56 protein-coding genes (1 of these 56 only partly in view) are annotated in these 56,067 nt (G+C 66.1%); 11 read left to right on the forward strand and 45 right to left on the reverse strand.

From position 1 onward, the window contains the following. Positions 1-241 precede the first annotated feature (241 nt). The 3 genes from P2G67_RS14240 to htpG all read right to left on the reverse strand — a co-directional run bounded on the left by P2G67_RS14240 (position 242) and on the right by htpG (position 4,613). A complete protein-coding gene (locus P2G67_RS14240) occupies positions 242-1,909 on the reverse strand; it encodes a Na/Pi cotransporter family protein (protein ID WP_275823918.1) in 1,668 nt (555 codons plus the stop codon). Between the two features lie 158 nt (positions 1,910-2,067). Then, entirely contained in the window at positions 2,068-2,619 is a 552-nt protein-coding gene (ppa, locus tag P2G67_RS14245) for an inorganic diphosphatase (RefSeq protein WP_275823919.1), read from the reverse strand. Positions 2,620-2,729: 110 nt separating this feature from the next. After that, entirely contained in the window at positions 2,730-4,613 is a 1,884-nt protein-coding gene (gene htpG, locus P2G67_RS14250; protein WP_275823920.1) for a molecular chaperone HtpG, read from the reverse strand. 159 nt (positions 4,614-4,772) lie between these two features. Between htpG and P2G67_RS14255 the strand changes: the two genes are divergently transcribed. Further along, positions 4,773-7,343 carry a helicase-related protein gene (locus tag P2G67_RS14255; protein WP_275823921.1) on the forward strand — a complete coding sequence of 857 codons (2,571 nt, stop codon included), beginning with the start codon at positions 4,773-4,775 and terminating at the stop codon, positions 7,341-7,343. 7 nt (positions 7,344-7,350) lie between these two features. Next, the gene (locus P2G67_RS14260) at positions 7,351-7,743 is read left to right on the forward strand and encodes an RNA-binding S4 domain-containing protein (protein ID WP_275823922.1); all 393 of its coding nucleotides are present in this window, start codon (positions 7,351-7,353) and stop codon (positions 7,741-7,743) included. Positions 7,744-7,766: 23 nt separating this feature from the next. Here P2G67_RS14260 and P2G67_RS14265 read toward each other — a convergent pair whose 3' ends face one another. Together P2G67_RS14265 and ubiA are read right to left on the reverse strand one after the other, a co-directional pair. After that, positions 7,767-8,417 carry a class I SAM-dependent methyltransferase gene (locus P2G67_RS14265; protein ID WP_275823923.1) on the reverse strand — a complete coding sequence of 217 codons (651 nt, stop codon included), beginning with the start codon at positions 8,415-8,417 and terminating at the stop codon, positions 7,767-7,769. After that, positions 8,414-9,352, reverse strand: coding sequence for a 4-hydroxybenzoate octaprenyltransferase (gene ubiA, locus P2G67_RS14270; protein ID WP_275823924.1), 939 nt, complete (start codon positions 9,350-9,352; stop codon positions 8,414-8,416). The genes P2G67_RS14265 and ubiA overlap by 4 nt, the downstream gene beginning before the upstream one ends. A gap of 79 nt (positions 9,353-9,431) precedes the next feature. Between ubiA and P2G67_RS14275 the strand changes: the two genes are divergently transcribed. Beyond that, positions 9,432-10,181, forward strand: coding sequence for a 16S rRNA (uracil(1498)-N(3))-methyltransferase (locus P2G67_RS14275; RefSeq protein WP_275823925.1), 750 nt, complete (start codon positions 9,432-9,434; stop codon positions 10,179-10,181). Between the two features lie 90 nt (positions 10,182-10,271). Here the strand turns inward: P2G67_RS14275 and P2G67_RS14280 are convergent, their stop codons facing one another. From P2G67_RS14280 to P2G67_RS14320, 9 genes are all read right to left on the reverse strand, one after another. Further along, a complete protein-coding gene (locus P2G67_RS14280) occupies positions 10,272-10,754 on the reverse strand; it encodes a F0F1 ATP synthase subunit B family protein (RefSeq protein WP_275823926.1) in 483 nt (160 codons plus the stop codon). Next, entirely contained in the window at positions 10,754-11,329 is a 576-nt protein-coding gene (locus P2G67_RS14285) for a F0F1 ATP synthase subunit B family protein (protein WP_275823927.1), read from the reverse strand. Before P2G67_RS14285 ends, P2G67_RS14280 begins: the two co-directional genes overlap by 1 nt. A 97-nt stretch (positions 11,330-11,426) precedes the next feature. After that, positions 11,427-11,651, reverse strand: coding sequence for a F0F1 ATP synthase subunit C (locus tag P2G67_RS14290; protein ID WP_275823928.1), 225 nt, complete (start codon positions 11,649-11,651; stop codon positions 11,427-11,429). A 76-nt stretch (positions 11,652-11,727) separates the two neighbouring features. Next, a complete protein-coding gene (locus tag P2G67_RS14295; RefSeq protein ID WP_275823929.1) occupies positions 11,728-12,480 on the reverse strand; it encodes a F0F1 ATP synthase subunit A in 753 nt (250 codons plus the stop codon). 22 nt (positions 12,481-12,502) lie between these two features. Continuing rightward, complete coding sequence (locus tag P2G67_RS14300; RefSeq protein WP_275823930.1) at positions 12,503-12,853, reverse strand: AtpZ/AtpI family protein; 351 nt, start codon at positions 12,851-12,853, stop codon at positions 12,503-12,505. Between the two features lie 158 nt (positions 12,854-13,011). Then, the gene (gene smc / locus P2G67_RS14305) at positions 13,012-16,476 is read right to left on the reverse strand and encodes a chromosome segregation protein SMC (protein ID WP_275823931.1); all 3,465 of its coding nucleotides are present in this window, start codon (positions 16,474-16,476) and stop codon (positions 13,012-13,014) included. Between the two features lie 75 nt (positions 16,477-16,551). Further along, positions 16,552-17,166: a DsbA family protein gene (locus tag P2G67_RS14310; RefSeq protein WP_275823932.1), complete on the reverse strand. Its 615-nt coding sequence runs from the start codon at positions 17,164-17,166 to the stop codon at positions 16,552-16,554. Positions 17,167-17,280: 114 nt separating this feature from the next. Beyond that, positions 17,281-17,802 (reverse strand): DUF721 domain-containing protein, encoded by a 522-nt coding sequence (locus tag P2G67_RS14315; protein WP_275823933.1) that lies wholly within the window; start codon positions 17,800-17,802, stop codon positions 17,281-17,283. Next, positions 17,799-18,266, reverse strand: a complete 468-nt coding sequence (locus P2G67_RS14320; protein ID WP_275823934.1) for a hypothetical protein — start codon at positions 18,264-18,266, stop codon at positions 17,799-17,801. The genes P2G67_RS14315 and P2G67_RS14320 overlap by 4 nt, the downstream gene beginning before the upstream one ends. 26 nt (positions 18,267-18,292) lie before the next feature. Between P2G67_RS14320 and mutY the strand changes: the two genes are divergently transcribed. Next, a complete protein-coding gene (mutY, locus tag P2G67_RS14325) occupies positions 18,293-19,399 on the forward strand; it encodes an A/G-specific adenine glycosylase (RefSeq protein ID WP_275823935.1) in 1,107 nt (368 codons plus the stop codon). Between the two features lie 11 nt (positions 19,400-19,410). On the opposite strand, the gene P2G67_RS14330 is transcribed toward mutY, so the two are convergent. The 10 genes from P2G67_RS14330 to P2G67_RS14375 all read right to left on the reverse strand — a co-directional run bounded on the left by P2G67_RS14330 (position 19,411) and on the right by P2G67_RS14375 (position 28,817). Next, positions 19,411-20,361: a cation diffusion facilitator family transporter gene (locus tag P2G67_RS14330; RefSeq protein ID WP_275823936.1), complete on the reverse strand. Its 951-nt coding sequence runs from the start codon at positions 20,359-20,361 to the stop codon at positions 19,411-19,413. Positions 20,362-20,460: 99 nt separating this feature from the next. Further along, positions 20,461-21,120, reverse strand: a complete 660-nt coding sequence (locus P2G67_RS14335; protein WP_275823938.1) for a PAS domain-containing protein — start codon at positions 21,118-21,120, stop codon at positions 20,461-20,463. A 76-nt stretch (positions 21,121-21,196) separates the two neighbouring features. Continuing rightward, positions 21,197-21,451, reverse strand: coding sequence for a c-type cytochrome (locus P2G67_RS14340; protein WP_322099718.1), 255 nt, complete (start codon positions 21,449-21,451; stop codon positions 21,197-21,199). A gap of 155 nt (positions 21,452-21,606) precedes the next feature. Continuing rightward, positions 21,607-22,374 (reverse strand): ABC transporter ATP-binding protein, encoded by a 768-nt coding sequence (locus P2G67_RS14345; protein ID WP_275824024.1) that lies wholly within the window; start codon positions 22,372-22,374, stop codon positions 21,607-21,609. Between the two features lie 11 nt (positions 22,375-22,385). Then, the gene (locus P2G67_RS14350; RefSeq protein WP_322099719.1) at positions 22,386-23,258 is read right to left on the reverse strand and encodes an ABC transporter ATP-binding protein; all 873 of its coding nucleotides are present in this window, start codon (positions 23,256-23,258) and stop codon (positions 22,386-22,388) included. Next, on the reverse strand, positions 23,258-24,178 hold the full coding sequence (nikC, locus tag P2G67_RS14355; protein WP_275823941.1) for a nickel transporter permease: 921 nt from the start codon (positions 24,176-24,178) through the stop codon (positions 23,258-23,260). Before nikC ends, P2G67_RS14350 begins: the two co-directional genes overlap by 1 nt. Continuing rightward, positions 24,175-25,236 carry an ABC transporter permease gene (locus P2G67_RS14360; RefSeq protein ID WP_275823942.1) on the reverse strand — a complete coding sequence of 354 codons (1,062 nt, stop codon included), beginning with the start codon at positions 25,234-25,236 and terminating at the stop codon, positions 24,175-24,177. Before P2G67_RS14360 ends, nikC begins: the two co-directional genes overlap by 4 nt. A gap of 49 nt (positions 25,237-25,285) precedes the next feature. Beyond that, positions 25,286-26,872, reverse strand: coding sequence for an ABC transporter substrate-binding protein (locus P2G67_RS14365; RefSeq protein WP_275823943.1), 1,587 nt, complete (start codon positions 26,870-26,872; stop codon positions 25,286-25,288). 123 nt (positions 26,873-26,995) lie between these two features. Beyond that, a complete protein-coding gene (upp, locus tag P2G67_RS14370) occupies positions 26,996-27,640 on the reverse strand; it encodes a uracil phosphoribosyltransferase (protein ID WP_275823944.1) in 645 nt (214 codons plus the stop codon). Positions 27,641-27,686: 46 nt separating this feature from the next. Beyond that, positions 27,687-28,817, reverse strand: a complete 1,131-nt coding sequence (locus P2G67_RS14375; RefSeq protein ID WP_275823945.1) for an MFS transporter — start codon at positions 28,815-28,817, stop codon at positions 27,687-27,689. A 95-nt stretch (positions 28,818-28,912) separates the two neighbouring features. Between P2G67_RS14375 and P2G67_RS14380 the strand changes: the two genes are divergently transcribed. Further along, a complete protein-coding gene (locus P2G67_RS14380; protein ID WP_275823946.1) occupies positions 28,913-30,076 on the forward strand; it encodes an iron-containing alcohol dehydrogenase in 1,164 nt (387 codons plus the stop codon). A 31-nt stretch (positions 30,077-30,107) separates the two neighbouring features. On the opposite strand, the gene P2G67_RS14385 is transcribed toward P2G67_RS14380, so the two are convergent. From P2G67_RS14385 to P2G67_RS14405, 5 genes are all read right to left on the reverse strand, one after another. Beyond that, complete coding sequence (locus tag P2G67_RS14385; RefSeq protein WP_275823947.1) at positions 30,108-31,247, reverse strand: NAD(P)H-dependent glycerol-3-phosphate dehydrogenase; 1,140 nt, start codon at positions 31,245-31,247, stop codon at positions 30,108-30,110. 97 nt (positions 31,248-31,344) lie between these two features. Further along, positions 31,345-31,626 carry a hypothetical protein gene (locus P2G67_RS14390; RefSeq protein ID WP_275823948.1) on the reverse strand — a complete coding sequence of 94 codons (282 nt, stop codon included), beginning with the start codon at positions 31,624-31,626 and terminating at the stop codon, positions 31,345-31,347. A gap of 131 nt (positions 31,627-31,757) precedes the next feature. After that, on the reverse strand, positions 31,758-32,327 hold the full coding sequence (locus tag P2G67_RS14395) for a PIN domain-containing protein (RefSeq protein ID WP_275823949.1): 570 nt from the start codon (positions 32,325-32,327) through the stop codon (positions 31,758-31,760). A 3-nt stretch (positions 32,328-32,330) separates the two neighbouring features. Continuing rightward, entirely contained in the window at positions 32,331-32,786 is a 456-nt protein-coding gene (locus P2G67_RS14400) for a helix-turn-helix domain-containing protein (RefSeq protein ID WP_275823950.1), read from the reverse strand. A gap of 156 nt (positions 32,787-32,942) precedes the next feature. Continuing rightward, complete coding sequence (locus P2G67_RS14405; protein ID WP_275823951.1) at positions 32,943-34,289, reverse strand: amidase; 1,347 nt, start codon at positions 34,287-34,289, stop codon at positions 32,943-32,945. A gap of 93 nt (positions 34,290-34,382) precedes the next feature. Here P2G67_RS14405 and P2G67_RS14410 point away from each other — a divergent pair, with 93 nt between their 5' ends. Further along, the gene (locus P2G67_RS14410) at positions 34,383-35,324 is read left to right on the forward strand and encodes an ArgK/MeaB family GTPase (RefSeq protein ID WP_275823953.1); all 942 of its coding nucleotides are present in this window, start codon (positions 34,383-34,385) and stop codon (positions 35,322-35,324) included. Here P2G67_RS14410 and purN read toward each other — a convergent pair. Further along, a complete protein-coding gene (gene purN / locus P2G67_RS14415; protein WP_275823954.1) occupies positions 35,308-35,955 on the reverse strand; it encodes a phosphoribosylglycinamide formyltransferase in 648 nt (215 codons plus the stop codon). The genes P2G67_RS14410 and purN overlap by 17 nt on opposite strands. Beyond that, positions 35,952-37,001 (reverse strand): phosphoribosylformylglycinamidine cyclo-ligase, encoded by a 1,050-nt coding sequence (purM, locus tag P2G67_RS14420; protein ID WP_275823955.1) that lies wholly within the window; start codon positions 36,999-37,001, stop codon positions 35,952-35,954. The genes purN and purM overlap by 4 nt, the downstream gene beginning before the upstream one ends. A 107-nt stretch (positions 37,002-37,108) precedes the next feature. Between purM and P2G67_RS14425 the strand changes: the two genes are divergently transcribed. The 4 genes from P2G67_RS14425 to P2G67_RS14440 are packed head-to-tail and all read left to right on the forward strand — an operon-like array spanning position 37,109 to position 40,681. After that, the gene (locus tag P2G67_RS14425) at positions 37,109-38,335 is read left to right on the forward strand and encodes a DUF2066 domain-containing protein (RefSeq protein WP_275823956.1); all 1,227 of its coding nucleotides are present in this window, start codon (positions 37,109-37,111) and stop codon (positions 38,333-38,335) included. After that, complete coding sequence (locus P2G67_RS14430) at positions 38,332-38,901, forward strand: CDP-alcohol phosphatidyltransferase family protein (protein WP_275823957.1); 570 nt, start codon at positions 38,332-38,334, stop codon at positions 38,899-38,901. Before P2G67_RS14425 ends, P2G67_RS14430 begins: the two co-directional genes overlap by 4 nt. Next, entirely contained in the window at positions 38,898-39,974 is a 1,077-nt protein-coding gene (locus P2G67_RS14435) for an AI-2E family transporter (RefSeq protein WP_275823958.1), read from the forward strand. The genes P2G67_RS14430 and P2G67_RS14435 overlap by 4 nt, the downstream gene beginning before the upstream one ends. Further along, on the forward strand, positions 39,971-40,681 hold the full coding sequence (locus tag P2G67_RS14440; protein ID WP_275823959.1) for an HdaA/DnaA family protein: 711 nt from the start codon (positions 39,971-39,973) through the stop codon (positions 40,679-40,681). Before P2G67_RS14435 ends, P2G67_RS14440 begins: the two co-directional genes overlap by 4 nt. A gap of 37 nt (positions 40,682-40,718) precedes the next feature. On the opposite strand, the gene P2G67_RS14445 is transcribed toward P2G67_RS14440, so the two are convergent. The 3 genes from P2G67_RS14445 to P2G67_RS14455 all read right to left on the reverse strand — a co-directional run bounded on the left by P2G67_RS14445 (position 40,719) and on the right by P2G67_RS14455 (position 43,917). After that, positions 40,719-41,528, reverse strand: coding sequence for a 2-keto-4-pentenoate hydratase (locus P2G67_RS14445; protein ID WP_275823960.1), 810 nt, complete (start codon positions 41,526-41,528; stop codon positions 40,719-40,721). A gap of 22 nt (positions 41,529-41,550) precedes the next feature. Continuing rightward, on the reverse strand, positions 41,551-42,813 hold the full coding sequence (locus tag P2G67_RS14450) for an MFS transporter (protein WP_275823961.1): 1,263 nt from the start codon (positions 42,811-42,813) through the stop codon (positions 41,551-41,553). A 126-nt stretch (positions 42,814-42,939) separates the two neighbouring features. Next, positions 42,940-43,917 (reverse strand): phosphotransferase, encoded by a 978-nt coding sequence (locus tag P2G67_RS14455; RefSeq protein ID WP_275823962.1) that lies wholly within the window; start codon positions 43,915-43,917, stop codon positions 42,940-42,942. A gap of 532 nt (positions 43,918-44,449) precedes the next feature. Between P2G67_RS14455 and P2G67_RS14460 the strand changes: the two genes are divergently transcribed. Beyond that, positions 44,450-45,739, forward strand: a complete 1,290-nt coding sequence (locus P2G67_RS14460; protein WP_275823963.1) for an NCS2 family permease — start codon at positions 44,450-44,452, stop codon at positions 45,737-45,739. A gap of 289 nt (positions 45,740-46,028) precedes the next feature. Here P2G67_RS14460 and P2G67_RS14465 read toward each other — a convergent pair whose 3' ends face one another. The 11 genes from P2G67_RS14465 to nuoI form a co-directional block, all read right to left on the reverse strand. Next, positions 46,029-46,274 carry a DUF1467 family protein gene (locus P2G67_RS14465; protein WP_275823964.1) on the reverse strand — a complete coding sequence of 82 codons (246 nt, stop codon included), beginning with the start codon at positions 46,272-46,274 and terminating at the stop codon, positions 46,029-46,031. A gap of 10 nt (positions 46,275-46,284) precedes the next feature. Beyond that, positions 46,285-46,689: a methylmalonyl-CoA epimerase gene (gene mce, locus P2G67_RS14470; protein WP_275823965.1), complete on the reverse strand. Its 405-nt coding sequence runs from the start codon at positions 46,687-46,689 to the stop codon at positions 46,285-46,287. Between the two features lie 46 nt (positions 46,690-46,735). Beyond that, on the reverse strand, positions 46,736-48,430 hold the full coding sequence (locus tag P2G67_RS14475; protein ID WP_275823966.1) for a ribonuclease J: 1,695 nt from the start codon (positions 48,428-48,430) through the stop codon (positions 46,736-46,738). 79 nt (positions 48,431-48,509) lie between these two features. Then, a complete protein-coding gene (locus P2G67_RS14480; RefSeq protein WP_275823967.1) occupies positions 48,510-49,289 on the reverse strand; it encodes a type III pantothenate kinase in 780 nt (259 codons plus the stop codon). Beyond that, positions 49,273-50,070, reverse strand: a complete 798-nt coding sequence (locus tag P2G67_RS14485; protein ID WP_275823968.1) for a biotin--[acetyl-CoA-carboxylase] ligase — start codon at positions 50,068-50,070, stop codon at positions 49,273-49,275. The genes P2G67_RS14480 and P2G67_RS14485 overlap by 17 nt, the downstream gene beginning before the upstream one ends. Continuing rightward, positions 50,067-51,521: an NADH-quinone oxidoreductase subunit NuoN gene (gene nuoN, locus P2G67_RS14490; protein ID WP_322099720.1), complete on the reverse strand. Its 1,455-nt coding sequence runs from the start codon at positions 51,519-51,521 to the stop codon at positions 50,067-50,069. The genes P2G67_RS14485 and nuoN overlap by 4 nt, the downstream gene beginning before the upstream one ends. Before the next feature lie 11 nt (positions 51,522-51,532). Beyond that, on the reverse strand, positions 51,533-53,065 hold the full coding sequence (locus P2G67_RS14495) for an NADH-quinone oxidoreductase subunit M (RefSeq protein ID WP_275823969.1): 1,533 nt from the start codon (positions 53,063-53,065) through the stop codon (positions 51,533-51,535). Positions 53,066-53,081: 16 nt separating this feature from the next. Continuing rightward, positions 53,082-55,019, reverse strand: coding sequence for an NADH-quinone oxidoreductase subunit L (nuoL, locus tag P2G67_RS14500; protein ID WP_275823970.1), 1,938 nt, complete (start codon positions 55,017-55,019; stop codon positions 53,082-53,084). Positions 55,020-55,026: 7 nt separating this feature from the next. Then, complete coding sequence (nuoK, locus tag P2G67_RS14505; protein WP_275823971.1) at positions 55,027-55,338, reverse strand: NADH-quinone oxidoreductase subunit NuoK; 312 nt, start codon at positions 55,336-55,338, stop codon at positions 55,027-55,029. Further along, positions 55,338-55,952, reverse strand: a complete 615-nt coding sequence (locus tag P2G67_RS14510) for an NADH-quinone oxidoreductase subunit J (RefSeq protein WP_275823972.1) — start codon at positions 55,950-55,952, stop codon at positions 55,338-55,340. The genes nuoK and P2G67_RS14510 overlap by 1 nt, the downstream gene beginning before the upstream one ends. A gap of 94 nt (positions 55,953-56,046) precedes the next feature. After that, positions 56,047-56,067, reverse strand: partial view of an NADH-quinone oxidoreductase subunit NuoI gene (gene nuoI, locus P2G67_RS14515; RefSeq protein ID WP_275823973.1) — the 3' portion only. It continues 468 nt past the right edge of the window; 21 of the gene's 489 nt are visible here — the last part of the coding sequence; its start codon lies beyond the right edge, outside the window; the stop codon is at positions 56,047-56,049.

Genomic DNA, 56,067 nt, shown 5'->3' on the forward strand with positions numbered 1-56,067 from the left:
GCTCTTACGTTCAATTCTGGTCATGGCATGCACCCCTCCTGAGGGTCCGGTGAGTTTCACATCACCAGCGTGCCATGACCGCTGAAACCGTCACCGCTTTTGCTGAAAATTCAGTACACGATCGGCATTTGACCACTTCAGTGCAGCGCGAGATCAGCAGGGGCCACCCGCTTCTATTGTGGCACAGGATGTGCAACAGCCGAGAGATGCGGCGCGCCATTCCGCCCTCTCCCGTGCCCTCTTACGCTCCCGTCGATTCCACCCGCTTGCGCAGCCGGCTGCCGCGCAGTTCTCCCTCGGCTTCCAGAATGGGATAGGCGACGGCAGAGAGGTGGGAGTTGATACGCTTCAGGTCCCGCAGCACATCCAGGTGCAGGGCGGAGGTCTCGATGGTTTCGGGGCGCCCGCTGCGCAGCCGCTCCATGTGTGCCTCCGCTGCGGCACGCTCCTGATCGCGGATCTTCTCCTTCTGCACCACCAGGCTGCGCGCCATATCGACATCGCGGGTGACGAAGACGGCTACAGCGAGTTGCATCTGTTCGCTTACCCGGCTGTGCAGGGCCACGAGTTCGCGCCAGCCGGCTTCCGAAAAGGCCACCTTGCGCTTCTGCCGCTTGGCTGCCAGTTCCAGCAGCCCCTTGTCGATCACGTCGCCGATGTGTTCGAGGTTGGTGGTGAAGGTGATCAGGTCGAAGGCCTGACGACTCTCCTCTTCGGTCAGCGGCTCCCGGCTCATGCGCGAGAGGTAGAGCTTGATCGCCTCGTGCAGGCGATCCACCCGGTTGTCGAGGGCTCGAAGCTCCGCGATCCGCTTGGGATCGTCGGCGCGGAATGCCTCGATGGTCTCCGCCAGCATGGTTTCCACCACGTCCGCAACCCGCAGCGCCTCGCGCGTCGCGCAGGCCAGGGCCATGGCCGGGCGGTCGAGCAGACTGTCGTCCAGGTGTCGCGGCTGGTCGTCGGCCTCACCCTCCTCACGCGCCGGCAAGACCTTCTGCAGCAGCCGCGCCGCAAACCCGGTCAGCGGCAGGAAAACCAGCAGCAGGGCAAAGTTGAAAGCAGTGTGGAAGTTCGCCAGCAGGCGGGCAGGGTCGGCCTCGAACTGGCCCAGAAGTTCTGCCAGAAGGCCGGCAAAAGGCAGGACCGCCAACGCCCCCAGCGCGCGGAAGCCCAGATTGCCCAAGGTGACGAGCCGCCCATCGCGCGACTCTCCCAGAGTCAGCACGAAGGGCACCAGGCCGGCGCCGACGTTGGCGCCGAGGATCAACGCCAAACCGAGGCCGCTGGGCAAAACGCCGCCGGCAGCGAGCGACACGATCAGCAGCACCATCGCGACACTGGAGTGCGCCAGCCAGGTCAGCAGCGCCGCCAAGATCATCGCCAGCAGCGGCTCGCCGGCCAAGGCTGTCAGCACCGTTCGCAACACCTCGCTTTCGCGCAGCGGCTCGGAGGCGCCGACGATCAATCCCAATGCGAGGATCATCAGGCCAAGCCCGATGGACACCCGCCCCATCTGCCGCGATTTCGGGCTGCGGGTCAGCATGAAGAGCGCCACGCCGATGACCAACAGCGCCGGCGCCACCGCCCGCAAATCGAAGGACAAGACCTGCACCACCAGCGTCGAGCCCAGATCCGCGCCCAGCATCACTGCCAGCGCCGGCGTCAGCGCGATCAGACCGCGACTGGCGAAGGAGACCAGGAGCAGCGCTGTGGCGGTGGAGGATTGCAGCACCGCCGCAGAGGCGACGCCCGCCGCCGCGGCCTTGATCGGACCACCAGTGGCCCGGGCCAGAACCTGGCGCAAGCTGCCGCCGTAGGCGCGCAGGATCCCCGTGCGCACCATCCGCGTCGCCCAGAGCAGGAGGGCGGCGCCGCCGAGCAGCTCGAGTAACAGGGCCTGGGCCGACATCGCTTAACTCACTCCCTCGCGCGCCAGAGGCGCCGACGCAGCTTCGCTTCCGCCCAAGGTCTCGACCAGACGGCGCGCAGCGCGCAGTTCAACGAAGAACGCCGCCGGAAAACCGGCGGCGCTCCCATGGTGGCACGAAGGCTGCGAGGCTGCGAGAATTATTCGGCGGCCGCGGCCGCGTTCTTCTCGCTCTCGCGCTTCACGGCGCGCTCAATCATCTTGAACGCCTCGATCGGGTCGCCCCAGCGCTTGATCTCGACCCACTTCCCGCTCTCCAAGTCCTTGTAGTGCTTAAAGAAGTGCGCGATCTGGTCGATCAGGATCTTGGGCAGTTCGCGATAGCTGGTGATCTCGCTGTAGTAGGGATGAAGGCTGTCGACCGGCACCGCGAGCACCTTCTCGTCCTCTCCCTTCTCGTCCTCCATCACCAGAACGCCCACCGGGCGCGCCTTGACCACCGCGCCGGGCACAATGGAATGACGGGCCAGCACCAGCACGTCCACTGGATCGCCATCGTCGGACAGGGTGTGCGGCACAAAGCCGTAGTTGCAGGGGTAATGCATCGCTGTGTGCAGGAAACGGTCGACGAACAGCGCGCCGGACGCCTTGTCGAGCTCATACTTCACCGGTGCGCTGCCCACCGGAACTTCGATGATTACGTTGAGCTCGAATGGCGGATTGTCGCCGACTGGAATCCTGTCGATCAGCATTAGAAACCTCTCCTGCGGGTAAACGCCGCCATCCTGCACCGAGGCAGCGTCTGGTCAAGTGGCAATGTTGCAGTGCAATAAATCAATAAAGGAGCGATGATCGCCTTGCGTCAGATCAAGCCGCGCTCCATGAAACCCGAAAGCCGGCGCGCAAAAGCGGCTGGATCGAGCGGTGGCTCGCCTTCCAGAATGCGCGCTTGGTCCAGCAGAAGCTGTGCTGCTTCGCCCATGCTGTCCTTGCCGTTGGCTCCGGCCTTCACCTCTTCCGCCAGGCGGCGAATCAGCGCATGGCCCGGATTGATCTCCAGCACCCGCGGCGCGTCCGCCGGAGCGCGCTGACTGTGCCGCAGAATGCGGGCCAGGTGCAGGTCCATGTCCCCGTCATCGGCCACGAGGCACACGGGGCTGCTGGTCAGCCGCTTGGAGGCCCGCACGTCCTTCACCGTTTCGCCCAGCGCCGTCTTCAGCCAGGCGACGAGCGTGGCCAGTTCGCTGCCCTCCAGCGACTCCTGCTCGTCCTTTTCCTCCTCGTCGCTCGCTTCGGCTTCGATCGTATCGAGATCGGCGCCAGCACGGGTCACGGACTGGAAGCCCTTTCCCTCATACTCGCCCGCCGCAGAGAGCCAGAAGTCGTCGATGGGATCGGTCAGCAGCAGCACCTCGATGCCCTTGGCGGCGAAGCCTTCGAGCTGCGGACTGCGCCGCAGGGCCTCGATATCGTCGCCGGTGATGACGTAGATCTTTTCTTGGCCCGGCCGCATGCGCGCAATGTAGTCCGCCAGGCTGGTCCAACCCTCAGACTTGGTCGAGCGGAAGCGCGCCAGGGTCAGAAGCTTGTCGCGCTGGCCGGCATCTTCGTAGAGACCTTCCTTGAGAACCGCTCCGAAGATCTCCCAGAAGCGCTCATAGTCGGCGGGATCCTTCTCGGCGCGACTTTCAAGTTCACCCAGCACCCGCTTGACCAGGGCCGATTTCATCCGCCCCAGCACCGGGCTGTGCTGCAGCGTTTCGCGGCTGACGTTGAGCGGCAGGTCCTCGGAGTCGATCACGCCGCGCAGGAAGCGCAGGTAGGATGGCACGAGGCTTTCCACGCCCTCGGCGATGAAGACGCGTTTGACGTAGAGCTTGACTCCGTGACGGCGCTGCGGATCGAAGAGGTCCCATGGCGCCGTGCCGGGCACATAAAGCAGACCGGCATATTCCATCACCCCTTCCGCCTTGAAGTGGAGCCAGCCCCAGGGCTCGTCGAAGGCATGGGCGACGTGGTGGTAGAATTCCTTGTACTGCTCTTCGGTGATTTCACTCTTCGGCCGGGTCCAGAGCGCCCCTTCGGCGTTGAGGCGTTCCGGCTCGCCCTCACCGCGCAGTCGCACCGGCACCGCCAGATGGTCGGAGTAGGTCTGGACGATCTGGCGCAGCCGCTGCGCCTCCAGGAACTCGCGCGCATCCTCTTTGAGGTGAAGCTCGATGCGTGTGCCGCGCGCCGGCGCGCTATCGCTCTCCGTCAGGGTGAAACCGCTGCGTCCGTCGGATTCCCAGCGCCATCCCTGCGCTTCACCGGCCTTTCGGGTTTCCACCACGACGCGGTCGGCCACCATGAAGGCGGAATAGAAACCGACACCGAACTGGCCGATGAGATCCACATCGCCCTTCTTCTCGCCCAGTTCCTCCAGGAAACGGGCGGTGCCGGAGCGCGCAATGGTGCCGAGATTGGACACCAGATCGTCGCGGTTCATGCCGATGCCGTTGTCGATGACCGTGAGCGTCGCGGCAGCGCTATCCGGCTGCAGATCGACGGCCAACTCGGCATCGCCGGCCAACAGCTCTGCCTGCGTCAGCGCGGCATAGCGCAAGCGATCGCATGCATCGGAGGCGTTGGAGACCAGTTCACGCAGGAAAACTTCCCGCTTTGCGTAGAGCGCATTGGCAACGATGTCGATCAGGCGGCTGACTTCGGCCTGGAACGGCAGGGTTTCGGGCGCGGATTCCGTCATCTTCTTCAACAAAGCCCCGCTGGTGGTGGAACGTCGGCTGCAGAAACCTGCAGGCGCGCCTGATATGAGCAAAGGCGGCGCGCCCTGCAAGTCTCCAATAACGCATTGCTGCCGGCTCTGCCCTTGCACCGGCACCCTCAGCGGACGATCTTCACGGCTATGCAGGCCAGCTCTCGCGACCGGGTCGTTGCCGTCCTCGGTCCGACCAATACCGGCAAGACACACTTCGCCATCGAGCGCATGCTCGGGCACAGCAGCGGCATCATCGGCTTTCCCCTGCGGCTGCTGGCGCGGGAGAACTACGACCGGGTGGTGAAGCTGAAGGGCGCGCGCCAGGTGGCGCTGATCACCGGCGAGGAGAAGATCGTTCCTCCCAGTGCGCGCTACTTCCTCTGCACCGTGGAATCCATGCCGCTGGACCGCCCGACCTCTTTTCTTGCCGTGGACGAGATCCAGCTCGCCGCCGATCCGGAGCGCGGGCACGTCTTCACGGACCGCCTGCTGCACGCCCGCGGGCATCAGGAAACCCTCTTCCTGGGCGCCGACACCATCCGGCCGCTGCTGACCAAGCTCATCCCCGGGGTGGAAATCATCACCCGGCCGCGCTTTTCCAAGCTGACCTATGCCGGCACCCGCAAGGTCACCCGCCTGCCGCCACGCTCGGCTGTGGTCGCCTTCTCGGCGGCCGAGGTCTACGCCATGGCGGAACTGGTGCGCCGGCAGCGCGGCGGTACCGCGGTTGTGCTGGGCGCCCTCTCGCCGCGCACGCGCAACGCTCAGGTGGCCATGTTCGAAAGTGGAGAGGTCGACTACCTGGTGGCCACCGACGCCATCGGCATGGGCCTCAACCTCGGGCTCGACCACGTCGCCTTCGCGCGCCTGACCAAGTTCGACGGACACAGCATGCGGCGCCTCTCCCCGCCAGAGGTGGCGCAAATCGCCGGGCGCGCCGGACGGCACATGAGCGACGGCACTTTCGGCACCACCGCCGAACTGGGCCCCATGTCAGAGGAACTGATCGAGGCGGTGGAGGACCACCGATTTCAGCCGCTGACCGCGCTTTACTGGCGCGCCAGCCGCCTGGAGTTCCGCAGCCCGCAAGACTTGCTGCGCAGCCTGGAGGCACGCTCACCAGATCCAGCGCTGATCCGGGTGCGCCCGCCCGAAGACCAGCAGGCTTTGGCTGCGCTCGCCCAGGATGCCGACATCGCCGCCATGGCCGCCAATCCCGGCAGCGTACGGCTGCTCTGGGATGTCTGCCAGGTCCCGGACTTCCAGAAGTCGCTCACCGACCAGCACTTGCGCCTGCTCAAGCAGATTTTCCGCCACCTGCGCGGCAGCGCTGAGCGACTGCCCGAGGACTGGGTGGCGCAGCAGATCGGGCGGATCGACCGGGTCGACGGCGACATCGATGCCCTGGTCGCGCGGATTGCCCAAATCCGCACCTGGACCTTCATCACCCACCGCGGCGATTGGCTCGAGGATGCCGGAGGCTGGCGCGACCACACGCGCGCCATCGAGGACAGGCTGTCCGACGCACTGCACGAGCGGCTGACCCAGCGCTTCGTCGACCGGCGTACTGCCACGCTGGTCCGTCGGCTGAAGACCGGCGAGGCCCTGCTGGCCGCAGTCCGGCGCAATGGCGAGGTGGTGGTCGAAGGCGAGGACGTGGGCCGCTTGGAGGGCTTTCACTTCCGCCTGGATCGCACAATCGGGGAGGAGGATGCCCGGCCCGTGCTTGCCGCCACGCGGCGGGCCCTGCAAAGCGAAATACCGCACCGCATTGCCTTACTGGAAGGCGACGATGACGGCGCTTTCCGCCTCGACTCCACGGGCCGCCTGCTCTGGCGCGAAGCGCCCATCGGACAACTGGTCGCCGCCGATACGCCACTCACCCCGAAGATCAGGGTGGAGGACAGCGAGTTCCTCGACGGCGCGGCGCGCGAGCGGGTGCGCCTGCGCAGCGAGGCCTGGCTCACCCGCTTCCTGCGCAACCGGATCGGCTCCCTCTACGCTCTGGAGGAAGCGCCGCTGCAGGGCGCAGCACGCGGTCTCGCCTTTCAATTGGCGGAATCGCTGGGAAGCCTGCCGCGAGCCAGCGTCACCGCGCAACTCGACCTGCTCACCAAGGCAGAGCGTCGGATGCTGGGCGAACTGAAGGTACGCATCGGCGCCGAAAGCCTCTATCTCGCCGACCAACTCAAAGCGGAGACCATTCGCCTGCGCGCGCTGCTCTGGTCCGTGCACAAGGGCGCGCCGCTGCCAAGCCTCCCCGCTCCGGATGAGCCGCCGGTGCTGGAGGGCGATGCGGCCAGCGACGAGAGCCTCTGCCGGGCGCTCGGCTTTCGACGCCTGCGCGGCCGCGGTAAGGCTCGGGCCCTGAGGGTCGACCGGCTGGAACGTCTGGGCCAGGCCGCGCACCGACGTCTCGCAAAGGCCGAGCGACACGCCGGCTTTCCCGTGGACGGCCAGCTGCTGCAACTCGCAGAGGGCGACAGCGATCTGCTGCGCGCGGCCCTGGCGACACTCGGCTTTCGCAGCGAGCAGAAGGACGAGGAGCTGCGCTTTCACCGCCAGCGCCGGCGAGTCGGCCCCCAGGAGAACAGCCCAGCAAGTCAAAAGCGCGCTCGGCTCCGACGAAAAAAGCCAGCATCAGCCAGCGAGAGCAGGCAGGTAGCCTCCGACTCGCCCTTCGCCGTGCTGCAGACCCTCAAACGCGCCCGGTCCTGATAGCGTGATGAGCAGCGGCGAGGGCGACTTCCTGCGTCTCGACAAGTGGCTGGTCTTCGCGCGCTTCTGCAAGACCCGCAGCGTGGCCGGAGCGCTGGTGGAATCTGGCCGGCTGCGCATCGCCGGCAGCGTGGTCAGCAAGCCGCATTACAAGCTGCGCGTCGGCGAGGTGCTCACCTTCCCTCAGGGCGACTACGTGCGGGTGATCAAAGTCCTCTCGCTGCCGTCCCGGCGCGGACCGGCGAACGAAGCGCAAGCCTGCTACGAAGATCTCCATCCAACGGCCGACCAGGTGCCCTTGCCGCGCGGGCGAAAGGCAAAAGCGGGTGAGCGCGAGCCCGGCAGTGGACGCCCCACCAAACGGGACAGGCGCGAGATCGAGCGCTTCAAGGGTGGTTGAAGCGGCGCGGGCAAGTCGCTCGTCTACGCCGGCTCCACGCGCCAGACCGAGGCGTTGCGCAGGTCGCTATCCTCGATGGCCTTGGTGGTGGGAACGGCATAGTGCGCCACGCGGGTGAGGCCCGAGCGTGGCGTGTAGGTACGCTGGGGATCGCCCAGGTAGACCGCTGCGCCGCGCGCGGCCAGGCTCTGCAACCAGCGAAAGGCCTGCTCGGCCAGCGGCTGCTCGTAGCAGATGTCGCCCGCCAGCACGATCTCCCAATCGCCTGCCTCATCCAGCGGATCGCGGTCCAGCAACCCAAGCTGCACGCCGTTGAGCCCGGCATTGAGATGAATCGCGGCTATGGCAAAGGGATCGATGTCGCAGGCCATCACCTCCGCAGCGCCCGCCATCGCCGCTGCGATCGCCACAAGGCCGCTGCCGGAGCCGAAGTCGAACACCCGCTTCCCGCGCACCTCTTCTGGATGATCCAGGATCCAGCGCGCGAGCGCCTGGCCACCGGCCCAGGCAAAGGCCCAGTAGGGCGGCGGCAGCCCCATGCGTTCCAGTTCATCCTCGCTGGCCTGCCACAGCGGTAACGCTTCACTGGCCTGATACAGGGCAATCTCGGGAACGAGCGCCGGGCGCTCGGGCAGTGTATTGCGTCGGACAAAATCCGCCGCGTCCTTGTTCACGCCCCGAGGACCGGTGAAGCCGCCAGCAGGCCGGCCAGGAACAGCCAGCCGACGAAGCGGTTGCTGCGGAAGCGCAGCAGGCAGTTGGCTGGGTCATTGATGTCCAGGCTGCCGACCTGCCAGGCAAAGTGTGCCGCCACCGCCGCGAGACCGAGGTATGCCGGCCAGGCTGCCCCTGCCAGCCAGCAGGCCGCGGTGAAGAATGACAGCGCCACGAGATAGAAGGCCGCCGTCCAGGGCCGGGTCCGCTCTTCCAGCCAGAGCGCACTCGATTTTACGCCGATCAGCGCGTCGTCGTCCTTGTCCTGATGGGCGTAGATCGTGTCGTAGCCCAGGGTCCAGAAGAAGCCGCCGGCATAGAGCAGCAGCGCGGGCCAGGCCAGGGAATCGGTCACCGCTGCCCAGCCCATGAGTGCGCCCCAATTGAAGGTAAGACCCAGCCAGGCCTGGGGCCACCAGGTGATGCGCTTCATCAAGGGATAGGGGAAGACGAGCGCCAGGGAGGCCACCCCGAGCCAGATCGCCGTTGGCGTGAGCTGCAGGAGAATGAGCAAGCCGAGACCCAGCAACGCCGCCAGGAAGATTACTGCCTGGCGCACCGAGATCTCGCCCGAGGGTATGGGACGCGTGGCGGTGCGCGCCACCCGACCGTCGAAATCCCGGTCCAGGATGTCGTTTACCGTGCAGCCGGCCGCGCGCATGATCACCGCACCCAGGGCAAACAACAAATAGAGCGCCGGGTCCGGGCTGCGCCCCATTGCCAGTTCCGCCAGCGCGATCGACCAAAGGCAGGGCGAGAGCAGCAGCCAGGTGCCGATGGGACGGTCCAGGCGCGCCAATCGAATGTAGGGGCCTGCACGGCGCGGCGAGAGCGCGTGCAGCAGGTCGTCGGCGCGAATATCGCTCAATGCGCGGCGGCGTGTCGTCTTGCTCATGGGCCGCAGTCTGTCTGCAGCGGCGCTGCGGCTCAAGCGGGACTTGACCGCCCAAGGGGCGGAAGGCCCTATGCCGGCCATGACTGCGATGAAACCGGCCACACGCCTCTACAGCGAAGACGATTTGAGCGAAGGGAGCGACATCCTTCTCTCGAAGCCCCAGGCACACCTTCTCAAGACAGTGCTGCGTCTGGACCCCGGCGCTGCGGTCCTGCTGTTCAATGGCCGCGACGGGGAATGGCTGGCCGTCATCGAAGAGTTGGACAAGAAGCGCGGCAGGCTGCGGCTGGAGCGGCAAACCCGGGCGCAAACGACGGACCCGGACATCTGGCTGGCCTTCGCACCGATCAAGTCCGCGCGGATCGACTGGCTGGCGGAAAAGGCCAGTGAACTCGGCGCAATGCGCCTGCTGCCGGTCAAGACGCGCCGCACGGTGGTCGACCGCGTGAACTGCGAACGGCTGCAGGCCAATGCACGCGAGGCAGCCGAACAGTGCGAACGCTTGAGCCTGCCTCAGGTGGAAGCGCCCTGCTCCCTCGCCGAGTTGCTGACGCAATGGCCGGCTGAGCGGCCCTTGTTGCTGGCCGACGAAGGTGGCAGCGGTGCTCCCCTGCCCGCCGCGCTGAAGAGCATCTCCCCACCCCTCGGTCTGCTGGTCGGGCCGGAAGGCGGCTTCACGCCGGAGGAGCGCGAGATGCTGCTGCAAAGCCCGGCGGTCACACCCGTCTCGCTGGGACCGCGTATCCTGCGCGCCGAAACGGCGGCGCTGGCTTTCCTGGCGGTGGTTCAGGCCCTGGTCGGTGACGGCGCGCAGCCGCCGCGGCAATGACAGAGCGCCGTTGCTTCGCCAGAACCTCAAAAGAAAAAGACACCAAACCCGGGCGGGTGGTGCCTTTCTCTAAAAAACCTGCTGAGAAGGTCAGTTCAGCTTGCGGCCAACCTCGTTGATCGAGCTATCGGTCAGCGCTGCCTGGCGCGATTCGTCGAGGTTGCTGGCGATCAGCCGACCAGCCGCAGCCACTGCCAACTCGGCGGCCTGCTGGCGCAGCTGCGCCTCGGCGTTCTTGCGCGCCTGAGCGATCTTGTCCATGGCCAGCTGCTCGCGCCGGCGAATGGTCGCCTCCAGCTCATGCTCGGCCGCATCGCGCAAGGACTTGGCTTCGGAGCGCGCAGCTTCGACGATCTCCTCGGCATCCTTGAGAGCCTCGCGCTGGCGGCGCTTGTGATCTGCCAGCATCTTCTGAGCCTCTTCGCGCAGGGCCTGTGCCTCTTCCAGCTCCTTGCGGATCCGCTCGGAACGAGCGTCCAGCTTGGCCAGGGTCGGCGCCAGCCCCATCTTCACGGCAATCACCAGGAAGATGATCAGCGACACCGTGATCCAGAAGTATTCGCTACCGAACATCAGCGGCGACCCTCCATCACGTCATCGACTGCAGCACGCGCGGCGCTTTCAGCCGGCGTCACGTCGATGAGTTTCTGTGTCACGGCCTGTGCTGCGCTCGTGGCCATGCCGGCGAGATCGCCTGTTGCCCGCGCCATGGCCTCCTCAATCTCCGCCTCTTCGCGACGATTGCGTTCGGCCTGCTCGCGTGCCACGACATCGAGCCGCTGCGCGGTATCGGCCTTGATCTCGTCACTGGTGGCTTTGAGGATTGCACCGGCCTCGCCGCGCGCTGTACCCAGCGCCTTCTCGTAGGCCTGCATCACCTCTTCCGCCTCAGCGCGCAGCCGTTCGGCACGGCCGAGGTCGTCGTCGATCTTCTCGCGGCGCCCTTCCACCACCTGTCCCAGGCGCGGCAGCACCTTCTTGGACATGATATAGTAGAGCGCAGCGAAGGTGACGATCAGCCAGAAGATCTGGCTTACATAGGTGTCGGTCTGGGTGAGCTGCGGCAGCCCACCCTCCGCGGCGCCGGCCGGCCCGGTGGCGAGTGCCACGGCAGCGACCGCCAGCGTTATGGTCGTTATGCGCGCCATTTCCCTGGTCACCGCCTCGTAAAGTTTCGGCGTTCTGGCGGAAAAGCGGCGGTCGGGCTTACGATCGGCAAGCCCGCACCGCACCGCTCGACCTGACTCAGCCGAAGAGAACGAGGAGGGCGACAACCAGCGAGAAAATCGCGATGGCTTCCGTCACGGCAAAGCCGATCCAGATGTTTGCGCCGATCTCGTCCTTGGCCGCCGGGTTGCGGGCAATGGCCGCAAAGTAGTTGGACCAGACGTTACCGACACCCACGCCGGCACCAATCATGCCGAGGGTGGCCAGGCCGGCACCGATCATCTTCGCAGCTTCGAGCTCCATTTTTCCGCTCCTGAGGTTTTGGTCGTCGAGTTGATGAAGAACCGATGGTTGGGAACGAGGGCGAACCTGCCCCCGCTTAGTGAAGGTGGATTGCGTCGTGCAGATAGACGCAGGTCAGAATGGTGAAGATGTAGGCCTGCAGCACCGCAACCAGGAACTCCAGGGCGGTGATGCCCACCAGAGCCGCCAGCGGCACCACGCCCGCAATGCCCATGAGAAGGGTAAAGCCGGCGAAGACCTTCAGCAGGATATGCCCGGCCATCATGTTGGCGAAGAGACGCATCGACAGGCTGATCGGGCGCGAGAGATAGGAGATGATCTCGATCGGCACCAGAATGACTGCCGTCCACAGCGGCGCGCCGTGCGGGAAGAAAAGGCGCAGATAGCCGGCCCCGTGGCAAATGAAGCCAATGACGGTCACGGCGAGGAAGATCACCATCGCCATGAAGAAGGTCACCACCAGATGGCTGGTGAATGTGAAGGATATGGGGATCATGCCCAGCAGGTTGCCGAAGAGCACGAAGAGGAACAGCGAGAAGATGAAGGGGAAGTAGACCCGGCCTTCGCTGCCCACGTTCTGGCGCACCATGCCGGCGATCATTTCGTAGAGGATCTCGGCACAGGACTGCAGGCGCCCCGGCACGAGCGAACGCCCGCGGGTCGCCATCATCATGAAGCCGGTGATCGCCGCCACCGCGATCACCATCCACAGCGCGGAGTTGGTGAAAGAGAGATCGAGACCGCCGACATTCACCGTCACCAGCCGCTGAATCTCGAACTGGTGCAGGGGATCGACCGGAAAACTGCCGTCTTGCGCGCCCTGTGCCACGTCCGCTCTAACCCCTCGTCAGTCATGACCCGACATCATGCCGGGTCTTCTCCTTACGTTCCTTGGCCTGGCGTTCCAGTTCCCGGCCCGTGCGGATCACGTTCATAAACGCTGCCGCGCACCCCAGGATCAGGAAGAGGATCATCAGCCAGGGCTTAGTGCCCAGCCAGGAATCCAGAACCAGACCCACTCCTACCCCAACGCCTACGGCCGCGACAATCTCTGTCGCCATCCGCATACCCACGCCGATGCCACTGGGCACACCACCCCGACCGCTGTCACCGCGTTGTCTCTGACGCGGCCGCCGGGCCTGGGCAGCCTTCAGCTTGGCATCGAGCGCTTCGAAGGGAGACGGCTTTTCGGGCTTGGACATGACTCTGACGCTCCTAACGGAACGGCCGCCGGCAAACGGCAACACCCGACCCCCGCCTCCAACTCGTCAGCGCCGGAAGGCGGGCGAACCTTACGGAGCGCCCCCTATCGCGTCAAGGCCGAATGGTGCAGCGCGTAATGCGGCACAAAAGCAGGCTTCTAGGCCGATTCGCGCAGGGCTGTGGCGCCCTCCAAGTCGACCGAAACGAGCTGACTGATACCCCGTTCGGCCATGGTGACGCCGAACAAACGGTCAACCCGTGCCATGGTCAGGCGATGGTGGGTGACGATCAGGAAGCGGGTCGAGAGCGCCGCCGCCAGTTCTTCCACGAGATCACAGAAACGATCCACGTTGGAATCGTCCAGCGGCGCATCCACCTCGTCCAGCACACAGACCGGCGCCGGATTCACCAGAAAGACGGCGAACAGCAATGCCAGCGCCGTCAGAGCCTGCTCCCCACCCGACAGGAGCGAGAGCACCTGCAGTTTCTTGCCCGGCGGACTGGCCATGATCTCCAGCCCCGCCGCCAGCGGATCCTCGGCCTCTGTCAGCTTGAGATGGGCATGGCCGCCCCCGAAAAGGCGCACGAAGAGTTCCGAGAAGCGCGCGTTGACCTTCTCAAAGGCCTCGAGCAAGCGCTGCCGGCCCTCGCGATTAAGCCCAGCAATCCCCTGGCGCAGCCGGGCGATGGCAGCGATCAGGTCCTCGCGCTCCCGGGTCATGGCGTCGATGCGCTCGGCCAACTCTTCGGCTTCCTGCTCCGCGCGCAGATTGACCGGTCCGATCCGCTCGCGCTCCTGCTGCAGGCGCTCAAGCTGGCGCTGCACCTCTCCGCGCTCGGGCAGCGGCTGATCCGGCATGATCTCTGCCAAGCCCCCCAGTTCGCTTATGCCGATCTGGAACTTTTCGCGCACCCGCTCCGCGAGGGTCCCCATGGCTTGGGCAGCCTGGGCGACACCAGCTTCCGCCCGCACCCGAGTTTCCCGGGCCTCGGCCAGGTGTTGCTCCATCTCCCGGGCCGCGCGCGTCGCCTCGGCCTGGCCCGACTCTGCCTCCGCCAGTTCGGCCGCCGCGGCACGCCTGGCCGACTCGCTGGTTTCGATCTGCTGCTCCAGGGCGGCTTCCTGGGTCGCGATCTCTGCCGGCCGCTGGGCCAGGGCCGTCAGTTCCGATTCGGCTGCAGCCCGGCGCGCCTCCAGATCGCGACCATGCGCCGCGCCCTCCGATAACCGCCTATCCCAGGAGGCCCTCTCTCGGCCGATGGCTTCCAGGCGTTCCGCGCGCGCTTCGCTCTCGCGCAGGAGACGGCGCAGGTCCGACTCTGCCTCGGCCAGGGCGCTGCGGCGCTCGCTCAGTCTGGCCTTGCGGTCGGCGACCTCGGCGCGCGTTGCAGCCGTATCCGGTAGGGCAGCGATTTCGGCCTCCACCTCCGCCAGGCTGCGCGCACTGTCCTGCCGATCGCTTTCCAGATTGGCCGCCTGCTCCTCCAGCGCCGCCAGGCGCGAGGCCTCTGCGGCCGCGCGCTGTTCCAGGCGGGCGGCCTGGGTCTGGGCCTCGGAGACGCGGGCGAAGGCCTGGCGCTGCGCCTCGCGGGCCTGCTTCTCCGCCGTATCTGCCGCCTGCACCTCCTGTTGCAGCTCCTCCCAGGCCGCTGCCGCCGCTTGCCGGCGCGCCTCGGCCTCGCCGCGCAGTGCGTCCAGTTCACTCAGGCGATTGCGCTGCTCCAGGCGCTGCGCCGCTGCAGTCGGCGCGCCGGCCGCTGCGGTGAATCCGTCCCAGCGCCAGAGCCCCCCATCGCGGCTCACCAGCCTTTGCCCCGGCAGCAGTGTCTCCTGCAGGTCGGCCGCGGGCGCATCGTCTTCGAGCACGCCGATCTGCTGCAGTCGCCGCTGCAGCGCCGCCGGTGCTTGCACCAGTTCTGCCAGGCAACGGCATCCGGCAGGCAGGGGCGCTATGTCCTCGTAAGGGGCGAGCGCCCGCCAGTGCAGCGGCGCCTCTTCCGCCAAGGGCGCTTCCAGATCCTCGCCCAGGGCCGCGGCCAGAGCCGCTTCCCAGCCCGGCTCGACGCTCAGTGAATCCAACAGCGCCGGGTGCGCCGAACCTTCGCCCCGATCGAGAAAGGCGGCTATGGCCTTGCGTTCGGCATCCAGACGGGTGACTTCCTCTTCGGTCGCGCGCAGGGCGGCGCGGCCCTCGCCCTGGCGCTCGCGCAGAGCGACCAGGGCAGCCTCAGCGGCCTCAACCGCGTGCTTCTGGGTCTCCTGCTCCTGCTGCGCTGCTTCCAGGGCGGCCCGGGCCTGCGGCAAGGCTGTGCGGTCGCTTCGATCGGCTTGCAGCTTCGCCAGTTCGGCGGCTGCCTCGCCCTTGCGGCGTTCCAGGCGGGCCAAGCCGTCGCGCAGTTCCTGCCCACGCTTGGCAAGCGCTGTCCGGCGCGCCTCGTTGGCGGCAAGTTGCTGGGACAGGGCGGCCAGAGCCTCTTCCTCCTCTGCCGCCGCCAGAGCCCGGGCATCGCGCTGCGACTCCGCTGCTTCGCGTTCTCCGACTTCGGTGATGACCGCCGCCTCCAGCCGCTGACGCTCCGCTTCCAGGCGCTTGAGCGCTTCCTCGGCATCGCGACTGAGCGCCTGGGCGCGGGCCAGGTCGCCACTGAGCTGCTGCAGGCGCTGCTCCGCCGCACTGCGCGCGTCCGCCACCTGCTTTGCTTCCCGGCGCAGCGATTCGCGTTCCAGCGTGACGCGCTGCAGGGCTGCAGCGGCCTCGGCATCGCGCTGCCGCAGGGGCGCAAGCGCTTCCTGTGCCTCCTGGGCAACCTGCGCCGCTTGTGCCGCGCGCGTCGTGAAGCCGGCGACCACGCGCTCGGCCTCCTGCAGCGCCGCCGCCGCGCGCGTTTCCGCTTCACGCCCCTCCAGCATGTCGAGGTAGAGCAGCAGCGCCTCCTGCCGACGCAGGGCCTGGGCGACGTTGCGGTAGCGGGTGGCCTGGCGCGCCTGACGCCGGAGCTGGGCCAGTTGTCCCTCCAGCGTGCCGATCACGTCCTCCAAGCGCTCGAGATTGGTCTCGGCGGCGCGCAGGCGCAGTTCGGCCTCATGACGACGCGAGTGCAGGCCGGTGATGCCGGCCGCCTCTTCGAGCAGATGCCGCCGGTCACCCGGACGCGCGTTGATCAGCGCGCCGACGCGCCCCTGGCTGACGATGGCGGTGGATTGCGCCCCGCTGGCAGCATCGGCGAAGAGAAGCTGGACGTCGCGCGCCCGCACCTCCCGGCCGTTGATGCGGTAGAGGGAGCCGCGATCACGCTCGATGCGCCGGGAGACCTCCAGGAGGTCTTGATCGTTGAAGGCCACCGGGGCCAGGCGGTCCGCATTGTCGAGGGTGATGGTGACTTCCGCCAGGGAACGCGCCGGTCGCGTGGCGGTGCCGCCGAAGATCACGTCCTCCATCTCGCCGCCGCGCAGACGCTTGGCCGAGGTTTCCCCCATCACCCAGCGCAGCGCTTCGACGAGATTGGACTTGCCGCAACCATTGGGACCGACGATTGCCGTCGTCCCCGGCTCGATCAGAAGTTCGGTCGGCTCGACAAAGGATTTGAAGCCCGAAAGGCGAAGTTTGACGAACTGAACCACCGACGACTCGGTCCCCTGCGGCTAATGGAGCGCAGCCACCAGGATGGGCCGGTCGAGGATCGCTCGCCCTCGTCCTCAGGCCGCGTCCAGGACCTGCGCGAAACTCTCGTAATCGCCGACGCCCTGGACCTTCTCACCATTGGCGAAGAAGGTCGGCGTCGAATTGACCCCGAACTCGTCACGGGCTTCCACGAAGCCCTCGAGGACAGCGTTCATGCCAGGCTCATCCTCTACCGCGGCGTTGAAGCGCTCCTGGCTGAGGCCGGCAAGCTGCGCATGGCGGGCAAGCGCCTCCAGCGGATCTTGAGCCTGCGACCACTGCGCCTGGGTTTCGAAGAGCACCTCGATGAACGCGAAAAAGGCCCGGTCTGTGGGCATGGCATTGGCCACCATGGCCGCCCGCAGCGCCAGCCCATCGAGCGGGAAGTGGCGATAGGCCAGCTTGGCCCGCCCCTCCTCTATCCACTCCGACTTCACTTGCGGCAGGATTTCCCGGTGAAAGCGCGCACAGTGCGGGCATGTAAGCGAGGAGTATTCGATGATGGTCACCGGCGCTTCCGACTCGCCCAGCACCCGATCTCCCTCGCGCAGGGCCACATCCTGCGCCGCCGCCGGTCGGATCAGCCCGCCCAACATCGGCGGCAGCACCGCCACGGCGGGAAGGCCCTTCAGTATCTGCCTGCGATTCATCTTTCACCTACCATATCTTGTGAATACTAGGGGGAGCCGACGCGCTCCTCAAGCCTTTCGGACGGGTCCGGGCAAAGCCATGACAGCCCGGCGGGGCGGAAATATGGCGGGGTCTCATCCCCTGCCCTTGCCGCCGACCGCCGTGCCAAGCCGCTCCAGTGCCTCACGCAAGCCCGGATCGTCAATCGCCGAGAGCCGCTGGTTCAGGCCGGCGGCCCTTTCCGGCGGCAGCGGCGCGGGCGCTTGCAGCGGCGGGCGTGGTGCTTTGCGGCGCACCGGCCCCTGTTTGAGACGCAGCCGCGCCACCAGCGCGTAGCCGAAGTACATGTTGACCCGCTCGGCCAACAGATCGCCACTGTGCTGCAGGTCGAGCGCCATGGCGGGGTCGACCCGCAAGTGCAGGGTGGCCTTGCGCTTTTCGTCGCGGGTTGGAAAGGCCAGCTTGAGCGGCTGCGTGTAGGCGGCGACCTCGGGTCCGACGATGACCTCCCAGTCCAGCAGCAATGCAGCTTCCGCCTTGGCAAAGCCCCTAAGCGCCGGCCGGGTCAGGCGAGGCACGAAGCGGGCCAGCGCGCTGGGCCAGCGCGCACGCCGATCCCTGCCCTGCCCGTCGTCCGCTTGCTGGCCGCCGCTCATAGCGCCTCGCGCTCCAGGATCTCGCCGCTGTAGGTATCCAGGCGCAGGCGCCAGCGCTGCCCCTCCGCGTCCTCGGCCTCGGCCTCGAAGGCACCACGGCGCCACTGCAATCCGCTGATCTCCGAATAGCCGCCATCGCGCAGCAGGCGCCGCACTTGGCTGTTCTGCAGCGCAGAGCCGCGGCTTTCCGGTACCGCAATCTCCTGACCGCTGACGCCGTCCACCCAGATGCGGCTGCCGTCCTCCAGGTGCACCTGGTACACGCCCCCTTCGCGCCGCAGTTCGGCCACCGCATGGCCGGCCTCGCTCAAGCGCGACTCCAGTTCGGCCTCGCTGAGCAACAGCGCCTCGCCCTGCTCCCCCCTCTGCTGGAAGGGGAGCAGGAGCCCGGCAACCAGGACCGCCAGGGCAATGGCTGCACCACCCAGCACCAGGAGACGGATAATAAGAGTGTTGCGGTTCATGACGCCTTCCAAGATGGTCCCCGGCCATGGAAGAGTCCATATCGACCGCCCACGCAAGCAGCGAAGCGCCGCAGCCCGATCCTGCAGCCCTGCGCCAACGATTGCTGCAGTGGTACGACCGCCATGCCCGGCGCCTCCCCTGGCGCGCGCTGCCGGAGGAGGTGGCCGATCCCTACCATGTCTGGCTCTCGGAGATCATGCTGCAGCAGACCACGGTGGTCGCGGCCGCTCCCTACTTCGAAGCCTTCCTGGCGCGCTGGCCGCGAGTCGAGGAGCTGGCGGCGGCGCCGCTGGATGAGGTGCTGACCGCCTGGGCGGGGCTGGGCTACTACGCCCGGGCGCGCAACCTGCACAAGTGCGCTCAAAGCCTGGTCGCCGAGCATGGGGGCCGCTTTCCACAGGAAGAAGCTGCCTTGCAAGCGCTGCCGGGTATTGGCGCCTACACCGCAGCCGCCATCGCCGCCATTGCCTTCGACAGGCCCGCCGCCCCCGTCGACGGCAACTGGGAGCGGGTCATTGCCCGGCTCTTCGCCATCGAAACGCCCCTGCCGCCTGCGAAGGCCGAGATCCGCGAGGCCGCCGCCACGCTGGTTTCCCCGCAGCGACCGGGTGACTTCGCCCAGGCGATGATGGACCTGGGGGCCATCCTGTGCCTGCCGGGACGCCCCAAGTGCCTGCTCTGCCCCTTGGCCGAGGACTGCGCCGCCTACGCGCTGAACCGCGAAAAGGAACTGCCGGCCCGCACACCCAAGGCAGCGAAGCCGACCCGCCGCGGCATCGCCTTCTGGACCATCGACGCGCAGGGACGGCTGCTGCTGCGCCGGCGGCCGGAAAAGGGCCTGCTGGGCGGCATGATGGAGGTGCCCTCCACCGAGTGGCGCGGCGATCACTGGAGTGAAGCCGAGGCGCTGCCCCAGGCGCCCTTCCCTGCCGACTGGCGCGCGCTGCCCGGTCAGGTGCGCCACACCTTCACGCACTTCCATCTGGAACTGGAGGTCTGGGCCGGGCGAATCGAATCCGGCGCTTCCCCCCCGCCTGGTAGTTTGTGGGCCGAACCCGACGAACTGGATAAGCAGGCCCTGCCCAGCGTCATGCGCAAAGTCATCAGCCACGCGCTCAAGCGGGGCGGCTGAGGTGGTGGTTTTCAGAATTCTGTCGTAGCGCCGGCCAGGCGCGGCAGCAGCGTGACGCGGGCGTTGGGCACGGCCTGGCGGATCTGCGCGGTCAGCGCGCTTCGCAATCGTTCCACCTCGGCCATGGTACGCTCGGGCCGAAACTCCAGCTCGATTTCGATGAAGACATCGGCGCCGGCCCGCCGGGTGCGCAGGGGGCCGATGCCGTCGTAGTCGTCAAAATGCTGCGCCAAGGCCTGGGTGACCGGCATCTGCACCTCCTCGCCGCAGGCCGCATCCAGCAACTCACTCAAGGCACGACGCAGTATCTGCAGCGCCCAGAACCCCATGGAGAGCGCGATGATCAGACTGGCGACTGGATCGATATAAGGGCCGACGGCGGTGCCGGAGAACAGCAGGGCGCCCGCCAGAGCGACGAGCATCACCACATTCGAAGTCAGCTTGTCGATGAAGAGCACGATCTGGGAACGCACAACCGGGCTCTCGTCGCTGCGCGCCTGGCGCCAATAACGCAGCAGCAGCCAAAGGTTCACAGCACCCGACACGGCATTGGCCAAGATGCCAAGGATAACACCGCTGCCCTGCAGTTCCGTCTCGCCGCCCTGCATGCGCCCAAGCGCGAGTGCGACCACCACGAAAAGGGAGACCACCATAAAGCCTCCCACGGCAGCACTGGTCAGGCTTTCGACCTTCCCGAAACCAAACTCGAGTCGCGCTCCCCGGCTTTGCAGGGCCAAATACGCGACCCACCAAACGACCAGCACCGTGGCGAAGTCCAGCAGGCTAAGCAACAGGTCGGCGACCAGCGATATGGAATTGGAAAGAAGGACCGCAACCACAACCGCCAGGAGATTCGGTATGGCAGCCAGCAGGGCGAAGCGGGCCGTGCGTTCCCGACTGATCTTCCTAGCGGCGATACCCCCCGCGCCCGCCTGCGTCGCCCTTGCGTCCCGACCGCTCATCCGCCGCCTGTACCACCCTTCCTCTCTTCCTGCTTAAGGCGGCATCGCAGGAAGCGCAACGATCGCGGGTTGGAGCACAGTCAGGTGCGGCGATCGGACCTATTTCGCCATGGGAGAATCTACGAGGAAGCTTTGCAGTCGGCGGCCGGCTTCGGCGTCGGCCACGCGTCCGGGTGTCCGCCGCTGTGTGGTCGCTTCGGAGGCCTGCCACACGGCGATGTCGCTGGGCTGCAGCGGCTCTGACGGCAGTCCATGACCCAAGTCGAGGAACTCGCGCTCGGTCACAGCTTCATGAACCTCGATCAAATTGCTCGCGTTGTCGGTCAAGGTGCGGTCGAGATCGGTGCTCTGGAAGATCAACTGATCGACGCGACCATCGCAACCGCGAAAGGGAAAGCCCACAGCCTGGTTGTGCAAGGCGATGCCGCCGCGAGTCTGGGAACGGATGACAACACGCATGCCGCAGGGCCAGGTCAGCATATGTCGGAAACACTGCACCACCGCAGGCCGGCGCCATTCGGGCACAAAATCGAGATAGTTTCCGCCGGTCACCTCATAGCCATAGCGACGCACCTCTTCGGTGCCTGCCAGGCGGAAGCGCACGACCTCGGGGCTTTCCAATTGGAGAATCACCAGCGACTGGATGATGCCGCGAAGCTGCGACACATCGAAGTCCTTGCGATCCGCAATGCCACTTCGTTTCGGCAACCTCTGCCAATAGTCGGCAAAGAGGCGCGCCTGCCCCGTCAGGTCTGCCATGCCCCTGTCCCTGAAATTATGGTTAGGTGCTTCTAACGCCAGATGGGAGTCGCTCGCAAGCGACAATAGCGCGCGCTCACTCCTCCAGGCTTTCCAGATAGCGGATGAAGGCCTCCACCTCGCCGGGCTCGAGGACGAACTCGGGCATGGCGGGGTGGCCGACGGCGATCCCCTCGGCCAGCGACTCCGCCAGATGGGCCACGGGATAGCGGTGATGCAGATCACGAAAGGCCGGGGCTTCCGGCAAAGGGCTGCTGTCCTGCTCTCCCACGGCGTGACAGCCGGCGCAGTAGGACTGGGCAAGTTCGCGCCCGGTCTCCACCTGGCCCATTTCCGCACTACTCAAGCCCGCGAGTGTGGCCCCGCCCGTTGGTATGCAAGCCGCGAGGGCAAGGACGCAGCCTGCCCAGAGTGTCTTGCGTTGCGGCATCCGATCCTCCCTGAGCGACTCGACTCATGCAGCTTACCGGCTGCTGCTGCACTCTGTCAGGTGCTTTGCGCCGGCTGCGCGATGATCTCGCCACTGCTGGCGGCGATGAGGTCGCGGGTGTAGTCGGTGGCGGCGCTGCCGCGGCGCAGATCCTCGACCGAGAGCTGCTCCACAAGCTGCCCGCCCTGCATCACCGCAATGCGGCTGCAGAGATGGGCCACCACGGCCAGGTCGTGGCTGACCAGAAGGTAGGTCAGCCCGTGCTCGCGCCGCAGCCGTGCCAGTAGATTGAGGATCTCCGCCTGCACGGAGACATCCAGCGCAGAGGTCGGCTCGTCGAGCAGCAGCACCCGCGGCTCCAGGATCAGGGCCCGGGCAATGGCCACCCGCTGCCGCTGGCCGCCGGAAAGTTGATGGGGAAAGCGAAAGCGAAAGGCCGGGTCGAGGCCAACGGCCTCAAGCGCGCGATGCACCCGCTCCCGCCGCTCGCCGATGCCGTGAATCGCCAGCGGTTCGCTCAGGGTCGCGTCGATGGTGAAGCGCGGGTGCAGGGAGCCGTAGGGATCCTGGAAGACCATCTGCACCCGAAGGAAAAAGTCACGCCGCGGGCGCTTTGGCAGGGGGGCACCGGCAAGAGTCACCCGCCCCTGCCACTGCTGCTGCAGGCCGCAGAGCACGCGCAGGACGGTGGACTTGCCGCTGCCTGACTCGCCCACCAGTCCGTAGCTCTCGCCTTCATGCACCTGGAAGCTCACGCCGTCGACGGCGCGCACGCTGTCGCGCCCCTCACCGAAGTGGACTGCCAGGTCGTCCACCACGATCATGGGGGACGCGGTCACCGGGACACCTCCTCGCCGAAGCGATAGACGGGGCCGTCGAGCCAGGCAGGATCGCGCTGCAGGGTTGCGAGTTCGCCCACCGGCTGCTCCAGACGCGGCAGCGAGGCAAGCAAGCCGCGGCTGTAGGGATGGCGGCAGGCGTGAAGATTGCGGGCCTCGATCTCCTCCACCACCCGACCGGCGTAGAGGATCAGCACCCGGTCGCAGAAGCCGGCGACGAGATTGAGATCGTGGCTGATCAGGATCAGGCCCATGCCCCGGCGGCTGACAAGGTCATCCAGGATCGAGAGAATCTGCCGCCGCACCGTGACATCGAGCGCCGAGGTCGGCTCGTCGGCGATCAGGAGCCGAGGATCGGCGATCAGCATCATGGCGATCATCGCCCGCTGGCCCATGCCGCCGGACAGCTCGTGCGGATAGGCGCGGTAAACCCGCTCGGGATCGCGGATCTGCACCGCCTCCAGGATATCCAGCACCTTGCGATAGAGCTCCCGGCCGCGGCCTCCGGCGCCATGCACCCGCAGAGTCTCGGCGATCTGGTCGCCCACCGGCAGCACCGGATTGAGCGAGTAGCGCGGGTCCTGCATCACCATGGTGATGTGGCGCCCGCGCAGGTTTCGCAGCGCCCGCGGCGAGAGGCCGAGCAGGTCCTGCCCCTCGAAGGTCAACCTGTCGGCGGTCACCCGGGCGCTGTCGGGCAAGAGACGCAGGATGGCGCGTCCAATAGTGGACTTGCCCGAGCCCGATTCGCCGACGATCCCCAGCTTCTCCCGCCCCAGAGAGAAGGAGACACCGCGCACCGCCGGCACCTCGCCGCGCGGCCCGCGAAAGGCGACCTGCAGATTGTCGACATTCAGCAGAGCCGCCATCACCCACCCCGCCGCTTGGGATCGAGCAGGTCGCGCAGACCGTCGCCCAGGAGATTGAAGCCGAGGCTAACGAGGCAGATGGCAAGTCCAGGGATCGTCGCCACCCACCACTGGTCCAGCAGATAGGCCCGCCCAGTGGAGATCATGGCGCCCCACTCCGGCGCCGGCGGCTGGGCACCGAGGCCAAGGAAGCCCAGCCCGGCCGCGGTCAGGATGATCCCCGCCATGTCCAGGGTCACCCGCACGATCACCGAGGGCAGGCAAAGCGGCATGATGTGGCGCCCGATGATGCGAAAGGCACCGGCTCCCTGGATGCGCACGGCGGCGATGAAGTCGGAGCGCCGCAGCGTGAGCGTCTCGGCGCGCGCAACGCGAGCGTATGCAGGCCAGGCGGTGATGGCGATGGCGATCACCGCATTGTCGATCCCCGGCCCCAGCGCCGCCACGAAGGCCAGAGCCAGGATCAGGCGGGGAAAGGCCAGGAAGATGTCGGTGAGGCGCATCAGCACGGCATCGACCCAACCACCGAAGTATCCGGCCACCGTGCCCACCAGCAGGCCGATGGGCGCGGCGATCACCACCACCAGCGTCACGATGTAAAGAGTGATGCGCGCGCCGTGGATGATGCGACTGAGGATGTCGCGGCCCAGCTCGTCCGTGCCCAGCCAGTGCGCCGCGCCGGGCGGCTGCAATCGCAGGCGCAGGTTCTGCACGTTGGGCTCATAGGGGCTGATCCAGGGCGCGAAGGCAGCCACCAGCACCAGCAGCAGGATCAGGGCAAGCCCCAGCATCGCCAGGCGATTGCGCTGGAAGGCGTTCCAGGACAGCCAGGCCTGCCCAAGCCGCGCCTGCAAGGCCGATTGCGGCCTTTCGGAGAGCAGCCAGGCGCGCCAGCCTGCGGTGGAGAGGGTTTCACTCATCGTGCGCGCGGGTCCACCAGCCGGTAGAGCAGATCACTCAGGAGATTGACGCCGACGAAGACCAACCCGACGACGATGGTCGCGCCCAGCACCGCGGCCATGTCGGCCGCCAGCAGGGCGTTGGTGAGATAGCGGCCCAGCCCGGGCCAGGCAAAGACCGTCTCGGTCAGCACCGAGCCCTCCAGCAGGCTGGCGTAAGACAACGCGACCACGGTGATCAGGGGGACCAGAATGTTGCGCAGGGCATGGACCCAGATCACCCGCGCCTCGCTGACCCCCTTCACCCGGGCGGTGGTGATGTACTCCTGATTGAGCTGTTCCAACATCAGGCTGCGGGTCATGCGGCTGATGTAAGCGAGCGAGAAGTAGCCCAGCAGCGCCGCCGGCAACACGATGTGATGCAGCGCGTTGCGGAAAACGTCCCATTCCCCTGCGATCGCCGCATCGATAAGGATCATCCCGGTCACGCTGGGCGCGATCCCCTCGTGGAAGAAGTCGAGGCGCCCGCTGCCCCCTACCCATCCGAGCTTGGCGTAGAACACCAAAAGCCCGACCAGACCGAGCCAGAAGATCGGCACCGAATAGCCGACCAGCCCGATGACGCGTACGAGCTGGTCCGGCCAGCGGTCGCGGTGCACCGCCGCCACGACGCCCATGGGCACACCGAAGATCACGCCGATCAGAATCCCCAGCGTGGCCAGTTCCAGGGTGGCGGGGAAGACCCGAGCGATGTCCTCCAGCACCGGCCGCCCGGTGAGGACCGAGGTGCCGAAGTCGCCGCGTAGCACTTGGCCAACGTAGATGAAGAACTGCTGCCAGAGCGGCAGGTTGAGTCCCAGTTCCTCGCGCACCCGCTCATAGACATGGGCGGGTGCGCGGTCGCCAACGATGGCCAACGCCGGATCGATGGGAATGATCCGGCCGATCAGGAAGGTGATGCACAGCAGGCCGAGAAAGGTCAGCGCCAGGGAGGCCAGCAGGCCGCCCAGGGAGCGGATGCGCCGCGTCAGCCGCGTGCCCAGCAACCTTGGAGGGGCGGCAAGGCTCCGCTCCGTCATGGCGCAACTCCCAACCGGTCAGCGGCCTCCCGACTGCAGACCGCCGCCATCAATCCTTGGAGACGCGGTGATGGCGGTTGCCGTCATTGGTGGGCGCCAGGCGGAAACCCTCGACCTCGGGCCGCACCGCCGCAATGGCAACCTGCTGGAAAAGCATGATGAAGGGGGAGACCTCCTGCCACTCCTCGATCAGCGCCTGATAGCCCTCGTCACGCGCTGCTTCGTCACGTTCCAGTGCCAGGTCCTTGACCCGCTCGGTCAGCTCTTCTTCCTGCCAGGCATTGCGCCAGGTCAGTGGGTTGGCCGCCGCCTCGGGGCTGTTGTCCTCATTGGCAACGAAGACAGCGTTGGTATTGGGGTCGAAATAATCGATGCCCCAGGTACCGAGATAAATGTCGTGTTCGCGGGCGCGGTAGGTGGTGAGCGCCGTGCGGGAGTCGCTGGGCAGGATCTCCAACTCGATTCCGGCGCTGGCGAAGGAGGCCTGGACCGCCTGAGCGGTGTCCATGCGTTCCTGGTTTGTGGCGACATTTATTGAGAGCGAGAAACCATCCTCGTAGCCGGCTTCGGCCAGCAGCTCCTTCGCCCGCTCGGGGTCATAGGAGAAGGGCTCGCTGTCGACATGACCCAGCATGCCCTGGGGCAGGAAGGTCTGGTTCACGATCCAGGCATCGCGCATGAAGGTCTCGACCATGCCCTCATAATCCACCAGGTACTTCAGCGCCTGGCGCACCCGTACGTCGTCCAGCGGTTCGTGAGAGACATTAAGGCCCATGTAGAGCTGCGTACCCAGCGTTGCTTCGACAAACTGCAAGGTGCCCTCAGCGCGCAGCGGCTCAAGCTGGTCGGCCAGCAGGTTGCGGGCCACGTCCACATCGCCCTGCTCCAGCAGCAGACGCTGGGTGGCGGGCTCTTCTACGTGGCGCCACATGAGGCGGCCCAGTTCGGCAGCTCCATCCCAATAGTCGTCGAAGCGGCTCATGATGATGCGGTCGTTGGGCACCATCTGGTCAAGCTGGAAGGGGCCGCTGCCCGCCGTGTTGTTCTTGAGCCAGCCGTTGCCCCAATCGCCCTCGATCGCTTGCTCTTCGAGCAGGGCGCTGTCGACGATGGAGAAGTTGCCGCCGCTTAAGACATTCAGCACGAAGGAGGGGGCGAAGGCTTCGCTGAGTGTCATCTCGAAGGTGCGCTCATTCACAGCCTTGAGCACGTCTTCGTGATTGTCCGGTGTGATGCCGAGATCGTGGATCAGGAAGGACGGGCCGACATCCAGTGCCGCAAGCCGCGCGAAGGTGTAGACAACGTCCTCAGCCGTGAAGGCATTGCCGGAGTGGAAAGTCACGTCGTCGCGAAGGGTGAAGGTAAAGGTCTTGCCGTCCTCACTGACCTCCCAGGACTCCGCCAGCTGCGGCACGATCTTCGAAGTGTCGTCGAGATCATAGGCCACCAGCTTGTCGTAAGCGTTGGTGGCCACCTCGAATGTGGAGATCTCGTACATCTCCGCCGGATCCAGCGAAATGATGTCGTCGAAGCGCGACGCCTGCACCAAGGCATCGGAAGGAGTGGCCGCTTGAAGTGCGGGTGAAAGCAGCAGAGCGGTGGCCAGCGCTGTGGACGTGAAAACGGTCTTGAGCATGGGGGTGTGCCTCCTTGCACGGCGCAGCGAACGCCTTGGTTGTCTGGCCGCCGAGTATGAATTCAGGCGGCAAGCTGCGTCCAGAACGGATTTTTTCGCGGCCCCACCGGCTGACCGGAAGGCTCAGAGCGTGCCGAAAATCCGATCGCCGGCATCCCCCAGACCAGGCACGATGTAAGCCTTGTCGTCGAGCTTCTCATCGAGGGCTGCGGTGTAGACCGGCACGCTGGGATGCGCAGCGGCAAAGGTCTTCATGCCCTCCGGCGCCGAAACCAGGGTGACGAGGCGGATCTCCTCGCGTGCCACACCCCGCTTGAGCAACACATCCACCGCATGGGCCGCAGACCCGCCCGTCGCCAGCATCGGATCGACCAGGATCACCCGGCCCACTTCGCTGGGCAGCTTGATAAAGTATTCGTGCGGCTGCTTGGTTTCCGGATCGCGCCAGAGGCCGATGTGCCCTTCGCGAGCCGAGGGGATCAGTTCGCGCAGGCCATCGGCCATTCCCAGCCCGGCGCGCAGGATCGAAACAATGGTGATCGGCTCGGCCAGCACCGGCGCGTTCATCGGTGCCACGGGCGTTTCGATCGGCTCGCTGCTCAGCGGCAGATCGCGGGTGACCTCGTAGCCGATCAGCATCGCAATCTCCTTGAGGAGCTGGCGAAAGTGGATCGGCTGGGTGTTCTTGTCGCGCATCAGGGTCAGCTTGTGCTGCACCAACGGATGCGAAACGACGGTGAGAGTGGGGAAGTCGTGTGTGGAGCTCATAGGCGTTTTATGAACTGCCGCCGGGATCGTGGCAACCTTTCCGCGTTCAGCGTGGCGCCTCGCGAAACGCGATCCAGGAGACCGTCCCGCCGGCGAGACTGAGCAAGGTCATTGCGAGGAAACTGCCGCCCCCGAAGCCCTCATAGAGCCAGCCCGCGGCATAGAGCATGCCGCCCATAGCCAGGCCTCCGGTCAGCGCCGCATTCAGGGTCTGGGCCGTGGCCGCCAGGCTTGGCGGCGTGTGCCGGCCGATGAGGTGCATGACACCCAGATGCGCCGCGCCGAAAGTCAAACCGTGCAATGCCTGGGCCGGCAGGAGCAGCAGGGGATCGCTGGTGACCGCCAGCAGCGGCCAGCGCAGCAGCCCACCCGCAGCCGCCAAGAGCAGCAGCCCACGCGCGCCCAGGCGTCCCAAGCACCAGGGCGCAGCGGCAAAGAGCGCAATCTCAGCTAGGACGCCCAGGGTCCAGAGCCAGCCGATAAAGGTCTCTCCCAGGCCGGCGGCGCGCCAATGCAGGCTGGCGAAACCGTAAAGCAACGCGTGGCTGGACTGCAGCAGGGCGCTGGCCAGGATGATGGCCAGGAAACGCCGGTCGCGCAGCAGGTGGCCGAAGCCGCCGGGGGCGGAGGCTTCGCGCTGCGGCGGGCTGGGCAGGCTGCAGCCGGCAATCGCCACCAACAGCATCACAGCGATCAAGAGCCAAGGCAGCATGGCCAGGCCGACGATCCCCAACAACCAGCCGCCGCCCGTCGAACCCAGGATGAAGGCGAGCGAGCCCCAGAGCCGCACCCGGCCATAGTCGAAGCCGTAGCGGCGGCCGGCGGCCAGGGTTCGGCTGTCGGCCAGCGGAATGAGCGGCGTGAAGGCGGTGAAGGTCAGCGCCTGCAGCACCAGCAAAACCAGAAAGCCCTCGGCGAAGAGAAAACCGCCATAGCCGACGGCCGCAGCAGCGGCGAGCAGGGGCAGCAGCAACGCGCCGTAGCGCCAGCGATCCGCCGCCTGCCCCACGGCCGGCGTAGCCGCGATGCGAATCCAGGCCGCCAGTGCGAGCAGCAGTCCAATGCGCTCGGCCGAAAGACCCTTTTCCGCCAGCCAGAGCGGCCAGAAGGGCAGATAGAGCCCGAGCGCCAGAAAGACTGCGGCTTGCAGCGCGGCGAAGGGAAAAGCGGAACGCACGGTGATTGGCCCAGCCCTATTTTCTCGTGCCTCGAAAAGGCTGGCAGGATAAGACGAGGGGAAGCAAAGAAAAGGCAAGCTCAAGGGAGAAGCCGATGGTTTCCACCATTCTGACCCCGCGCCAGATCGTGATCGGCGGCGGCGCCATCAAACAGACCGCCGGAGTGCTACAGGCCCTCGGCCTGTCCAAGCCCTTGGTGGTCAGCGACCCCCTGATGGTGAAGCTGGGCAAGGTGGAAGAGCTGACCTCCATCCTCGATGCAGCCGGGCTCAGCCACGGCCTCTTTTCCGATACCGTGCCCGACCCGACCGATACGGTGATCGAGATCGGCGTCGACGCAATCAAGGCCGGCGACTACGACTGCATGGTGGCGCTGGGCGGCGGCAGCCCCATGGACACGGCCAAGGCCATGTCGGTGCTCCACCGCGGCGGCGGCAAGATGCGCGACTACAAGGTGCCGCACCAGGTCAACGAGGTCGGCCTGCCGGTGGTCTGCATCCCCACCACCGCCGGCACCGGCTCTGAGGTCACGCGTTTCACCGTGATCACTGACACGGAAACCGACGAAAAGATGCTGATCACCGGGCTGGGCTGTCTGCCGGCCGCGGCCATCGTCGACCACGAACTGACCTTCACCGTGCCCTTCCGCACCACGGCCGACACCGGCATCGACAGCCTGACACACGCCATGGAGGCCTATGTCAGCCGCAAGGCCAACCTATACAGCGACAGCTTCGCCCGCTCGGCCATGGAGCGCATCTACGCCAACATCCGCAAGGCCTGCCGGGAACCGGACAACGCCGAAGCGCGCGAGCAGATGATGCTGGGTGCGCTGGAGGGCGGCATGGCCTTCTCCAATTCCTCAGTGGCGCTGGTCCACGGCATGAGCCGGCCCATCGGCGCCTTCTTCCATGTGCCGCACGGGCTTTCCAACGCCATGCTGCTGCCGGCCGTCACGGCCTTCTCGGCGCCGGCGGCACTGAAGCGCTATGCGGACTGCGCGCGCTTCATGGGCCTGGTGGATGAGAGCGTTGGCGACCAACTGGCGGTGAACCACCTGCTGGACGCTCTGGGCAGCCTCAACGAGGAACTGGAGGTTCCCACCCCGGCGGATTACGGCATCGACGCCGAACGCTACGCCGAGGTGATCCCGACCATGGCGAAGCAGGCACTGGCCAGCGGGTCGCCGGGCAACAACCCGAAGGTCCCCGACGAAGAAGAGATCGCCGCCATCTACCGCGAGGTCTACGCCGGCTGAGCGGCGACGCGCCAGCAGCCGGGATCCGGCGTCACGATTCTTCGGATCCCGATGTCCCGGAGTAAGGATCGCCGGCGGGATGGCGCAGTGCCACATGCGGCTCCAGCGCCCGGGACTCGCCCCGCAGCGGGCGGGTCAACAGGGCCTGGATGGCGCTCTCCACCGAGCGGCCCTGATGCAATATGGCGTCGACAGCCTCGCAGATTGGCATCTCGACGCCGAGCCGGCGCGCCAGTGCGGTGACGGAGCGCGCATTTTCGGCGCCTTCGACCACCGCCGTCTTGCCGGCCAGGGCCTCCTCCACGCTGCTACCTTGGCCCAGCGCCTTGCCGAAGGAGAAATTGCGCGACTGCTCGCTGGAGCAGGTCAGTGTCAGGTCGCCCATGCCGGCAAGGCCGCTCACCGTCTCCCGCCGCCCGCCCAGCGCCTCGGTTAAGCGTTTGATCTCGGCCAGGCCACGGGTGATCAGTGCCGCGCGCGGGTTAGAGCCCAGGCCTTGCCCTGCCGCGATCCCACAGGCGATGGCGATCACATTCTTAACCGCGCCACCCACTTCCACGCCGACGGGATCATCGGAGAGATAGGGACGGAAGTTCGGCGTTCCGAGCGTCAGCGCCACCTGCGCGGCCAGCCCCATGGGCATCCTTGCCGGATCGGCCATGGAGGCCTCATCTGCGGCAATGGTTACCGCCGTGGGCTGCCCCTCAGCCACCTCGGCAGCGAAGCTGGGCCCGGACAGCACCGCCCAGGGACGCCCTGGCATCTCCTCGCTGACGATCTGGCTCATCAGCGCTCCGGACTCTGCCTCGATGCCCTTGCTGCAGATCACCACGGGAATGCGCGGTGCCAGCAGGGCCTCCACCTCGCGGGCCAGCGCGCGCAGGAACTGCGAGGGCACCACCAGGAGCACCAGGTCGGCGGCAGCCAGGGCCTCGCCCAGATCGCTGCTGACCGTAAGAGACTCGGGCAGTCGATGTTCCGAAAGGAAGGGATTGCAGCCGGTCGCGCGAATCGCCTCCACGGCCTCGGCCTCGCGCACCCACAAACTGGTGGCGCTGCCAGCCCGCTCCGCAGTGAGCGCCAGGGCCGTGCCCCAGGCGCCGCCGCCCACGACGGCCACCCGCCGAAACCTCGGCTGCTCAGCGTGCCCATCTTGTTCTGCTCGTCTCACCTGAACCTCCCGCCCTGCCTGCCTAGATGTTCTTCAAGACGATGGCGGCGGCTTGCCCCTTTTGTTGTCTCAGCAGGACTCGGGCGTTGCGCGCTTCTCAGCGGCGCGGGCGCCCCGGTGCCCCGCCTTCGCGCCGTTCCCGGCGCGGCCGCCCCTCACCGTCCCGCTGACGCTGCTCGCGCCGCGACGGCTCCGGAGGACGGGAAAGCTCTTCCTTGAGGTCGGCGATGCGCTTGTCCATCGCCTGGCGCAGGGCCGGCGCGGCATGCTGCTTCAGGGCAGCACGCTGCTGCTCCAGCTCCGCAAGCTGGCGCTGCTTCTCCTCCCGGGTCCGCTTGATCGGACGGTTGTCGGAAAGCTGGCCTTCGTAGCTGCGCATGACGATTGGTTCCCTGTGATAAAGCGGCTCCAGACACATTGAGCCGAAGCGAAGCGCCGGACCCTAGTCAGAGCACCGAGTCCCGTCAATTGAATGAAAGGGATGCTTCGCCGAGAAGTTCCACGGGCTGCTCAGATCAGGGAGGAGAATGGCTGGATTGCGTCAACTGTGGCGGCCAGCCCCTGCGCGCGCAGCGTGTCAAGATACTCCTGCGCAGATTTCGACGGGTTCCTGAGGCGAAGACGGACCGTTTGCAGTGCACCGAGAAAGGCAGACTGTGACCGGCGAAACTGTTGGGTCAGAAACAGGTCGGGATGATGTGCAACAATGCCCCACGCTTGCAGTGGATCAGCCGGGAAGTCTTTGAGGTTTGCAGTGACTATGATGTCAGCCTTGCCTTTGATAGCCGCCGCGAGGATATGTCGGTCATTGGGGTCCGGCAGGACCAGCGTTTCGATCAAGTGCTCGTACCCGGACACCAGCGCATCGCGGGTGTGGGCGTCCATCAAATCCCGCGTGCGCTCCAAGCGGTCTCGCGTGAGGTCGGAGCGGCTCCGCAACAGCGCGCGAATCCACTCTTCGTGTACTGCCGCAGACCATTTGGCCCGATAAAGATCGGAGACCGCGAGTTCCAAGAGAAGGTCGCGCAGCGGCGCCGGATAAAGGACTGAGGCATCGAGAAAGGCAACGGTGTGCCTCAAAACTCAGTAGCCCATGTCCAGTTCCTGGGCCTCTGCCGCGAGCGCATTGAGTACCTTGCGGCGATCAGCATCGATCGCCTCCTTGTAGCGCATGACGTCATCGAAGCGGACGCGTCGATGCGTGCCCACTTTGCGAAAGGGAATCTTCCTCTCTTCGAGGAGTTGGACTAGGAACGGCCGCGACACGTGCAATAGCTCTGCCGCCTGCTGCGTCGTGAGTTCAGCGTCGTGGTGCATGACGGACACGGGTCGGCCCGAAGCCATGCTTTCAAGGATTTCGGCCAGGAGCTTTACGGCCTCGGCCGGCAGTTCAATCGTGCTCTCCTGGGCTGCGTACCCCGCTCGCAAAGTCAAGGTTTCCCCTGGTTGGATGACCCGAGCCAAGCGCTGCAGCGAATCACGGGCGAGATCCGCCTCCCCCCGGGAGGAAGCCGCATTGGGCATCGCTTCGGCAACCATGAACGCTCTCCTTTCGATCCGCATTCAAGCTACCGCTCCTTCCGCTCAAACGCAATATTCGAAACGAAAGAACCCACCAAAATGCCCGTGCAGATCGCCGCTACATCGGGCAGAGGCTGCTAGCTGACCAAACCTCGATTTTAGGCTAACGCGCCATCACTCTTGCGAAAGCAAGCCCTCCACCGCGGCCGCCTGGCGCAGCAGATCGGCATCATTGCCGTTGCGTCCCATCAGCATCAGGCCGACCGGCAGGCTCCCTGGGGGATGACAGGGCAGGCTGATCCCGCAGAGGTCGAGCATGTTGCCCACGGTCGGGTTGCGCAGGATCAGCAGATTGAGGCGGGTGTATGCCTCATCGCTCTCCAGACTGTCGATGCGCGGTGCCACAATCGGGACGGTGGGCGTCAACAGGGCGTCCCAGTCGCGCAGGCGCCGCTCGGCCGCCTGGATTAAGGCCCGGCGCCCCTCAAGCAGGTCGATATAGTCCGCCGCGGTCATGGCCGCGCCCCGCTCGATCCGGCTGCGCACACGCGGATCATAGCGCTCCCCGGCTCGCCCCAGGAGTTCGCGGTGCCAGTGCCAGGATTCCGCGGCCGGAAAACCGCCCTTGGCGCCCAGTGCCGGCAGCTCGTCCAGTTCCGGGAAGTCGATTTCCTCAATGGTCACGCCGGCGGACGAGAGTCGTGTGAGTGCAGACGAGAAGGCCGCGGCCACAGTCTCGTCCATCTCCTCCAGCATGTAGTGGCGCGGCAGGGCGAAACGCAGACTGCGGAGCGGACGCGCCGTCAGCTCCGGCGGGCGCTCCCCGGCCATGATTGCATCCAGCAGCGCGCAGCAGGCGACGCTGGGCGCCAGCGGCCCGATGGAATCGAGACTGGCGGCAAGCGGCAGCGCGCCCTCCAGGGGCACCCGGCGCGCCGTTGGCTTGAAGCCGACGAGACCGCAGAGCGCCGAGGGAATGCGAACCGAGCCGCCGGTATCGCTGCCGATGGCCGCGACCGCCATGCCATCGGTCACCGAAACCGCCGCGCCCGAAGAAGAGCCACCGGGAATGCGGCTGCGGTCGACGGGATTGCCGGGCGTACCATAGTGCGGGTTGAGCCCGAGGCCGGAATAGGCGAACTCGGTCATGTTCGTGCGGCCCACCAGCACCGCGCCCGCAGCACGCAGGCGGGCGATTGCCGGCGCGTCCTGCTGCGCCGGCGGCGCATTGTCGAGGGCCTGCGAACCGGCACGGGTCACCTCGCCCGCCACGTCGAAGAGGTCCTTGATCGATATGGGAATTCCGGCCAACGGTCCGGCGGCGGCACCAGCGGCGCGCAAGGTGTCGGCCGTCTCGGCCTGGGCCAGGACCTTGTCACGATCCAGACTGACGAAAGCCCGTGCGCCCTCCCCTTGCGGATCGGCAAAGCGCTCCAGCGCCTCTTCGGCCAGCGCCCGGGCGCTGATTTCGCCCCGTTTCAGGCGCTCCGATACCGCCGCGATTCGTCCCAGGCCCTGCATGACACGCCCCCTTTTCTCGCTCGATTCTGCAGGCAAGAGGTTTGCCTCTTTTCCAGGGCTCTGTCACCTTCCGGACCCATGGACACGACGGAATTGGACAGGCTGCGAAGCGAGGGCAAGGCGGGGCTCGCCCGGGCGCTCGCGCGCATCGAGCGCCGGCCGCAGGCACCAGACGTTCTGGCCCTGCTCGATGCGGCCTGGCACCGGCCGCAAGGCCATATCCTGGGCATGACCGGCCCGCCCGGTGTCGGCAAATCCACGCTGACCGGCGCCCTGCTGCGGCGCGCGCGTGCCCAAGACAAAAGCGTCGCTGTGATCGCCGTCGATCCCTCCTCCAGGCGCTCCGGCGGCGCGCTGCTGGGCGACCGTGTGCGGCTCCTCGCAAATCCGGAGGACCCGCAGCTCTTTGTGCGCTCCATGGCGGCACGGGATCGACTGGGCGGCCTGGCCAGCCTCACCTGGAGCGCCGCGATCCTGATGCGCGCGCTCTTCGATGAGGTCATCGTGGAGACGGTGGGGGTCGGGCAGTCGGAAACCGACGTAGCCGGTCTGGCCGACAGCGTGCTTTTTTGCGTGCAGCCCGGCAGCGGTGACTCGCTGCAGTTCATGAAGGCGGGGATCATGGAAATCCCTGACGTGGCGGCCGTGACCAAGGCCGATAGCGGCCCCGCGGCGCGCCGGGCGCTGGAAGACCTGCGCGGCGCCTTGTCTCTGGTCGAGAGCGAAGACCACTGGCCGGTGCCCTGTCTGGCTTGCTCGGCGGAAACGGGCGAAGGCCTGGAGGAACTGGAAGCGGCCCTGCGGAGCCACCGGGACTGGCTGGAGGGCGATCAACGCCTCGCCTGCAAGCGCGAGGCACAGGCGGAGGCCTGGTTGCGCAGTGGGCTTTTGGAAGACTTCGGCCGGCGTGGCTATGCCCGCGTTGCCGACTTTTTGGGACAAACCGAGGGATCGCCCTTTCGTCGCCGCACCGCCTGCGAAGCCGCCTTGACGCAGGAAGCGGCAGCGCCGAACCAGGCTACAGCGGCGGGTTGATCAGCAGGGCATCGTCCCTGCCGCCATCCACGCGCACCCGCTCCCCCTCAAGCGTCAGGCGGCCCTCGGCCAGCAGGCGCAGGCAGTGCGGATAGAGCCGATGTTCAGCCTCCAGCACCCGCGCGGCCAGACGATCCGGATCGTCGCCGGCCAGCACCGGCACCGCCGCCTGGCCAATGATCGGCCCGCTGTCCACCTCGGTGCGCACGTAGTGCACGCTGCAGCCATGCAGCTTCACGCCGGCGGCAAGCGCCCGAGCATGGGTGTCCAGGCCGGGAAAGGCCGGCAGCAGCGAGGGGTGGATGTTGATCAAGCGATCTCGCCAATGATCCACGAACCAGGGCGTGACGATGCGCATGAAACCGGCCTGACACACCAGGTCCACGCCCGCAGCTTCCAGCGTTTCGGTCAGCGCTCGTTCAAAGGCTTCGCGCGAGGGGTAGGCCCGGTGCGATATGGTTTCTCCCGGCACGCCGGCTGCTGCGGCGCGCTGCAGCGCCTGGACGCCGGCGATGTTGGAGAGCACCAGGACGATCTCGGCCGGAAAGGCAGGGTCGGCGGCCGCATCAAGCAGGGCCTGCAGGTTGCTGCCGCGGCCGGATACCAGGACACCGACGCGCAGCCGCGTCACCGCGCCAGGCCTTCCAGCCGCACGCTTGCCGGTCCCGCGCGCTCTTCCAGGCGGCCGAGCAGATAGACCTCCTCGCCTGCCCCACGCAGCGCTTCGCTGACTGCGGCTTCGGCCTCGGGCGCGACCACCAGGACCATGCCGATCCCGGCATTGAAGGTGCGATAGAGATCGTCCGCCGGCACCTCACCCGCCTCGGCAAGCCAATCGAAGACCGCCGCACGCGGCCAGGTCGTCACGTCGATGCGGGCCGACAGGCCCTCGGGCAGCACCCGTGGCAGATTCTCCGGCAGGCCACCGCCTGTGATGTGCGCCAGGCTGCGCACGCCGCCTGCACGAATCGCTGCGAGGCAGGACTTCACATAGATGCGGGTCGGCTCCAACAGTGCCTCGGCCAGGCTCTGGCTCGGATCGAAGGGTGCCGGCGCCGCATAGTCCAAGCCCAGATCGGCCACGACTTTGCGCACCAGGGAGAAGCCGTTGGAGTGCAGGCCGCTGGACCCAAGGCCCAGCAGGATGTCGCCAGGGCGCGCCCCGCTGCCGTCGATCAGGTCTCCGCGCTCCACTGCACCCACCGAGAAGCCCGCGAGATCATAATCGCCCTCGGCATAAAGCCCCGGCATCTCCGCTGTCTCTCCACCCACCAGTGCGCAGCCGGCCTGGCGACAGCCCTCGGCGATGCCGGCTACGATGTCGCGGCCCTTCGCGGGGTCCAGCTTCCCGACGGCATAGTAATCCAGGAAGAAGAGAGGCTCGGCGCCCTGGACCACCAGATCGTTAACGCACATGGCCACCAGGTCGATGCCCACCGTGTCGTAGCGATCGGCGGCGATCGCGACCTTCAGCTTGGTGCCCACGCCGTCGGTGCAGGAGATCAGCAGCGGGTCCTGAAAGCCGGCTGCCTTGAGGTCGAAAACCGCACCGAAGCCGCCCAGCCCGCCGCTGACGCCCTTTCGGGTAGTGGACTTGGCCAGCGGCTTGATCGCCTCGACGAGACTGTTGCCCGCATCGATGTCGACGCCGGCGGCCCGATAGGTGCGCTCTGTCATGCTGCCTCGCGTTTGTCTCGCCCTTCGACTTGCGATAATCAGATAGGCGACCCTGCCCGCCTGCTTGTCGGGCAGGGCGGAGAATAAGCATTCCGAAAGGGCGTGCAATGTCGTTCCCGCGCTTCGTCGGCCGTCTGGCACTCCTGTTTTCCGCGCTGTTTCTGGCCCTGCCCGCCGCGGCCCAGGACCTCTACACCGTCCGCGGCGTCGCCGTCGAGGCCACGGCCTCCGACGCCACTCAGGCCCGCGAAGCGGCCCTGGCCATGGGGCAGAGTCGTGCCTTGCGGCGCCTCTGGGAGCGCCTGATCCCTGCGGACAGGATGGGCCAGGCCCCCTCGCTCAGCAGCGAGCGCATCCTCAACTTGATCGAGGATTTCGGCGTATCCAACGAGCGCAGCGGCGATGACCGCTATTCGGCCGAGATGAGCGTGCGCTTCAAGCCCGGTGAAGTGCGCCGCATCCTGCGCGAGGCCAACGTGCCCTACGCCGAGCAGCGCGGTCCGCGCCTTCTCGTCGTGCCGCTGTTCGCCGACTCCAATGGCACGCGCCTGTGGGAGGAACCGAACCCCTGGCGCGACGCCTGGGCACGCCGAACCGAGGCCGGTCTGGTGCCAATAGAGGTGCCGCTGGGCGATCTGAACGACATTGCCGCCATCGATGCCGCGCGGGCCGAAGCGCTGGACCGCGATGCCCTGGACGCCATTGCCGCCACCTACGACGCGGAGGAGGTCCTGGTCAGCATCGCGCGGCTGAGCGGCAATCCGCAAAGCGGAGATGCGGGATTGTCGATCGAACTACGGCGCATCGGGCCACAGCGCGACGGCGGTCTGGAAATGGCATCACTGCGCCAGCAGGACGGCGAACCGACCCGTCGTTTCTATGATCGCGCGGTGCAAGAGGTCGACGGCCGGGTGCAGGGCGAGTGGAAGCGCGCCAACGTCCTGAGCTTCGACCGGCAGGATGATTTGCTCGTGCGCGTGCCAATCAACAGCTTGCGAGACTGGGTGGAGGTGCGCCGCCGCCTGCAGGGCAGCAGCCGTGTCACTGGCCACGAAATCCGCCACCTCAGCCGCAGCGAGGGCATCGTCTCCCTGGCATTCGTGGGTGGCGAGGAGGAATTGTCCCGCGCCTTGGCAGCCCGGAGCCTGCGCCTTGAGCGCCTGCCCGAGGCACAGCCCGGCTGGCCGAGCTGGGAGCTTCATCTGCAGGCCGCCTATTCCGACTTCGGAGATAATGGAGCTGAAGCGCCATTGGTCGGCGTCGACGCCCCCGACGACCTCCGGCCGGAAGACGACGAAGGCGACCAGCGCCGGGCTGACGACGTCCTGCAGTGAAGCCGGCGGGTCTGCTGCCCTGGGTGCCGAACCTGATCACTCTGGCCCGCTTTCTGGCGGTGCCGGGGCTGGTCTATTTTGTGCTCCTGGGCCAGACGGCCGCCGCCTTCTGGATCTTTGTGGCAGCCGGTGTGTCGGATGCGCTTGACGGCTTGATCGCCAAGCGCTGGCACTGCGTCACCCGTTTGGGAACCTTCCTTGACCCCCTGGCCGACAAGGTTCTGCTTGTCGCGTCCTACGTCACCCTTGGCATGCAGGACTATATACCGCTCTGGCTGGTGATCCTTGTGGTCTCACGCGATCTCATGATTATCGGCGGGGCGGTCCTCTATCACCAACTGACGGACGACCTGAAGCCGCGCCCCTTGATGATCAGCAAGGTCAATACAGCGATGCAGATCCTCCTGGTTGCCGTTATCCTCGCCCAGCCCGGACTTGGCATCGCCCTACCGACAGTGATCGACAGCCTGCTGATCTGGGCCACCGGTCTGACCACACTGCTCAGCGGTGCGGCCTATGTCATCACCTGGGGCGGCGCCGCTATGCGTTCGGAGAATCGGGAATGAACGCGCGTTGGACGGCAGCATTCTGGGTTGTCCTTCTTGTCGTGTCGCTGCTGCTCCTGGACGCGCTTAGCGGAATTCTGCTGCCCTTTGTCGCCGGCATGGCCGTGGCCTACTTTCTCGACCCGCTGTGCGACCGCTTGGAGCGACTGGGTCTGTCGCGCACCCTGTCCACCTGGGTGGTGACGATCGTTTTCGGTCTGACCTTCCTGCTGGTGCTGGCCTTGATTCTGCCGGCCGCCGTGTCCCAGGTGGCCGATCTGGCTCAACGCCTGCCCAGCTTGGTCGAGCAGGCGCGCGGCGCGGCAGAACAGCTGCTCCAGCGCCTCGACTCGCGTATAGCCGGCGATCTTGTCGCCCAGGCCCAGGATGCCATGTCTGGCTCCGTCGGCAATGTCGCCTCCCTTATGGCTGAAACCGCAACGCGGCTGCTGTCCGGGGGCGCAGCGGTGATCAACATGCTGGGGCTGATCTTCCTAACCCCTGTCGTTTCCTATTTTTTGCTGCGCGACTGGGACCGGATGGTGGCGAAGGTGGATTCCTGGCTACCCCGCCCTCAGGCGCCGACCATACGCCGCCTGGCCCGCGAAGTTGACGAGATACTCTCCGGCTACGTCCGCGGGGTTCTCACCGTTTGCCTCGCCCTTTCGGTCTTCTATTCGGTGGGACTGACCCTCGTGGGGCTGCCATCGGGGCTGATCATCGGCCTGACCGCGGGAATGCTCTCCTTCGTTCCCTTTCTCGGCGCCGTGGTCGGCTTCCTGCTGTCCGTGGGACTGGCGCTGCTTCAGTTTGACGATTGGCTGAGGATCGGTGCCGTGATGCTGATCTTCTTTGCCGGGCAGGCGCTGGAAGGCAACGTGCTCACACCCAAGCTGGTGGGCGACCGCATCGGTCTGCATCCGGTCATCGTGATCTTTGTTGTGCTGGCCGGCGGCGTCCTCTTCGGCTTCCTGGGCGTGCTGCTGGCCCTGCCGATCGCGGCCGTGCTCGGAGTCGGTGCGCGCTTCGCCCTGCAGCGCTATCTGGCCTCGCGCCTCTACCGCGGCGATCGTACCGGAACCCCGCCGCCATGAACGCGACGCAACAGATTCCCCTCGCGCTGGAACCTCGGCCGGCGCTGGGCCGGGAAGATTTCCTCGTGGCGCCCTGCAATGCGGTGGCCGCCGGCTGGATCGACGCCTGGCCCGACTGGCCGGTGCCACTGGTTACCCTGGTTGGTCCCGCGGGGAGCGGCAAGACGCATCTGGCCCAGGTCTGGCGCGCGCGCAGCGGAGCGGCGGAACTCGATCCGGCCACAGGCGATGCCGCAGACCTGACCGAGGCCTTGGGCGAGGCCCATGCCGCGGTGGTAGACGATGCCGAACGCCTGGCCGGGCAGCCAGCCGGCGAACGCGGGCTCTTCCATCTCTACAACCTGATGCGCGAGCGGAGCGGGCATCTGCTCCTGACCGCGCGCCATCCGCCCTCGCGCTGGTCCATCACCTTGCCGGACCTTCGTTCGCGGCTGGAAAGCGGCGCCGTTGCTGCACTGGGCGAACCCGACGACGCCCTGATGGGTGCCTTGCTGGTCAAGCTTTTCGCCGACCGGCAACTGCGCCCCGGTGCCGGCGCGATCGACTATCTGCTGCTGCGCATGGAGCGCTCCCACGCCGCCGCCTGCCGGCTGGTGGCGCGGCTGGACCAGCGTGCATTGGCAGAACGGCGGGAACTGCGCCTGCCGCTGGTCCGGGCTGTCCTGGAGGAAACAGAACGGGAAGACGCCAGCGCCGAACGGAGCTGACGCACGTCCCGTCACACGGCAACAGCCGCAAGCCATATTACGTGAAGCGCAGCCTCGCACCCGGCAGATCGATGCCTTCGAGGCTGGTCTCCCAGGTCTCGCCCGGCGCAGCGTCGAAGGCACGGGTGAGCGTGCCGGTGGTGACCACTTCGCCGGCGGCCAGGGGCGGATTATAGGGGTCTCGGGGCAGCAGTTCCACGAGATGGCGCAGGGCGGTCAGCGGCCCGCCCAGCACATTGGTCGCCTTGCCCCGGTCCATCGGCTCGCCGTTGCGCTGTATAGCGATATCGAAGGCATGCAGTGCCTCGAGTCCCACCTCGCTTCCGGGCTTGCGCTTCGGCCCGACCAGCAGCGCTCCGTGCAGGCCGCCGCCGGCAATGGTGTCCGGCGCCGCGAAACGCCAACCAGGAAAGATCGACTGCACGATCTCGAAGCCATGCGACACCCAGTCCAGACAGGCAAAAAGGTCGCTTTCATCCATGCCCGGCTCCGGCGCCCGGCCCAGGCCCAGGATGATCTCCGGCTCGATCTTCGGCTCCGGCAGCCCCGACAGCGAGAAACCCTCCTGGACCTCAGCAAGATCCTGCAGCGTGCTGGCGTAGACATAGCCCCAGATCGGCTGATTGATCCCGAACTCCGGCCAGATGCTCCTGTTGGTGAAGCCGATCTTGCGGCCGACCACCGAGTCGCCGGCTCCCTCGCGCAGCACCCTGAGGCGCGCGCCCACACCATAGGCTTCGGTGATGTCCAGCCCCGGCTGGCTTTCGGTGAAGGGCGTGACCTGATCGCCGGTTCCGCGCAGCGCCAGAACCTGCTGCGCGAGGGTGTCGTGTTCGCTTGCTTGCATGGACGTGTGTCTCCGAAAGGGATCAGGCGGGCGCCAGCTGGCGGGGGCGTTCCTGGACCGGCAAGTGCACGATGGCGGAGAAGGCTCCGACACCGACGCCCACCCACCAGACCAGCTCATAGGAGTGGTAGAGGTCGTAGAAATGGCCGCCCAGCCAGACGCCGATGAAGCTGCCGAGCTGGTGGGAGAAAAAGACGATGCCGTAGAGCGTGCCCATGTAGCGCAGGCCATAGATGTGCGCCACCAAGCCCGACGTCAGCGGCACCGTCGCCAGCCAGAGCGAGCCCATCACCAGGGAGAAGAGGATCACCGTCGTCGGCGTCATCGGCACGAGAATGAACCAGGCCGCCACCACTGTCCGACCGGTATAGATCGCAACGAGGAGATACTTCTTGGGGAAGTAGTTGCCCAGCTTTCCGGCCAGCAGCGTGCCGCCGATGTTCGCTAGGCCGATCAGCCCGATAGCCCAGGCGCCCAGCTGCGAGGTATTGGTGATCCCCATCTGCGCCAGCGTTCCACCGGGATCAATCGCGCTGCACATCTCCGTCACGAAGGCGGGGAAGTGCGCCGTGACGAAGGCGAGCTGATAGCCGCAGGAGAAAAAACCAAGAAAGATCAGGAGGTAGCTGCGATCGCGCAGGGCGCGGCCCACCACCGTGCCCATGCTTTCCTCCAGTTCGCGACGCGTCGTCTTCTCCGGCGCACGCAGCATGGGCAGCAACAGCAGGCTGCCGACGACCACGGCAGCGAAAACCAAAAAGACGCCGGGCCACGCCATGAACTCCAGCAGGTAGCCGGCGGCCGGCGGACCGATCACCTGCCCGGCCGACCCCGCGGCGGTGGCGATGCCCAGTGTCATGGAGCGATGCTCGTCCGAGGCCGCCCGTCCGACGATCCCCAAGATCACGCCAAAACCGGTGCCAGCGACACCAAAGCCGATCAGCACGTTCCAGACCTGGTGCCCCTCGGGCGTCACCGACATCGCCGATAGCAGGAGCCCCACCGCATAGGTCAGTGCCCCCAGGATGATGGCCCGGCGGTCACCGAAGCGCTCACCGATGGCAGCGAAGAGCGGCTGCCCGATGCCCCAGGCCAGGTTCTGGATCGCAATCGCCAGCGAGAACTCCGCACGCGGCCAGTCGAACTCCGAGGCGATGGGGATCTGGAACACGCCAAAGGAAGCCCGCACTGCGAAGCTGAGCATCAGGATAAGCGAACCACCAATCAGCACCGGCGTGATCAGGGCCGCGGGAGAGGGTGCCGGCTTTGCTGGGGTCGTGGACATCGGGCTGGGGCCTTGGCTGGCGATGGGGATATGGGAGCCAATTAAGATCGGCGGCGCCCCGCTTGGCAAACAAGAATAGCGCGTGTCTCCCATGAGCACGGCTTATGCCAGAGCGAGCAACGCGCATCAGGTCGGGAGCTGTGCCAGCTCCTCCTCGATGCAGCGCAGCAGCTCGCCGCGGGACGATTCCTGCGGATTGTGCCTGAGATGGAACAGCAGGGTGCAGCCGAGATAGTAGGCCCGGCCCCGCTCCGCGGCTTCCTGCAGCTCCGGCGCAACGGCTGCCATCCGCTTATTGTAAGCCTCGAGCAGCTTGCTGCGACGCTTCTGGTAGGCGCTTGCGACATGCCTGCGCGCAAACTGCGCCAGGATGCAGCCGACATCGAAACCGGGCCGGCCGATGCTGGCCTCTCCCCAGTCGATCAGTGTCAGGCGCTTCCCAGACTGGAGGAGGTTCTTTCCGCTGAGGTCCAGATGGCAGATGCAAGGTGCATCCTCCTGCACCTGACGCTCCAGCGCCGAAAGCGTCCGCCTGATGGCGAACAGTCGCTTCATCTCACTCCAGCCAACACCGCGCAGCGTGCCCAGGTGGAAGGCATTGTGGCGGAAGCCCTGGCGAAATCCTCCGAGACGGCCCGGCGCGGCGAAGTATTCCATGGGGCCGAGCACCTCTCGTTCGCCCGACGACAGGCCGCCCAGCCAGCGGCTGCTGGAGGCTTCAAGTGCGACGATACCCTTGGACAGCGGCCCCAGCACACGGCCCAGCCCGGGGATCTTCCCCGCAACGCCCTCCATGATCAGGCGATCTTCGCGCCCGAAGCGACCGGAATAGAGCAGTCGCGGCATGTCGAGGGGTGCCAGGTCGATATGAGGCGCGACGCGATTGTAAAACATCACCTCGCGGGCCGGGCTGCCGCAGATCCCGACGCGTAGCCGCTTCTCCACCACGAACGCGGGCGCCGAATCTGGTGCCCCCTCCCCGACCGCTGCAGCCAACTCGTGACGCAGCACCGCCTTCACCCGCCGGCCGCCGTGGCGCAGCGGCTCGCTGGCCCTTACGGCGCCAATGGCGGCTCGGATATCCGCTGGGAAGTCACTGTCCACTGTGCCGGCCTATGCTGCTTTCGGGCCGGAGGAAGGAGCAGTCAGGACGCGTTTCAGGATCACCTCGACCGATTGTTCATTTGGACCGGCTGGTCTTCAAAGCCGTGACTGCGACTCGGTCCGCTCTTAGGCTGCGATTTTCCACGCTCTGCCGCCTCGGGCAACGACAAAGACCTCGTCGAAGCGCCTGCATAGCGGGTTGTGCCGGGTATTCGCGTCCTTTCGACAACAAAATTCTGGTCAGAATGTGGGTATCCAGACTAGCTTCTGAGCCGTTTCACGGGCAAAGGCAGGACTGGCTTCCACAAGGCGAAAGCTGGTGCTGGTCACGGCGCCGAAGGAACCCGCGTCGCAAGGCGGAAGACGAGGGGAAACGACCGGGCACATCGGGGGTGTCGGTCGCCGCGGCTCGCAAGAGCTGGTGGCCAGTGCATTCCTCATGACGATCTCAGAGCTGTTTCCTTGACCCATGAGTGGCAGGGCCGGCCAGGCACTGCTGCGGTCAAGGGCGCCGCGCAATCAGGGGGCAGGCATGCTGCAGAACTACTTCAAGCTGGCTGAGCACGGCACCAACGTGCGCACCGAGGTGCTGGCCGGACTCACAACCTTCCTGACGATGGCCTACATCACCATCGTTAACCCGGCGATCCTGTCCGATACCGGCATGGATTTCGGTGCGGTCTTCGTGGCCACCTGTGTGGCGGCGGCCATCGGCACGCTGATCATGGGGCTCTATGCCAACTATCCCATCGCCCTGGCGCCGGGTATGGGACTGAACGCCTATTTCACCTACGGCGTCGTCCTCGGCATGGGCTATGAGTGGCAGGTGGCGCTGGGCGCGATCTTCCTCTCGGCCATCCTCTTCATCATCATCTCGGTACTGCCGATCAGGGAATGGATCATCAACGCCATTCCCAAAGAGCTGAAAATGGCGATCTCGGCCGGCATCGGGCTCTTCCTGGCGATCATCGCGTTGAAGAATGCCGGCATCGTCGTTGATCACCCGGCCACATTGGTTTCGCTGGGTGACCTGACCGCCTGGCCGGCCATCTTGGCCATCGCCGGCTTCATCCTGATGGTCGCACTGGATTCCCGCCGGATCCCCGGAGCGGTGGTGTTGGGCATTCTCGCCACCACGGCCGTGGGCGTGGGCCTGGGGGTCTCGCCCTTCCAGGGCATCATGGACACCCCGCCGGACCCCAGCCCGACCTTCCTCCAGCTCGACCTGGCAGGGGCGTTCCAGATCGGTCTGGTGACCATCGTGTTCACCTTCCTCTTCGTCGATCTCTTCGATACCGCCGGCACCCTCGTGGGCGTGGCGCATCGCGCCGGACTGCTGGATGCCCAGGGTCGGCTGCCGCGGCTGCGCAAGGCGCTGCTGGCCGATTCCTCGGCGTCGGCCTTCGGCGCCCTGCTCGGCACCTCGACCACCACCTCCTACATCGAAAGCGCCGCGGGAATTAAGGCGGGCGGTCGCACCGGCTTGACCGCCGTTGTCGTGGCCATTCTCTTCCTGCTGTGCCTTTTCTTCGCTCCGCTGGCCCAGACCGTGCCGGGCTATGCCACTGCACCGGCGCTGCTCTTCGTCGCCTGCCTCATGGCTCGCGGCCTGTCGGAGCTGAACTGGGAGGACCCGACGGTCTACGCGCCGGCCGTGGTGACGGCCTTTGCCATGCCAGTGACCTACTCCATCGCCGACGGCATCGGCATCGGTTTCATCACCTACGCCGGCATCAAGATCGTCAGCGGCCGCTGGTCCGAATGCCCCTTGGCCGTCCTGGTCATCGCCGTGCTCTTCGGCGTGAAGTTCGCCTTCCTGTAAAGGCAACAGCGGATCGCGCCCGGGCTCTTTCCGGGCGCGATCCAGCGCCGTTCCCGGCCAATCGAGAATCGCGCAGAATCCGGGTGACGTCGCTCGGGGACTTCGGCTATAAACCTATGGCTGCGCGCGCCAACGTGTGCGTGCAGGGAGATGGCCCAAGCTCGTGGAGGAGCGCCCCACCTCCGGCCCGGTGAACGAAGGCTGGAGGGGCTACCAAAGCGATGGCGGAAGCTTCGCAGGCTGGCAGGTTCGCTTCTGGCGCACCTGCCATTTTTTTGCGTGCGAGCGCTCAGCCGGCGACCATGTCACGGAACGAGAAGAGTTCCAGTTCGACCAGCAGATAGATCACGCCCCAGACCACGAAAGACAGCAGGGTTGTGGCGATCACCTTGCGCCAGAGCATGGGCTTTTCCGGCGCGCCAGGCTCGTGCCCCGGCTCCGGGTTTTCCACTGGCCGCACGCCCCAGGGCAGCACCATGAACAGCACCACCCACCAGACGCAGATAAAGACGACAAGGGCGTTGAGCCACGTCATGGGCGCCTCCTCACACCTGCTCCAGCTCGATCAGGGAGCCGCAGAAGTCTTTGGGGTGGAGGAAGAGAACGGGCTTGCCGTGCGCGCCGATCTTCGGCTCTCCGTCACCCAGCACCCGCGCGCCCTGGGCCTGCAGTCGGTCGCGCGCGGCCAGTATGTCCTCCACCTCATAGCAGATGTGGTGGATGCCGCCGGCCGGGCTCTTGGCAAGGAAACCGGCAATGGGTGAGTTGTCGCCGAGGGGGTGCAGCAGCTCGATCTTGGTGTTGGGCAGCTCCACGAACACCACAGTGACGCCGTGATCCGGCTCGGCCTGGGGCGCCGAGACACGCGCGCCCAAGGTGTCGCGATAGGTTGCCGCCGCCGCCTCGAGATCCGGTACTGCAATGGCAACGTGATTCAGCCGTCCAATCATCCAATCACCGTCCTTCGATCGCTTGGTTAGACCGGATTCACTCGCTCTAATCCAGCCGGATAAGCTGTACCTCGACCACCGGCTTCTTGCCCAGGGCGCGCTGGAAGGCGCGACGTACCGCCACACGCACCGCCTCGCTCAGCAAGCCGTCCTGGCGGCGATCATGACGGGAGAGGCGATGCAAGGCCTGCTCGATGGCCTGCACGGCATCGGCCTCCACCTCCGGCTCTTCCTCTGCATCGTAAAGTCCTTGCGCGGCAAAGCGCGGCTCCACCAGCAGGCCGCCGTCGCCATCCACCACGACCGTCACCGCCGCGGAACCGTTGTAGACCATGCGCCGGCGATGGCGCAGCACCGGCGAATCAACGGGCCGCAGCACATTGCCGTCGAGTGCCAGACGCCCGGAATGGACATGGTCGACCACCGTCGCTTCGCCCGGCGCCAACTGCACCATGGCCCCGTTCTGAGCCAACACCACTTCCGGCACCTGGCAGGTTTTGGCCAGTTCGCCATGGGCATGCAGGTGCCGCGCCTCGCCGTGTACCGGAACCGCAATGCGCGGGCGCACCCACTGATACATGTCGGAGAGCTCGTCGCGGCAGGGATGGCCGGAAACATGGATCGGCGTTTCGTCATCGGCGCTCACCACCTCGATACCCCGTCGGGCAAGCAGGTTGTAGAGCGACTGGATGGACTTCTCGTTGCCGGGAATCACCCGGGAGGAGAAGAGCACGGTGTCGCCCTCCTCCAGCGTCACCTCCGGATGATCGTCGTTGGCAATGCGCCAGAGCGCCGCCCGCGGCTCGCCCTGACTGCCGGTACAGAGCAGCAACACCTCCTCGCGCGGCAAATAGCCGATGTCCCGCTCATCGAGGATCGGCGGCAGATCCTGGAGGTATCCGGACTCGCGCGCCGCGGCGACGATCCGGTGCATGGAACGGCCCACGAGCGCGACCTGCCGCCCATGTGCCTCAGCGACACGCATGACCGTCTCGAGCCGCGCAACATTGCTGGCAAAGCAAGCCACGGCCACCCGGTTCTTGCACTCACCCACCACCTTCTCGAGAGCCTCGCGCACATCGAGTTCAGATCCGGCCCGGCCCGGCGTCAGCACGTTGGTGCTGTCACAGACCATGGCCAGCACCCCTTCTTTGGCGACATCACGCAGGCGCTGGGCATCGAAGTCCTCGCCCACCAGTGGGTCCGGGTCCAGCTTCCAGTCCCCGGTGTGCACCACTGTGCCGCAGGAGGTGCGGATCACCAGCGCATTGGGCTCGGGGATCGAATGGGTCAAGGTCACCAGCTCGATGTCGAAGGGGCCCAGCTCGAAGCGGCTGGACAGCGGAATCTCGATGATCTCCGGCGCGTCCTCGACCCGGTCGTCCTTCAGCTTGCGCCGCAACAGGGCCGCAGTGAAGGGCGTGGCGTAGACCGGACAGCGCAGATACTGCCAAAGGTAGGGCACGGCTCCCAAGTGATCCTCGTGGCCGTGGGTCAGCACCAGCCCGACGAGCTTGTCTGCCCGCTCCACGATGAAATCAGGGTCGGGCATCACCACCTCGATCCCCGGCAGGTCATGCTCACCGAAGGCGACACCAAGATCGACCATCAGCCATTTGCCGGCATGGCCATAGAGATTGAGGTTCATGCCGATTTCGCCTGTGCCACCCAGCGGCAGGAAGAAAAGGTCCTTCTTGCCCGGCGTGGCCGGATCGGCGATGCGTGCGAGTTTTGGGTTCATGCCACCTCGTTCTGCTGGGGCGCGCAAGCCTAGGCCGCAGACAATCGCGCCCGGTGGAAGCTCTAGTTACGAGCGAAGGTCAGGCGCTGCGGCCGCAATGGGCTTCGTAGAGCAGCCGGACGCCGCGCAGCGTCAGGTCAAGATCTACATGATCAATGGCCTCGGTTACCGTCTCGAACAAGGGGGCGAGGCCACCGGTGCCCACCACGGTGTGTTTGCGCTGCCTTTCGCGATCAATGCGAACGATGACGCCCTCGATGAGGCCGACATAGCCCCAGAAGACACCGGATTGCATGGCGGACAGGGTATCGTCCCCCACCACCTGCTCCGGCTTCTCCACCGTGATGCGCGGCAAGCGGGCCGCCGCAAGATAGAGGGCCTCCAACGAGAGATTGATGCCCGGCGCGATCACACCGCCGCTGTAGCCACCATCGGGATCGGTAACGTCGAAGGTGGTGGCGGTGCCGAAATCGACGATGATCATCGCCCCTTCATAGGCGTCGTGCGCCGCCTTCGCGTTGGCGATGCGATCGGCGCCCACTTGGTCCGGTCGTGACAGGCGGATGGCGATCCCGGCGCTGGGCAGGGTGTCGCGAACGGTGACCGGATCGCAATTGAGATACTGCCGGCAAAGCTGGCGCAGCGCCCGGTCGGCCGCTGGAACGACATTGGAGATCGCCACAGCGGTGATGTCGCGGGGCGTCAGATCAATCAGCTGCATCAGCTGAGTAAGCCAGACGGCATGCTCGTCGACCGTACGCCGTGCATCGCTGGCGCAGCGCCACTGCGCGACAAGCCGCTCACCGTCGTAGATTGCGAACACGCCGTTGGTGTTGCCGTAATCAATGACCAGCAGCATCGGTCCGCTCCGACAGGAATACCTCGCCGCTGGCGATGCGGCGCCGCTCGCCACCCTCCAGTTCCAGGATCAGATGGCCTGATTCATCCAGATCCCGGCAGACACCGGTCAGCATCTCGCGCGGCAGGCGCACCTCGATCCGCTCGCCGATGCCAGCAGCGTGGCGCAGCCAGGCCTTGCGCACCGGCGCAAAGCCGTCGTCCAGCCAGCGGCTCACCCAGGAGAGGAAGTGGCGCCCGAAGGCCTCGAGAAGCTCCACCTCCGTCACATCTTTCGGCACGCCCTCGTAGTGCATCGAGGTGGCCGTGTACATGAGTTCGCGTGGGAAGTGGGCGACGTTCACCCCGCAGCCCAGGAGCAGATAATCGAGCCCGCCGTCAGGCGTCGAGCGCAATTCCATCAGAATGCCAGCCACCTTGTTGCCGTGCAGCAGCACGTCGTTGGGCCACTTGAAGGTCGTTTCCACCGGCGGCGAAACCGCCCCAATGGCATCGGACACTGCTACGGCTGCCAGGAAGCCGAGCTGTGCCGCCTCGGCCGGCGGGCAGTCAGGACGCAGCACCAGGGTCAGGTAGAGGTTGCCGCGCGGGCTTTCCCACTGTCGGCCCAGACGCCCGCGCCCACCGCTCTGCTCACGCGCCCAGACCAAGGTGCCGTCCTCGGCGCCCTCCTCCTCGGCAAGGCGTCGGGCCTCATCCATGGTCGATCCAACGCTGTCCAGGGCGACCAGCCGGTAGACCGGCGGCAGCCGCGGATCCGCGCGATCGACCGGCGTGTTCATCGGCCAGCGGAGGTGAGCGCCTCGGCCGCCGTGGCAGCACCGTCCACGATGGGGCCGGGGATCAGGACAAAGAGGACGATCACGAGCGTGCTGATGGCAAGCACACTGGCAAGTTCGCTGCCCACCGGCTTGTCGAAGGCTTCCACCGGCTCATCGAAATACATCACCTTAACGATGCGCAGGTAGTAGTAGGCTGCCACCACGCTGGCCAGCACACCGATCACTGCCAGTTCGAACAGACCTGCCTCGACCGCCGCCATGAAGACATAGAACTTGCCGAAGAAACCAGCCAATGGCGGGATACCGGCCATGGAGAACATCAGCGCGGCCATGGCCAGCGCCATCAGCGGGTTGGTCTTGCTCAGCCCCTTAAGGTCGTCCATCGCTTCCACCGCTCGCCCGTTCACCCGCATGGCAAGGATAACGGCGAAGACACCCACGGTCATGAAGAGGTAGATGGCCATATAGACGGCCACGCCGCGCACACCCGCCTCGCTGCCCGCCGCCAGGCCGACCAGAGCAAAACCCACGTGACCGATGGAACTGTAGGCCATCAGGCGCTTGATGTTGCTCTGAACGATGGCCGCAAAGGAGCCCAGCAGCATCGAGGCCAGGGCGATGAAGACCACGATTTGCTGCCACTGCGCCACCAGGTCGCCGAAGGGGCCCATCAACACGCGAACCAACAATGCCATGGCCGCCACCTTGGGCGCGGCCGCCAGGAAGGCGGTGACCGGCGTGGGCGCACCCTCGTAGACGTCGGGGGTCCACATGTGGAAGGGCACGGCAGAGATCTTGAAGGCCAAACCCGCAGCGATGAATACGATGCCAACGATCAGTCCAATCGAAGGCGCGTCCTCCTGCGACGCAAAGACCTGCGCCAGGACATCGAAGCTGGTTGAGCCGGTGAAGCCGTAGACCATGGACATGCCGTAGAGCAGCATGCCGGACGCCAGAGAGCCGAGGACGAAGTACTTCAGGCCAGCCTCTGAGGAGCGCAGACTGTCACGGCGGAAGGCGGCCACGACATAGAGCGCCAGGGACTGCAGCTCCAGGCCCATGTAGAGGCTGATGAGATCATTGGCCGAGATCATCATCAGCATGCCGACGGTGGCCAGCACCAGCAGGACCGGGAACTCGAACTGGTTCATCTGTTCCTGTTCGAGGCCGCGCAGCGCCATGACGATGGTCAGTGCCGCACCAATCAGCACCAGCACCTTCATGAAGTCGCCAAAGCCGTCGTTCAGGAAGAGACCGTTGAAGGCCACCGTCCCGCGCCCGTCGCCCAGATAGATCAGCGCGCCGGCAAAGGCCAAGGCAGCCACGGCGAGCAGCCCGATGGAACGGGTGGAGATGTCGCGCATGAAGACGCCCAGCATCAGCAGGATGATGGCGGTGCCGGCCAGGAAGAGTTCCGGCAGGGCGGCGACGATATCGGCTCCGATGCTCACGGGGCTCCTCCTCAGCGCAAGGGCAGCAGGTGCGCCAGCATATCGGGCGCGCCCGGCTCACCCAGGGCGAGCTGATAGTTGGTTATGAGATTCTCGACGGACGCCGACATCACATCGAGGACCGGCATGGGGTAGATCCCGAAGAGAACAGCGAGGATGATCAGCGGCGCGAAGACCACCTTCTCCCGCCAGTTCATGTCCAGCATCCGGCGGACATCCTCCTTGGAGATGGTCCCGAACACCGTCCGACGATACAGCAGCAGCATGTAGGCGGCGCCCAGCACCATGCCGCTGGCCACCAGCAAACCCAGCCAGGTGGAGACCTGGAAGGAACCCATGATCACCAGAAACTCGCCGACGAAGCCCGTCGTCCCGGGCAGGCCGACCGAGGCCAGCATGAACACCATGAAGACGAAGGCATAACGCGGCATGTTCTGGGCCAAGCCGCCGTAGCGGGCAATCTCGCGGGTATGCAGGCGGTCGTAGACCACGCCGACACAGAGGAAGAGCGCGGCCGAAACCAAGCCGTGGCTCAGCATCTGGAAGATCGCGCCCTCCACGCCCTGTTGGGTCGCGGTGAAGATGCCCGCGGTGACATAGCCCATGTGCGCCACGGAAGAGTAGGCGATCAGCTTCTTCATGTCGCTCTGGGCCAGGGCGACCAGGGAGGTGTAGATGATCGCGATCACCGACAGCGCAAAGACCAGCGGCGTGAAGTAGGCCGTGGCATCCGGCAGCATCGGCATCGAAAAGCGCAGGAAACCATAGGCCCCCATCTTCAGCAGCACGCCGGCCAGGATGACCGAGCCCGCCGTCGGCGCTTCCACGTGGGCGTCCGGCAGCCAGGTGTGCACCGGCCACATGGGTACCTTGACGGCGAAGGAGGCGAAGAAGGCCAGCCAGAGCCAAGTCTGCATTGACGCCGGCACCTGTACCTCGTTGATCAGCGTCGGGATGTCGGTGGTGCCCGCCGTGAAATAGAGGCTCAGCATGGCGATCAGCATCAGGACCGAGCCGGCCAGGGTGTAGAGGAAGAACTTGAAGGCCGCATAGACCCGGCGCGGCCCGCCCCACACGCCGATGATCAGGAACATCGGGATCAGGACGCCTTCGAAGAAGATGTAAAAGGCGACGAAATCCAGGGCGCAGAACATGCCCACCATCAGCGTCTCGAGGACGAGGAAGGCGATCATGTATTCCTTCACGCGCTTCTGCACCGCATCCCAGCTCGCCAGCACGCAGAGCGGCGTCAGCAGTGTGGACAGCAGCACGAAGGGCATGGAGATCCCGTCCACACCCATGTGATAGGCGATGCCCAGCGAGGGGAACCATTCCGCACGCTCGACGAACTGGAACTCCGCCGTGCCACGCTCGAAGCCGAACCAGATGAAGAGCGACAGCAGGAAGGTGATCAACGAGGTCCAGAGCGCAACATAGCGGGCATTGCGCGCGACTACGGCCTCATCGCCGCGCGCCGCCAGGATGAAGGCGGCGCCGACCAGCGGCAGAAAGGTCACGAGGGAAAGTAGCGGCCAGGTACTCATTCTATCGGGTCCCCCGTCACCCCATCGTCCGGAACATGTACCAGGTGATCAGCAGGACGACGCCGATCATCATGGCAAAGGCATAGTGGTAGAGATAGCCGCTCTGCAGCTTGCCCGCGCGTGCCGCGAGATTGCGCGTCACCGAGGCCACGCCATCCGGCCCAAGCCCGTCAATCAGCGCACCGTCGCCGCTCTTCCACAGGCTGCGGCCAAGGTGGAAGGCGGGCCGCACGAAGATGCGATCGTAGAGTTCGTCGAAGTACCACTTGTTGAAAGAAAAGAGGTACAGCGGCCGCAGACGCTCAGCGAGCAGCCCCGGCAGCGAGGGCGCCATGATGTAGAACAGCCAGGCCAGGGCGATGCCGATGACAGTCACGACCATGGGCGCAGCCTTCACCCAGAAGGGAACGTGGTGTGCCTCCTCGATGATGTCGTGCAGCACCAGCAGCGAGTTGCCCCAGAAGGCCTCGCGGGCGTCACCCACGAAGTAGGGGTAGAAGACCGCGCCGGCGAGCACGGCGCCGATGGCCAGGACATAGAGCGGCCAGACCATCACCCGCGGCGACTCATGGGCATGCTCGTAAGCGTGCTGATCCGCGGGGCGGCCGTGGAAGGTCATGAACAGCAGGCGGAAGGAGTAGAAGGCAGTCAGCAGCGCCGCAACGATGCCGATCCAGAAGGCAAAGCCTCCGGCTGCGGACTCTGCAGCATAGGCCGCCTCGATCACGATGTCCTTGGAATAGAAGCCGGCGAACCCGGTCACACCCGGAATGCCGAAGCCCACCAGCGCCAGGCTGCCGATCCACATCAAGGCATAGGTCACGGGGATCTTGTTATAGAGCCCGCCCATCTTGCGCATGTCCTGCTCGTGGTGCATCGCGTGGATCACCGAGCCGGCCCCCAGGAAGAGCAGCGCCTTGAAGAAAGCGTGCGTCATGAGGTGGAACATGGCCGCCGAGTAGGCCGAGACCCCGATGGCGAAGAACATGTAGCCGAGCTGCGAGCAGGTGGAGTAGGCGATCACCCGCTTGATGTCGGTCTGGGTCAGGCCGACCGTGGCGGCAAAGAGCGCCGTGGCCGCGCCCACGTAGGTCACCACCTCGAGCGCCACCGGCGCATACTCGAACATCGGCGACAGACGGCAGAGCATGAAGACGCCGGCCGTCACCATGGTGGCAGCGTGAATCAGGGCCGACACCGGGGTCGGGCCCTCCATGGCGTCCGGCAGCCAGGTGTGCAGGCCGAGCTGGGCCGACTTGCCCATGGCGCCGACGAAGAGCAGCAGGCAGATGGCGGTCAGCGCGTGTGCCTCGATGCCGAAGATGGAAACGCTCGCATCGGCTTGGCCTTCCACCAGGCCGAAGACCACGTCGAACTGCACCGCACCGAACAGCAGGAAGGCACCGGCGATGCCGAGCGCGAAACCGACGTCACCCACGCGGTTCACCAGAAAGGCCTTGATGGCCGCCGCATTGGCGCTTGGCTTTTCGTACCAGAAGCCGATCAGCAGGTAGGAGGCGAGGCCCACACCCTCCCAGCCGAAGAACATCTGCACAAAGTTGTCCGCCGACACCAGCATCAGCATGAAGAAGGTGAAGAGCGACAGGTAGGCCATGAAGCGCGGGATCGACTTGTCTTCCGACATGTAGCCGATCGAATAGATATGCACGATGGCCGAGACGATCGTGACAACGCAGAACATGATCGCCGTCAGCGTGTCCACCCGAAGCGCCCAGGACAGCTCGAAGGCGCCGCTGTCGATCCAGGTGAAGAGCTCCGTGGTGCGTGCGTTGCCACCCAGCGCCACATCGAAGAAGACGATGATGGAGAAGAGCGCAGCCAGCACCAGGCCGCCCGAGGTTACAAGCTGTGCCCCGCGGTCGCCCAGGCTGCGTCCGAAGAAACCGGCAAGGATCGCGCCGACCAGCGGCAGAAATACGATGGCTACGTCCAACACCGCCTCAGCCCTTCATCATGTTGATGTCTTCGACGGCGATGGAGCCGCGGTTGCGGAAATAGACCACCAGGATCGCCAGGCCGATGGCCGCTTCCGCGGCCGCCACGGTCAGGACGAAGAGGGTAAAGACCTGGCCAACGAGATCATTCAGGTGGGTCGAGAAGGCCACCAGATTGATGTTGACCGAAAGCAGCATGAGCTCGATCGACATCAAGATTACGATGACATTCTTGCGGTTCAGGAAGATGCCCAGGATCCCCAGGGTAAAGAGGATCGCGGCCACCGTCAGGTAGTGCCCCAGTCCGATCTCGAACATCACACGCCGCCCCCGCTCGGCACGTCCTTGAGTTCCACACCCTCGGCCCGCTGGCGCGCCACCTGCTTGGAGATCGACTGGCGGCGCACGCCCTCGCGCTGACGCAGCGTGAGCACGATGGCACCGATCATGGCGATGAGCAGGATGAGGCCGGCAGCCTGGAAGAGGTAAATGTAGTGATCATAGATCACGCGGCCGAGCGCCTCGGTGTTCGTGACCTGGGAGGGGTCGGGTATGGGCATGCCACTGCCCTCCACCGTCCCAGGTGCGAGCACCCAGGCACCCAGCACCATCACCAGTTCGACGAGGAGAATGAGGCCGACCAGTGCCCCAATGGGCAGGTACTGCAGGAAGCCCTGTCGGAGCTGCGCCACATTCACGTCGAGCATCATCACGACAAAGAGGAACAGCACCGCCACCGCACCGACGTAGACCACCACCAGGATCATCGCCAGGAACTCGGCCCCCATCAGCAGGAAGAGCCCGGCGGCATTGAAAAAGGCGAGGATGAGGAACAGCACGGAGTGGACCGGGTTGCGGGCCGAGATCACCATCACGGCCGAGGCAACCACCACTGCGGCGAAGAGATAGAAGACGAGAGCCTGGATTACCATCGCAGTGCTCCCCTTCCGATGACCGACGGCGTAAACCCGTTCATCCCCTCACTCTCTTCTCTTCCCTGGCCCCCGGCAGGTACGGCAGCCGCCGTCACCGATAGGGCGCGTCTTT

Source organism: Aquibaculum arenosum, from assembly GCF_029222965.1.
In the GTDB taxonomy this organism is placed as follows: domain Bacteria; phylum Pseudomonadota; class Alphaproteobacteria; order Kiloniellales; family DSM-21159; genus Aquibaculum; species Aquibaculum arenosum.

Bases quoted from the DNA above. Each gene is read 5' to 3' on its own strand.
- P2G67_RS14240 (WP_275823918.1), bottom strand. From the start codon at position 1,909: ATGTCGGCCCAGGCCCTGTTACTCGAGCTGCTCGGCGGCGCCGCCCTC.
- ppa (WP_275823919.1), bottom strand. From the start codon at position 2,619: ATGCTGATCGACAGGATTCCAGTCGGCGACAATCCGCCATTCGAGCTC.
- htpG (WP_275823920.1), bottom strand. From the start codon at position 4,613: ATGACGGAATCCGCGCCCGAAACCCTGCCGTTCCAGGCCGAAGTCAGC.
- P2G67_RS14255 (WP_275823921.1), top strand. From the start codon at position 4,773: ATGCAGGCCAGCTCTCGCGACCGGGTCGTTGCCGTCCTCGGTCCGACC.
- P2G67_RS14260 (WP_275823922.1), top strand. From the start codon at position 7,351: ATGAGCAGCGGCGAGGGCGACTTCCTGCGTCTCGACAAGTGGCTGGTC.
- ubiA (WP_275823924.1), bottom strand. From the start codon at position 9,352: ATGAGCAAGACGACACGCCGCCGCGCATTGAGCGATATTCGCGCCGAC.
- P2G67_RS14275 (WP_275823925.1), top strand. From the start codon at position 9,432: ATGACTGCGATGAAACCGGCCACACGCCTCTACAGCGAAGACGATTTG.
- P2G67_RS14280 (WP_275823926.1), bottom strand. From the start codon at position 10,754: ATGTTCGGTAGCGAATACTTCTGGATCACGGTGTCGCTGATCATCTTC.
- P2G67_RS14285 (WP_275823927.1), bottom strand. From the start codon at position 11,329: ATGGCGCGCATAACGACCATAACGCTGGCGGTCGCTGCCGTGGCACTC.
- P2G67_RS14290 (WP_275823928.1), bottom strand. From the start codon at position 11,651: ATGGAGCTCGAAGCTGCGAAGATGATCGGTGCCGGCCTGGCCACCCTC.
- P2G67_RS14300 (WP_275823930.1), bottom strand. From the start codon at position 12,853: ATGTCCAAGCCCGAAAAGCCGTCTCCCTTCGAAGCGCTCGATGCCAAG.
- P2G67_RS14310 (WP_275823932.1), bottom strand. From the start codon at position 17,166: ATGAATCGCAGGCAGATACTGAAGGGCCTTCCCGCCGTGGCGGTGCTG.
- P2G67_RS14315 (WP_275823933.1), bottom strand. From the start codon at position 17,802: ATGAGCGGCGGCCAGCAAGCGGACGACGGGCAGGGCAGGGATCGGCGT.
- P2G67_RS14320 (WP_275823934.1), bottom strand. From the start codon at position 18,266: ATGAACCGCAACACTCTTATTATCCGTCTCCTGGTGCTGGGTGGTGCA.
- mutY (WP_275823935.1), top strand. From the start codon at position 18,293: ATGGAAGAGTCCATATCGACCGCCCACGCAAGCAGCGAAGCGCCGCAG.
- P2G67_RS14330 (WP_275823936.1), bottom strand. From the start codon at position 20,361: ATGAGCGGTCGGGACGCAAGGGCGACGCAGGCGGGCGCGGGGGGTATC.
- P2G67_RS14335 (WP_275823938.1), bottom strand. From the start codon at position 21,120: ATGGCAGACCTGACGGGGCAGGCGCGCCTCTTTGCCGACTATTGGCAG.
- P2G67_RS14340 (WP_322099718.1), bottom strand. From the start codon at position 21,451: ATGGGCCAGGTGGAGACCGGGCGCGAACTTGCCCAGTCCTACTGCGCC.
- P2G67_RS14345 (WP_275824024.1), bottom strand. From the start codon at position 22,374: ATGATCGTGGTGGACGACCTGGCAGTCCACTTCGGTGAGGGGCGCGAC.
- P2G67_RS14350 (WP_322099719.1), bottom strand. From the start codon at position 23,258: ATGGCGGCTCTGCTGAATGTCGACAATCTGCAGGTCGCCTTTCGCGGG.
- nikC (WP_275823941.1), bottom strand. From the start codon at position 24,178: ATGAGTGAAACCCTCTCCACCGCAGGCTGGCGCGCCTGGCTGCTCTCC.
- P2G67_RS14360 (WP_275823942.1), bottom strand. From the start codon at position 25,236: ATGACGGAGCGGAGCCTTGCCGCCCCTCCAAGGTTGCTGGGCACGCGG.
- P2G67_RS14365 (WP_275823943.1), bottom strand. From the start codon at position 26,872: ATGCTCAAGACCGTTTTCACGTCCACAGCGCTGGCCACCGCTCTGCTG.
- upp (WP_275823944.1), bottom strand. From the start codon at position 27,640: ATGAGCTCCACACACGACTTCCCCACTCTCACCGTCGTTTCGCATCCG.
- P2G67_RS14380 (WP_275823946.1), top strand. From the start codon at position 28,913: ATGGTTTCCACCATTCTGACCCCGCGCCAGATCGTGATCGGCGGCGGC.
- P2G67_RS14390 (WP_275823948.1), bottom strand. From the start codon at position 31,626: ATGCGCAGCTACGAAGGCCAGCTTTCCGACAACCGTCCGATCAAGCGG.
- P2G67_RS14400 (WP_275823950.1), bottom strand. From the start codon at position 32,786: ATGGTTGCCGAAGCGATGCCCAATGCGGCTTCCTCCCGGGGGGAGGCG.
- P2G67_RS14405 (WP_275823951.1), bottom strand. From the start codon at position 34,289: ATGCAGGGCCTGGGACGAATCGCGGCGGTATCGGAGCGCCTGAAACGG.
- purM (WP_275823955.1), bottom strand. From the start codon at position 37,001: ATGACAGAGCGCACCTATCGGGCCGCCGGCGTCGACATCGATGCGGGC.
- P2G67_RS14425 (WP_275823956.1), top strand. From the start codon at position 37,109: ATGTCGTTCCCGCGCTTCGTCGGCCGTCTGGCACTCCTGTTTTCCGCG.
- P2G67_RS14435 (WP_275823958.1), top strand. From the start codon at position 38,898: ATGAACGCGCGTTGGACGGCAGCATTCTGGGTTGTCCTTCTTGTCGTG.
- P2G67_RS14440 (WP_275823959.1), top strand. From the start codon at position 39,971: ATGAACGCGACGCAACAGATTCCCCTCGCGCTGGAACCTCGGCCGGCG.
- P2G67_RS14445 (WP_275823960.1), bottom strand. From the start codon at position 41,528: ATGCAAGCAAGCGAACACGACACCCTCGCGCAGCAGGTTCTGGCGCTG.
- P2G67_RS14450 (WP_275823961.1), bottom strand. From the start codon at position 42,813: ATGTCCACGACCCCAGCAAAGCCGGCACCCTCTCCCGCGGCCCTGATC.
- P2G67_RS14460 (WP_275823963.1), top strand. From the start codon at position 44,450: ATGCTGCAGAACTACTTCAAGCTGGCTGAGCACGGCACCAACGTGCGC.
- P2G67_RS14465 (WP_275823964.1), bottom strand. From the start codon at position 46,274: ATGACGTGGCTCAACGCCCTTGTCGTCTTTATCTGCGTCTGGTGGGTG.
- mce (WP_275823965.1), bottom strand. From the start codon at position 46,689: ATGATTGGACGGCTGAATCACGTTGCCATTGCAGTACCGGATCTCGAG.
- P2G67_RS14475 (WP_275823966.1), bottom strand. From the start codon at position 48,430: ATGAACCCAAAACTCGCACGCATCGCCGATCCGGCCACGCCGGGCAAG.
- P2G67_RS14480 (WP_275823967.1), bottom strand. From the start codon at position 49,289: ATGCTGCTGGTCATTGATTACGGCAACACCAACGGCGTGTTCGCAATC.
- P2G67_RS14485 (WP_275823968.1), bottom strand. From the start codon at position 50,070: ATGAACACGCCGGTCGATCGCGCGGATCCGCGGCTGCCGCCGGTCTAC.
- P2G67_RS14495 (WP_275823969.1), bottom strand. From the start codon at position 53,065: ATGAGTACCTGGCCGCTACTTTCCCTCGTGACCTTTCTGCCGCTGGTC.
- nuoK (WP_275823971.1), bottom strand. From the start codon at position 55,338: ATGTTCGAGATCGGACTGGGGCACTACCTGACGGTGGCCGCGATCCTC.
- P2G67_RS14510 (WP_275823972.1), bottom strand. From the start codon at position 55,952: ATGGTAATCCAGGCTCTCGTCTTCTATCTCTTCGCCGCAGTGGTGGTT.